The organism is Actinophytocola sp. (genome assembly GCF_035762905.1).
Taxonomy (GTDB): Bacteria; Actinomycetota; Actinomycetes; order Mycobacteriales; family Pseudonocardiaceae; genus DASYTH01.
The window spans coordinates 57,672-115,342 of record NZ_DASUCC010000061.1 but is presented as its reverse complement, the minus strand read 5'-3'; the positions used below and the strand labels follow the sequence as shown (position 1 = coordinate 115,342).

At 73.6% G+C, this 57,671-nt stretch carries 27 protein-coding genes (2 of these 27 cut by a window edge); 7 read left to right on the top strand and 20 right to left on the bottom strand.

The window, feature by feature from the left end; all coding sequences use genetic code 11:
• The 5 genes in view from VFV67_RS11460 to VFV67_RS11440 are tightly spaced (at most 24 nt apart) and all read right to left on the bottom strand, a layout consistent with a single transcriptional unit that may run on beyond the window.
• Positions 1-694, bottom strand: the start of a protein-coding gene (locus VFV67_RS11460; protein ID WP_326469466.1) for an ABC transporter ATP-binding protein. It extends 3,062 nt beyond the left edge of the window; the window shows 694 of its 3,756 coding nt (coding positions 1-694); it begins with the start codon at positions 692-694; its stop codon lies off the left edge, out of view.
• A gap of 24 nt (positions 695-718) precedes the next feature.
• Positions 719-928: an MbtH family protein gene (locus VFV67_RS11455; RefSeq protein ID WP_326469465.1), complete on the bottom strand. Its 210-nt coding sequence runs from the start codon at positions 926-928 to the stop codon at positions 719-721.
• 22 nt (positions 929-950) lie between these two features.
• Entirely contained in the window at positions 951-2,204 is a 1,254-nt protein-coding gene (gene ccrA / locus VFV67_RS11450) for a crotonyl-CoA carboxylase/reductase (protein WP_326469464.1), read from the bottom strand.
• Positions 2,205-2,207: 3 nt separating this feature from the next.
• Entirely contained in the window at positions 2,208-20,192 is a 17,985-nt protein-coding gene (locus VFV67_RS11445; RefSeq protein ID WP_326469462.1) for a non-ribosomal peptide synthase/polyketide synthase, read from the bottom strand.
• A 1-nt stretch (position 20,193) separates the two neighbouring features.
• Positions 20,194-34,311: a non-ribosomal peptide synthetase gene (locus tag VFV67_RS11440; RefSeq protein WP_326469460.1), complete on the bottom strand. Its 14,118-nt coding sequence runs from the start codon at positions 34,309-34,311 to the stop codon at positions 20,194-20,196.
• A gap of 156 nt (positions 34,312-34,467) precedes the next feature.
• On the opposite strand from VFV67_RS11440, the gene VFV67_RS11435 reads away from it, so the two are divergent.
• On the top strand, positions 34,468-35,472 hold the full coding sequence (locus VFV67_RS11435) for a hypothetical protein (RefSeq protein WP_326469458.1): 1,005 nt from the start codon (positions 34,468-34,470) through the stop codon (positions 35,470-35,472).
• Between the two features lie 17 nt (positions 35,473-35,489).
• Here the strand turns inward: VFV67_RS11435 and VFV67_RS11430 are convergent, their stop codons facing one another.
• The 6 genes from VFV67_RS11430 to VFV67_RS11405 are packed head-to-tail and all read right to left on the bottom strand — an operon-like array spanning position 35,490 to position 41,678.
• Positions 35,490-36,422, bottom strand: coding sequence for a TauD/TfdA family dioxygenase (locus VFV67_RS11430; RefSeq protein WP_326469456.1), 933 nt, complete (start codon positions 36,420-36,422; stop codon positions 35,490-35,492).
• Positions 36,419-37,246, bottom strand: a complete 828-nt coding sequence (locus tag VFV67_RS11425) for an alpha/beta hydrolase (protein ID WP_326469454.1) — start codon at positions 37,244-37,246, stop codon at positions 36,419-36,421. Before VFV67_RS11425 ends, VFV67_RS11430 begins: the two co-directional genes overlap by 4 nt.
• Positions 37,228-38,802, bottom strand: coding sequence for an amino acid adenylation domain-containing protein (locus VFV67_RS11420; RefSeq protein ID WP_326469452.1), 1,575 nt, complete (start codon positions 38,800-38,802; stop codon positions 37,228-37,230). Before VFV67_RS11420 ends, VFV67_RS11425 begins: the two co-directional genes overlap by 19 nt.
• The gene (locus VFV67_RS11415) at positions 38,786-39,988 is read right to left on the bottom strand and encodes an acyl-CoA dehydrogenase family protein (protein WP_326469450.1); all 1,203 of its coding nucleotides are present in this window, start codon (positions 39,986-39,988) and stop codon (positions 38,786-38,788) included. Before VFV67_RS11415 ends, VFV67_RS11420 begins: the two co-directional genes overlap by 17 nt.
• Positions 39,985-41,370: a TrpB-like pyridoxal phosphate-dependent enzyme gene (locus VFV67_RS11410; RefSeq protein ID WP_326469449.1), complete on the bottom strand. Its 1,386-nt coding sequence runs from the start codon at positions 41,368-41,370 to the stop codon at positions 39,985-39,987. The genes VFV67_RS11415 and VFV67_RS11410 overlap by 4 nt, the downstream gene beginning before the upstream one ends.
• The gene (locus tag VFV67_RS11405) at positions 41,367-41,678 is read right to left on the bottom strand and encodes a phosphopantetheine-binding protein (protein ID WP_326469447.1); all 312 of its coding nucleotides are present in this window, start codon (positions 41,676-41,678) and stop codon (positions 41,367-41,369) included. The genes VFV67_RS11410 and VFV67_RS11405 overlap by 4 nt, the downstream gene beginning before the upstream one ends.
• A 64-nt stretch (positions 41,679-41,742) precedes the next feature.
• Here VFV67_RS11405 and VFV67_RS11400 point away from each other — a divergent pair, with 64 nt between their 5' ends.
• Entirely contained in the window at positions 41,743-42,774 is a 1,032-nt protein-coding gene (locus VFV67_RS11400; protein WP_326469446.1) for a cysteine synthase family protein, read from the top strand.
• Positions 42,771-43,775, top strand: a complete 1,005-nt coding sequence (locus VFV67_RS11395) for an ornithine cyclodeaminase (protein WP_326469445.1) — start codon at positions 42,771-42,773, stop codon at positions 43,773-43,775. The genes VFV67_RS11400 and VFV67_RS11395 overlap by 4 nt, the downstream gene beginning before the upstream one ends.
• Here VFV67_RS11395 and VFV67_RS11390 read toward each other — a convergent pair.
• The 7 genes from VFV67_RS11390 to VFV67_RS11360 all read right to left on the bottom strand — a co-directional run bounded on the left by VFV67_RS11390 (position 43,761) and on the right by VFV67_RS11360 (position 52,541).
• On the bottom strand, positions 43,761-44,885 hold the full coding sequence (locus VFV67_RS11390) for a CaiB/BaiF CoA-transferase family protein (protein WP_326469443.1): 1,125 nt from the start codon (positions 44,883-44,885) through the stop codon (positions 43,761-43,763). The genes VFV67_RS11395 and VFV67_RS11390 overlap by 15 nt on opposite strands.
• A 20-nt stretch (positions 44,886-44,905) precedes the next feature.
• Entirely contained in the window at positions 44,906-45,919 is a 1,014-nt protein-coding gene (locus tag VFV67_RS11385) for a BTAD domain-containing putative transcriptional regulator (protein ID WP_326469441.1), read from the bottom strand.
• 39 nt (positions 45,920-45,958) lie between these two features.
• Positions 45,959-46,414 carry a hypothetical protein gene (locus tag VFV67_RS11380; protein ID WP_326469439.1) on the bottom strand — a complete coding sequence of 152 codons (456 nt, stop codon included), beginning with the start codon at positions 46,412-46,414 and terminating at the stop codon, positions 45,959-45,961.
• A complete protein-coding gene (locus VFV67_RS11375) occupies positions 46,366-47,778 on the bottom strand; it encodes a diaminobutyrate--2-oxoglutarate transaminase family protein (protein ID WP_326469438.1) in 1,413 nt (470 codons plus the stop codon). The genes VFV67_RS11380 and VFV67_RS11375 overlap by 49 nt, the downstream gene beginning before the upstream one ends.
• 357 nt (positions 47,779-48,135) lie before the next feature.
• Positions 48,136-49,398, bottom strand: coding sequence for a phospholipase D-like domain-containing protein (locus tag VFV67_RS11370; RefSeq protein ID WP_326469436.1), 1,263 nt, complete (start codon positions 49,396-49,398; stop codon positions 48,136-48,138).
• Positions 49,399-49,422: 24 nt separating this feature from the next.
• Positions 49,423-49,938, bottom strand: a complete 516-nt coding sequence (locus tag VFV67_RS11365) for a hypothetical protein (protein WP_326469434.1) — start codon at positions 49,936-49,938, stop codon at positions 49,423-49,425.
• Between the two features lie 89 nt (positions 49,939-50,027).
• Positions 50,028-52,541, bottom strand: a complete 2,514-nt coding sequence (locus VFV67_RS11360) for a hypothetical protein (protein WP_326469432.1) — start codon at positions 52,539-52,541, stop codon at positions 50,028-50,030.
• A 40-nt stretch (positions 52,542-52,581) separates the two neighbouring features.
• Here VFV67_RS11360 and VFV67_RS11355 point away from each other — a divergent pair, with 40 nt between their 5' ends.
• From VFV67_RS11355 to VFV67_RS11340, 4 genes are all read left to right on the top strand, one after another.
• Entirely contained in the window at positions 52,582-53,934 is a 1,353-nt protein-coding gene (locus VFV67_RS11355; RefSeq protein ID WP_326469431.1) for a serine/threonine-protein kinase, read from the top strand.
• Between the two features lie 222 nt (positions 53,935-54,156).
• Positions 54,157-56,070, top strand: a complete 1,914-nt coding sequence (locus tag VFV67_RS11350; protein WP_326469430.1) for an AfsR/SARP family transcriptional regulator — start codon at positions 54,157-54,159, stop codon at positions 56,068-56,070.
• Positions 56,071-56,301: 231 nt separating this feature from the next.
• Positions 56,302-56,556, top strand: coding sequence for a hypothetical protein (locus VFV67_RS11345; protein ID WP_326469429.1), 255 nt, complete (start codon positions 56,302-56,304; stop codon positions 56,554-56,556).
• Positions 56,557-56,703: 147 nt separating this feature from the next.
• Positions 56,704-57,129: a hypothetical protein gene (locus VFV67_RS11340; RefSeq protein WP_326469428.1), complete on the top strand. Its 426-nt coding sequence runs from the start codon at positions 56,704-56,706 to the stop codon at positions 57,127-57,129.
• Here VFV67_RS11340 and VFV67_RS11335 read toward each other — a convergent pair whose 3' ends face one another.
• Both VFV67_RS11335 and VFV67_RS11330 read right to left on the bottom strand, forming a co-directional pair.
• A complete protein-coding gene (locus tag VFV67_RS11335; RefSeq protein WP_326469427.1) occupies positions 57,130-57,456 on the bottom strand; it encodes a hypothetical protein in 327 nt (108 codons plus the stop codon). It abuts the gene before it with no gap.
• Between the two features lie 151 nt (positions 57,457-57,607).
• Positions 57,608-57,671, bottom strand: partial view of a hypothetical protein gene (locus VFV67_RS11330; protein WP_326469426.1) — the final stretch only. Its footprint extends 239 nt past the window's final position; the window shows 64 of its 303 coding nt (coding positions 240-303); its start codon lies off the right edge, out of view; its stop codon occupies positions 57,608-57,610.

Below are 57,671 nucleotides of genomic sequence, written 5' to 3'. Positions count from 1 at the left end.
CGAACAGCTTCCTGGCCGCACCGGCCAGCTTGGCCTGCTCCTGCCGTTCCTGGCCGAACCCCTTGACCACGCGGATGCCGGCCATCGACGCGGTGACCACGCCGGCCACCGCGGCCGCCTCGTTCTGCGCGTACCAGGTGGCCGGGTAGACCCGGGTGCGGCTGAGGTGACCGACGAACCACACCGCGGGGGCCACCGCGAGGACGACCAGGGTGAGCAGCGGGGACAGCACGGCCATCACGGCGATCGACGCGACGAACGTGAGCGTGCCGCCGACCACCGCCGGTACGGTCGCGATCAGGCCGAACATCATGTTCAGGTCGCCGGTCACCCGGCTGATCAGCTGACCCGCGGCCAGCTGGTCCTGGCGAACCCCGTCGAGGCGGGCGATCGAGGCGAACAGGTCGGTGCGCAGGTCGTGCTGTACATCGGCGGCGAGCCGGCCCGCGAAGGTCCGCCGCAGGTAAGTCAGCAGGTACCCGGCCGCGGCCGCACCGAGCAGCAGCAGCAGCCACGGCCAGGGCGGGCCGGCCCACCCCACGACGTCGTCGATGACGACCTTCGTCACCAGCGGCACGATGGTGATCACCGCCGTGCCGGCGAGCGTCGCGGCGAAGGTCACCGCGACGCTGCGCCGGTGCCGCAGGCAGTAGCCGACCAGCCGCCGCGGCCAGGAGCTTTCCACTGCTCGCATCTCGTCTCGGACCTGGCGCGGAACTCAGCCGCCCATCTGCTCGATCAGGCTCTTGGGCCGCATGTCGGTCCAGTTGGTCTCGACGTAGGCCAGGCACGCCTGCCGGCTGTCCTCGGGGTGCACGATGTCCCAGCCGGCCGGCACCTCGGCGAAGGTGGGCCACAGGGAGTGCTGGCCCTCGGCGTTGACCAACACCAGGTAGCGGCCGTCCTCGTTGTCGAACGGGTTCGTCATCGGCTTGCCTCTCAGTGGGTTCCTAACGGGTTTTCGGGAGGTCGATCAGGCCGGACTCCGGCGCGTTCACCAGCACCGCGCTGTTTCCGGGCGGCTGCCGGTTCTCGTAGACGAGCTGGTGCACCTGGGCGATCTCCCGGAACGGGAACGTCGCGCTCAGGCAGGGGTCGATGTGGCCGGCGTCGACCAGGTTGATCACCGATGTGGTCTGTTGCAGGTTCGCCGCATGCGAGCCCTGCAGCCGCTTCTGGAACATCCAGAGGAAGCGCAGGTCGATGTCGCCGTTGTAACCGCTGGTGCCGGCGCAGGTCACCACCATGCCGCCGCGGTCGCAGACGTAGACCGACGTCGGCAGGGTGTCCCGGCCGGGGTGCTCCAGCACGATCCGCGGCGACCGGCGTTCGCCGAGCACCTCCCAGAACTTCCGGCCGAACGCCCGGACCCCGGACAGCCACTGCCGGTAGGCGTCGGCCTCGCCGGCGTCGGGCATCCGGCCCCAGTGGTCGAAGTCGCGCCGGTTGATCACCCCGTGCGCGCCGAGCCGCATGCAGTAGTCGATCTTGGAGTCGTCCGAGACCACCGCGATCGGGATACCGCCGAAGTGGTGGGTCAGCTGGATCGCCATCGAGCCGAGGCCCCCGGAGCCGCCCCAGATCAACACCGGGTCGCCGGGGCGCACGGTGTGCGGGTGCCAGCCGAACAGCTGCCGGTAGGTGGTGGCGCCGCCGCCGAGGAAGCCGCCGGCCTCCTCCCACGCCAGCTGCGGCGGCTTGCGGTAGCACTGGTAGTCGGCGGCGAGGGCGAACTGGGCGAACGTGCCGAAGTTCAGTTCGTAGCCCCAGGCCTTCTGCGAGTGCGAGGTGGTGGGGTCCGCACCCAGCCGGATGTCGGGCGCGGACTCGTCCCAGATGAGCCCGCCGACGATCACGTGGTCGCCGACCCGGACGTGCTTGACGCCCTCGCCGACCGCCCACACCACGCCGGAGCCCTCGGTGCCGGCGATGTGGAAGTCGTGCGGGTCGCCCTCCTTCTGCCGGGCGGCGATCACGTCGGCCGGGGCGCCGAGGCCGGCCCAGACGCCGTTGTAGTTGATGCCCGCCGCCATCACCATGACCAGCACCTGGCCGCGGCCGACCGGCGGCACCTCGACGGTCTCGACCCGGATCGCCTCGCTCGGCGGTCCGTAGCGCTCCCGCCGGATCACCGCGGCGTGCATGTATCGCGGAATCTCGCCAAGCGGCGGGATCTCCCCCAGCTCGTACAGGTCCCGTGCCATCTTCTACTCCACCCTTTCTCGTAGTCGCTCGGCGAGCTGGCGGCCGATCTCGGCCAGCGGACCGGCCCGCAACATGTCCTCGTGCCGGCAGCCGACCGGCCGGACGGCCACCGCACCCGTCACGTGCTCCCGCCACCGGTCGGCCTTCCCGGGCGCGTCCGCCGGGTCGCCCGCGGTGAACAGGAGCAGGTCGCCGCGGAACCGCCCGGGCACGAAGCGGGAACGCAGCTCGACGCTGGTGCGGAAGACGTCGACGACGGTCGGCAGCCGCTCGGCGAGCAGGTCCGCCAGCGGCCCGCCGCGGCGCCGCAGCAGCCGCGCGCCGTCCTCCGGGGTCAGCGGGCCGGCGGTGTCCGGCTCGACGGTGTCCGGATCAATACCGGCCGCGTCGAGCACGGCCGCCACCACCTGCCCGGCCGGCGGCACCTCGGCCGGCTCGTCCGAGCCGGCCGGGTAGGAGTCGAGGATCGCCAGCAGCGCGACCTCCTCGCCGGCCTCCTGCAGCAGCACGGCCGCGGCCTGGGCGACCAGCCCGCCGAAGGACCAGCCGACCAGGTGGTACGGCCCGTGCGGTTGGACCGTGCGCAGCTCGGCCACGTGGTCGGCGGCCAGCTGCGCGACACCGGCCGGGCGGTGGCCGGGCTCGCTGAACGCGCGGGACTGCAGGCCGTAGATCGGGTGCTCGGGCGGCAGGTGCCGCACCAGCCCGAGGTACCGCCAGGCGAGCCCGCCCCCGGCGTGGAAGCAGAACACCGGCGGCCGCTGCCCCGTCGCGCGCAGCGGGACCAGCACCTCCAGCCCGGTGCCCGGCTCGGGGCCGGCCCGCAGCGCGGCGGCCAGGCCCGCGACGGTGGGCGCCAGGAACAGAGCCTGGACGCCCAGGTCGGCACCGAAGGTCCGGCGGACCCGGCTGACCAGTCCGGCGGCGAGCAGCGAGTTGCCGCCCAACGCGAAGAAGTTGTCGTCGATGCCGACCTCGGGCACGCCGAGCAGTTCGGCGAACAGCTCGCAGAGGATCTCCTCGCGCTCCTCCCGCGGGCCGCGGCCGGTACCCGCGCGGCCCGCCGGGGCGGGCAGCGCGGCCCGGTCCAACTTGCCGGTGCTGGTCAGCGGCAGCTCGTCGAGCGGGACGAACGCGCTCGGCACCATGTACTCGGGCAGCGTGCCGGCGAGGTGCTCGTGCAGCTCGCCGGCATCCGGGAGGCGGCGGCCCCGGCGCGGCACCAGGTAGGCGACCAGGCGCCGGTCCCCCGGCCGGTCCTCGCGGATCAGCACGAGCGCCTGGCCGACGTCGGGATGGCCGGCGATGGCGCCTTCGACCTCGCCGAGCTCGATCCGGAAGCCGCGCAGCTTCACCTGGCCGTCGACCCGGCCGATCAGCTCGAGGACCCCGCTTGCCAGCCGGCGCACCAGGTCGCCGGTGCGGTACATCCGCTCGCCCGCTCCACCGAACGGGTCGGCGACGAACATCCGGGCGGTCAGCGCCGGGTCGTTCTCGTAGGCCCGAGCGAGCCCGTTGCCCGCCAGGTACAGCTCGCCGACCACGCCGACGGGCACCGGCTCAAGGTCCGGGGCGAGCACGTAGGTCCGCGTGCCCGACATCGGCACGCCGATCGGCACGTTGTCCGGCACCGGGTCGCCCGACCCCATGACGTGGTGGGTGGCGAGCACGGTCGCCTCGGTCGGGCCGTAGCCGTTGGTCACCAGGGTGTCCGGACACGCCTCGAGCACCCGGCGCACGGCGGCGGCCGAGACCACGTCGCCGCCGGCCCGAACCTCGCGGACCCCGGCGAAGCAGCCGGGCTCCTCCTCGGCCAGCCAGCGGAACAGTCCCGCGGACAGCCACAGCCCGGTGATCCGCTCGGTCACCAGCCGCTCAGCGAAGGCCGCGAGGTCCGGGCCGCCGGGTGGGGCGACGACGATCCGGCCGCCGCCCAGCAGCGGCACCCACCACTCCAGGGCGGCCACGTCCCAGGTGTGCAGCGAATGGAACAGCACCCGTTCCTGGCTGCCGGTCCGGTAGGCCGGGTCGTCGGCCAGCTCGAGCATGCCGCGGTGGGCGAGCGCGACGCCCTTGGGCACCCCGGTGGATCCGGAGGTGAACAGCACGTTGGCGAGCTGGTCGGGCCGCACGGTCACCGGCGGCGGCGTCGGTTCGTACCGGCCGGGCCGCGGGTCGGCGTCCACGGCGACGACCCGAAGGTCCGTCCCGCCCGCCCAGTCCGCCGCCCGGGTGGCGTCGGTCAGCAGCACGGGGGCCCGGGTCCGGTCGAGGATCAGCCGCAGCCGCTCGCGCGGATGGGTCGGGTCAAGCGGCACGTACGCCCCGCCGGCCTTCAGCACGGCCAGCATGGCGACGATCAGCTCGATGGATCGCTCGAACAGCACCGCCACCCGGTCCTCCGGACCGACGCCGAGGTCGAGCAGCAGCCGGGCCAACCGGTTGGCCCGCTCGTCCAGCTCCCGCAGGGTCAGCCGCCGCTCGCCGAGCGACAGCGCGAGCGCATCGGGGGTGGCCGCGGCCCGCTCGGCGATCCGGCCGTGGATCGTGCCCGCCAGCTCCGGGCGGGTGACCGCGGGCGGCGCCGCGCCGACGGCCAGTGCCCGGCGCTGCTCGGCCGGCATCACCTGGATGCGGCCGACCGGCTGATCCGGGTCGGCGCGGACCGACTCCAGCAGCCGGACGAGCTGGCGCAGAACCGTGCCGGCGGTCTCCGCGTCGACCGCGTCCGGCCGGTGGTCGAGGTGCAGGCGCAGGATCTGCCCCGGGGTCGAGGCGAACAGGACCAGCGGGTAGTGCGCGCCGTCGCGGCCGGCGGTCGCGGTGGCCCGGATCCGCAGTCCGGACGGTGCGGCGTCCGGCGGCAGCGGGTAGTTCTCGAAGATCAACACGGTGTCGAACAACGCACCGGCCCCGGCGAGCTGCTGGATCCGCGCGAGCCCGAGGTGCTGGTGGGCGATCAGCGTGGCCTGCTCGGCCTGGATCCGACCGAGCGTCGCGGTCCAGCTCGCGAACGGGTTGATCCGCACCCGCACCGGCAGGGTGTTGATGAACATGCCGATCATGTCCTCGACCCCGGCCACCTCCGGGGGCCGACCGGAGACCGTGGCGCCGAACAGCACGTCCTGCTGACCGAGCCGGCGGCCGAGCAGGATCGCCCAGGCGGCCTGCAGCACCGTGTTGAGCGTGACGCCGGCCGCGGCCGCCTGCGCGCGCAGCGCACCGGCCAGTTCCGCCGGCAGGTCGTAGGAGATCTTCTCGGGCAGCACCGGCGCGGCCCGGTCAAGGCCGGGGGCGACCAGCGAAGGCTCGGTGAGGTCGGCCAGCGCCGCCCGCCAGGCCCGTTCGCTGTCCGCCGCGCTCCGCCCGGCAAGCCAGGCCAGGTAGTCCCGGAACCGCACCGGGTCGCCGAGCGCGGGCGGCTCGCCCTCGGTGAACGCCCGGTAGAAACCGACCAGGTCCCGGAGGAACAGCGGCATCGACCAGCCGTCGAGCAGGATGTGGTGGTTGGTGATCACCAGGCGGTGCCGCTCCGAGGCCAGCCGGACCAGCAGGAACCGGATGAGCGGCGGGCGGGCGGGGTCGAACCGGTCGGCGCGGGCCCGGTCGGTGATCGCCTCGAGTTGGTCGGCACCGGCGCCGGTGAGGTCGATCTCGGTCCAGGGCAGGCGCACCTCGCGCGGCACGACCTGGATGGCCGTGCCGCAGGACCGGTAGCGGAAGCCGGCACCCAGGTTGGGGTGCCGCTCCAGCACCGCCTCGCCCGCCCGGCGCAGTGCCCCGGCGTCGAGCGGGCCTTCGAGGTCGACGACCCGCTGGACGGTGTAGACGTCCGGGCCCGACTCGGCGTTCACCAGGTGGAAGAGCAGGCCCTCCTGGAGGGGCGCGAGCGGTAGCACGTCGGCGACCCCGGCCGGGTCGGTTTCCAGCTCGTCGATCTCCGCCTGGGTCAACTCGACCAGCGGCAGGTCGGACGGCGTGAGCCCGCCCGCGACGGTGCGACCGGTCGCGGTCAGGGCGCGCAGCGCCAGGCACCACAGGTCGGCGAGCTCCTTGAGGTCGGCGTGGTCGAACACGCCGTCGGGCCACGAGCAGGTCATCCGCAGCCGCGGTCCGTCCGGGTGCTCCTCGGTGACGGCGTTGATCTCCACCGGGTGGGCGAACGGCATCCCGGGGTCGGCCGAGCGCAGGTCGGCCCGCACGTCGGCGGCGGACCAGCCGGGCACGGCGTCCGCACCGACCCGCAGAGCGCCGACCCGGCCCAGGTAGTTGAAGCCGATCTGCGGCGTGCCGTGCCGGGCCAGCACCGCACCGGCGTCCGGGTTCAGGTAGCGGAGCAGCCCGAAGCCGAGGCCGTTGTCGGGCAGCTCGCGCAGCCGTTCCTTGATCCGTTTGAGGGCAGCGGCGGCCGCGTCCCCGCCGCACAGTGCCGCGTCGAGGTCGATCCCGCCCAGATCCAGCCGGACCGGGAACCGGCTGGTGAACCAGCCGACGGTGCGGGTCAGGTCGAGGCTCGGGTCGATCTCCTCGCGGCCGTGGCCCTCGACGTCGACCAGGACGCTCCGCTCGCCGGTGTCGTCCCAGCGGCGCCGCCAGCGGGCGACGGCGAGGGCGAGCGCGGTGAGCAGCACGTCGTTGATCCGGGTGTGGAACCGGGCCGGCACGTCGGTGAGCAGTGCCGAGGTGACGTCGGCCGGCAGGGTGGTGGACAGGTGTCGAGCGGTCTGCTGGGTGTCCACGTCCGGGTCGAGCGCCCGCCTGCCGAGCCGGGGGTCGGGGCCGTCGAGCATTCGGCGCCACAGGGCCAACTCGGCCAGCCGCCGCGGGTTCTGCGCCTCCACCACGAGGCACCGGGCCCAGCGGCGAACCGAGGTCGGCACCGGGTCCAACCGCGGTTCGCCGCCCTCGGCCAGGGACTGCCAGGCGGCGACCAGGTCCGGCAGCAGGATCCGCCAGGACACGCCGTCCACGGCGAGGTGGTGGACGACGAGGAGGAGCAGGCCCGGGCGCTGCGGCCCGGCGTCGAACCAGACGGCCTGGAGCATGGACCCGTTCGCCGGGTCGAGCCGGCGCCGCGCCGCCTCGCCGTGCTGGCGCAGCACGGCGGCGATGCCGTGCTCCGGGTCGGCCGGCAGCTCCACCCGGGTGACACAGGTACGGGCGTCGACGCTGCCCGCGGCGCCGATCTCCAGATTCCACGGCAGGCCGGGCTCGGCGCCGACCAGCCTGGCGCGCAGGGCGTCGTGCCGGTCCAGCACGGCCTGGACCGCCCGGGCCAGCCGATCCGCGCCGAGGTCCGGCGGCACCCGCAGCAGGCTCGACTGGTTGAGCCCGGCGAACGGTCCGCCCAACTGGTGCAGCCAGCGCATGATCGGTGTGCCCGCAACCGCGCCGACCCCGTCGTCGGCCGGGGTGACCGGACCGGCCGGGGCCGCGTCGGGCAGCGCGGCCACCAGCTCGGCGACCGTCTGGTGCCGGAAGATGTCGCGCGGCGTGACGACCAGGCCGGCCGGGCGGACCCGGGCCGCCACCTGGATCGCGTTGATGCTGTCGCCGCCGAGCGCGAAGAAGTTGTCCTCGGCGGAGATCCGGGCCAGGCCCAGCACCTCGGCGATCACCCGGCAGAGCAGCTCGCGCCGGTCGGCGGCCGGGACCGCCGCGGTCCCGGTGGCCGGCCGCGGCTCGGGCCGCTCCGGCACGGGCAGCGCCTTCAGATCCACCTTTCCGTTGATGGTCAACGGAATTCGCCGGACCGGCAGCAGCACCGCCGGCTGCATGTACTGCGGCAGCACCGATCGCAGGTGCGCCCGCACGGCCGGCAGGTCGACGTCCGCCCCCGCCAGGTAGCCGACCAGCCGGCGGACACCCGGCCGGTCCTCCCGCACGACGGCGACCGCCTGCCCGACCCCCGGCGCGGCCGCGAGCGCGGCCTCGACCTCCCCGAGCTCGATGCGGTAGCCGCGGATCTTGATCTGGCGGTCGGCGCGGCCGAGGAACTCCAGGTCCCCGCCGCGCCGCCAGCGGACCAGGTCGCCGGTGCGGTACATGCGGGTGCCGGCGCTTCCGAACGGGTCGGCGACGAACCGTTCCGCGGTCAGCGCGGTGCGGCCGAGATAGCCGCGGGCCACCCCGATGCCGGCCACGTAGAGCTCGCCGGCGACGCCGGGCGGGACCGGGCGCAGCCGGTCGTCGAGTACGTAGACGCGCACGTTCGGCAGCGGGCGGCCGATCGGCGGGACGCCCCGGTCGGGCGGCAGCGGGCCGGTCATCGTGCAGCAGACCGTGGTCTCGGTCGGCCCGTAGGAGTTGAACATCCGGCGGCCGGGCGCCCAGTTCGCGACCAGGCCGGCGGGTGCGGCCTCGCCGGCGATCACCAGGGTCCGCACGCCCGGCAGGCTCTCCGGCGGCAGCTGACCGAGCACCGCGGGCGGCAGCGTCGCGTGCGTGATCGCGTTGCGGGCGAACAGCTCCGGCAGCTCGGCGAGCTGGGCGAGCATGTCCGGCGGGCCGAGCACGAGGCACGCGCCGGCACACAGCGGCGTGCAGATCTCCGACATCGAGGAGTCGAAGCTCAGCGACGCGAACTGCAGCACCCGGCTGCCCGGGCCAAGCGCGTACGGCTTGATCCGGGCCAGCACGAGGTTGGCGATGCCGCGGTGCTCGACGACGACCCCCTTGGGCCGTCCCGTCGAGCCGGACGTGTAGATCACGTAGGCGGGCGTGTTCGGCGTGAGCGGGGCGACCCGGTCGGCGTCGGTCGGGTCGGTGCCGGCCTGGCGGGCCACCTCCGCCACGGTGTCGGCCGCGTCGAGCAGCACGACGTCCGGACCGGCCGGCACCCGCCCGGCCACCGCGGCGGTCGTCAGCACCGCCACCGGAGCCGCGTCGGCGATCATGTAGCCGATCCGGTCGGCGGGGTACTCGATGTCCACCGGCAGGTAGGCGGCGCCGCACTTGAGCACCGCGAGCAGCGCCACCACCATCTCCGGTGATCGCGGCACCATCAGCGCCACGACCTGCTCGGGCCGGACGCCGCGCGCGATCAGCAACCGGGCCAACCGGTTGACCCGCGCGTTCAGCTCGGCGTAGGTCAGCGTGATGTCGCCGGCGGCGAGCGCCGGGGCACCGGGCGTGCGGGCCGCCTGGGCCTCGAACAGCCGCGGCGCCAGCAGTTCCGGCAGGGCGCGGGCGGTGTCGTTCCACCCGACCAGCAGCCGCTCCCGCTCGGCGGGGTCGAGCAGCTCGACGTCGCCGATCGGCCGGTCCGGATCGTCCACACAGGACCGGAGCAGCCGCACGAAGCGCGCGGCGAGCGACTTCACCGTCGAGCGGTGGAACAGGTCCTGCGCGTAGGCGATGGTCCCGGCCACGCCGCCGCCGTCCTCGGCCCGTCGCTCCAGCACCCGGACCGACAGGTCGAACTTGGCCTTGCCCGGGCCCTCCAGCGGCGCACCCTCGGCGCCGGCCATGCTCGTCAGACCGTCCACACCGGCCTCGACCCTGGCGAAGTTGTCCAGCACCAGCATCACCTGGAACAGCGGGTGATGCGCCAGCGAGCGCGCCGGGCGCAGCGCCTCGACCAGTCGCTCGAACGGCACGTCCTGCCTGGCGTAGGCGGCCAGAGCGGTCGTGCGCACCCGGGTGAGCAGCTCGCGGAAGGTGGGGTCGCCGCCGGTGTCCGTGCGCAGTACCAGGGTGTTGACGAAGAAGCCGACCACGTCGTCCAGCGCGTCGTCACCGCGCCCGGCAACCGGTGTCCCGATGGGAACGTCGGTGCCGGCACCCGACCGGGTCAGCAGCGCGGCGAGCCCGGCCTGCAGGACCATGAACAGCGTCGTGCCGCTCGACCGGGCCAGCGCCAGCAGTTCCCCGTGCAGCTCGGCGTCCAGATCGAAGGCGACCACGCCGCCGCGGTGGCTCTGCTCGGCCGGCCGGGAGAAGTCGGTGGGCAGCTCGATCGTCTCGGGCAGCCCGGCGAGCGACTCGGTCCAGTAGCCGAGTTGGCGGGTCAGCTCGCTGTCCGGGTCGGTCTCGTCACCGAGCAGGTCGCGTTGCCAGAGCGTGTAGTCGGCGTACTGCACCGGCAGCGGAGTCCACTGTGGAGCGTGGCCGGCGGCCCGGGCGGCGTAGGCGGTGGCGAGGTCCCGGGACAGCGGGCCCATCGACCAGGCGTCGCAGGCGATGTGGTGCAGCACGAGCACCAGCACGTGCTCGTCCGGGCCGACGGCGAGCAACGTGGCCCGCAGCGGCGGATCGGTGTCCAGCGCGAAGCCGGTCCGCTGCGCGTCGGCGAGCACCTCGTCCAGGTCGTCGGCGTCCACGTCGGCGAACCGCAGGTCGACCGGCGCCTCGGCCGGGTCGAGGACCACCTGCCGGGGTTCGCCGTCGACCGCGGGGAAGATCGTGCGCAGGGTCTCGTGCCGGACCACCACGTCGCCGAGCGCGAGCCCCAACGCGTGTCTGTCCAGTTCGCCGTGCAGCCGGGCCACCAGCGGGACGGTGTACTGCGGGCCGGTGCCGCCGTCGAGTTGGTTCAGCAGCCAGAGCCGGCGCTGGGGGTGGGACAGCGGCAGGATGTCCGGCCGGGGCCGGGGTTGCAGGGCCGGGCGTGCGGTCCCGGCCGCGGTCAGCCGTTCGGCGAGTCCGGCCACGGTCGGCGCCTCGAACAGCGTGCGCAGGTCGACCTCGACCGACAGAGTGGCGCGGATCCGGCTCAGCAGCCGGATGGCGAGCAGGGAATGGCCGCCCAGGTCGAAGAAGCCGTCATCCACCCCCACCGGGCCGGTGGCGAGCACCTCGGCGAACAGTCCACACAGGATCTCCTCGCGCGGCGTGCGCGGCGGTCGGCCCGCGGTCGTCTCCACCGCCGCGTCGGGCAACGCGGCGCGGTCGACCTTTCCGTGTGCCGTCAACGGAATCCGGTCCAGCACCACGACCGCGGACGGCACCAGGTACTCCGGCAACACACCGGCCACCGCCCGGCGCACCGTCGCACCGTCCACCGTGGCGCCATCCGCCGGCACCACATAACCGACCAACCGCGCACCATCCCCGCGCAGCGCGGCCACCGCCTGGCCCACCCCCGCCACCGAGCACAACGCCGCCTCGATCTCCCCCAACTCCACCCGCCGCCCCCGGACCTTGACCTGCCCGTCCCGGCGACCCAGAAACTCCAACGCACCGTCCGGCCGATACCGCACCCGATCCCCCGTGCGGTACATCCGGCTGCCGACCGAAGACCTGCTTGCAGGGTCGAGCATCGATGCGGCGAACGGATCGGCCACGAAACTGTGCGCGGTCTTGGCGACGTCGCCGAGGTAGCCCCGGCCGACCCCGGCACCGGCGACGTACAGATCGCCCTCGACGCCGGGCGGCACCGGCGCCAGCCCGTCGTCGAGCACGTAGAGCCGGGTGTTGCGGATGGGCCGGCCGATCGGCACCGGACCCCGCTCCCCCAGGTCGGCCGCGGAGGTCAGGTAGGCCAGCGTCACGTCGTCGGCGCACTCGGTCGGCCCGTAGGCGTTGACGACCGGCACGGCGGGGAACCGGGCGAACCAGCGGCGGCACAACTCGGCGGGCACGTCCTCGCCGGTGACCAGCAGCCAGCGCAACGCCGCAAGCGCGGGAGCGGCCAGCCCCGCGTCCCACGCGTCGAGCGCCGCGCGCAGCACCGACGGCACCACCTCGAGGACCGTGCCGCCCTCCCGGTCCACGAAGCCGAACATCGCCGGCGGGTCCGGCACCACGTCCTCGCCGACGGCCAGCACGCGGGCACCGGCCACCAGCGGGGCGAGCATCTGCCACAACGACACGTCGAACGTCAGCGGGGCGTTGTGCACCAGCGTGTCCGCCGGAGTCAGACCAAGGTCCTCGACCATCGCGTGCAGGTGGTTGTTCAGACCACGGTGCTGCACCATCGCGCCCTTGGGCCGCCCGGTGGACCCGGAGGTGTACAGCACGTAGGCCAGACCCTCGGGCGGTGGCGGCGCCGAGGCGGGCGGGGACGCGGCGCCGGATCCGCGGTGCAGCGGCACGACCCGCACCGCCCCGACCGCGGCGGCGATCTCGTCCGCGAGGCCCAGATGGCCGGGGTCGGCCATGATCCACCGGGCCCCGGCATCGGCCACCGTCGCCGCCGACCGCGCGACCGGCGCGCGGGTGTCCAACGGCAGGTACGCGGCCCGGACATCCAGCAGGCTCAGGAATGCCGCGATCGGCCCTCGGCCCCGGTCGCCGAGCACCGCGACCATCGACTCCGGACCGACACCCCGGGACACCAGCTCGGCGGCCAGCGCGTCCACCCAGGCGACCAGCTCCGCATAGGTCACCGAACCATCCATATCGGACACCGCGACCGCGTCCGGACGCTGCGCCACCACCGCCCGGGCCCGGGCCACCACGTCCACCAGCGGTTCGGCCGCCGCCGTGTCGTTCAACGACTCCAGCAACCACCGCCGCTCCGCCGCGGCCAGCAGCGGTGCGCTGCCGATCCGCGCGTCCGGCGCCGCGACGGCGCCGCGCAGCAACCGGACGAACCGCGCCACGAGGGTCTCGACGGTGGGCCGGTCGTAGAGATCGGTGGCGTACTCGAGAAGGGCATCGAGGCCATCCGGTGCGCCGTCCGAGGTGTGCCGCTCCTTGAGATCGAAGGCGAGGTCGAACCGGGCCGTGCCGGCGCCGACCGGCTCCGCGCCGGTTTCCAGGCCGGGCAGCGCGAGCGACGCCTCGGCCGCGCTCTGCAGCACCAGGCAGACCTGGAACAGCGGGTGCCGGGCCAGCGAACGCGGTGGGTTGAGCACCTCGACCAGCCGCTCGAACGGCACGTCCTGGTTGGCGTACGCGGCGAGTGCGGTCTCCCGCACGCGGCCGACCAACTCGGCGAAGCTCGGGTCGCCACCGGTGTCGGTGCGCAGCACCAGGGTGTTGATGAAGAAGCCGACCACGTCGTCGAGCGCGTCGTCGTCGCGGCCGGCGACCTGGGTTCCGACGGGGACGTCGGTGCCGGCGCCGAGCCGGGTCAGCAGGGCCGCAAGGCCGGCCTGCAGCACCATGAACAGGCTCGCGCCGCTCGCGCGGGCGACCGCGAGCAGCCCGCGGTGCAGTTCGGCGTCCAGCTCGAACCGGATCCGGGCGCCCCGGTCGCTGCCGACCGCCGGGCGGGGCCGGTCGGTGGGCAGGTCCAGCTCCTCGGGCAGGCCCGCGAGAGCCGTCGTCCAGTGCGCGAGCTGACGGGCGATCTCGCTGTCCGGGTCGGTCTCCGCACCGAGCAGCTCGCGCTGCCAGAGCGTGTAGTCCGCGTACTGCACCGGCAGTGGAGTCCACTGTGGAGTGTGGCCGGCGACCCGGGCGGCGTAGGCGGTGGCGAGGTCCCGGGCCAGCGGGCGCAGCGACCAGGCGTCGCCGGCGATGTGGTGCAGCACCACGACGAGCACGTGCTCCGCCGGACCAACGGCGAGCAGCGTGGCCCGCAGTGGGGTCTCCGCGCGCAGGTCGAACCCGGCGCACGCGGCCCCGGTGACCGCCTCGGTGACCGCCGCCGGCTCGACCGGCTCGACCGTCCGCAGCACCCCGGCGGCGACCTCGCCCGCGTCCAGCACGACCTGCCGAGGCTCGCCGTCGACCTCGGGGAAGCGGGTGCGCAGGATCTCGTGCCGGGCGACGAGATCGCCGAGCGCGGAGCGCAGCGCCGCCCGGTCCAGCGTCCCGCGCAGCCGCATGGGCACCGCGATGTTGTAGAGCGCGCTCGCGGGATCCATCCGGTTGATGAACCACAGCCGGCGCTGCGGCAGCGACAGCGGCAGCACCTCCGGACGCGGGTACGGCCGCAGCGCGGCGCGGGCCGGCCCGGCCCCGGCGATCCGCTCCGCGATCCCGGCGACCGTGGGTGTTTCGAACAGCGCCCGGATGCCGAGCTGAACGGACAGCACCGCCCGAACGCGGCTCAGCAGCCGGATCACCAGCAGTGAGTGCCCGCCGAGCGCGAAGAAGTCCTCGTCGATGCCGACCCGGCCCACGCCGAGAACGTCGGCGAACAGTCCACAGAGGATCTCCTCGTGCGGCGTGCGCGGGCCGCGGCCCACGCCCCCGGCCACCGCCACGTCCGGCAGGGCGTCCCGGTCCACCTTTCCGTTGGGGGTCAACGGGATGGCCTCCAGCACCAGGACGGCAGCAGGCACCAGGTACTCCGGCAACACGCCGGCCACCGCGCGCCGCACCGCCTCGCCGTCGAGCGTGGCACCGGCGGCCGGCACCACGTAGGCCACCAGGCGCGGCTCGCCGGCGCCGTCGGCCCGCAGCACCGCGACCGCCCGACCCACCCCCGCCACCGCGGCCAGCACGGCCTCGATCTCGCCGAGCTCGATCCGGTACCCGCGAACCTTCACCTGGTCGTCGGCCCGGCCGACGAACTCCAGCCGGCCGTCCGCGTCCCAGCGCACCAGGTCGCCGGTGCGGTAGAACCGGGCACCCGGTGCGCCGAACGGGTCGGCGACGAACCGCTCCGCGGTCAGCGCCGCCCGGCCGCGGTACCCGCGGGCGACGCCGGTGCCGGCGATGTACAGCTCGCCCACCACGCCCGGCGGCACCGGGCCCAGCCGGTTGTCCAGTACGTAGACCCGGGTGTCGGGCAGCGGCCGGCCGATCGGCACCGCACCGTCGGCCGGGTGGGCACCCGGCTCGATCCGGTGCTGCACGGCGCTGACCGTGGTCTCGGTCGGCCCGTAGACGTTGAACACCGTCGCGTTCGGGTAGGCCTTGCGCCACGGCTCGAGCGCGCCCGCGGTCAGTGCCTCGCCGGCGACGAGCAGGTCCGGCTCGGCCGGGCCGGCGCCGCCGGCCGGGGCCAGGCCGAGGTGGCTCGGGGTCAGCTTCACCAGCGTGAACGGCTCGGCCGGCAGGCCGTCGACCAGCTCCGTGACCACGACGGTGCCGCCGACGCAGAGCGGGACGAGCAGCGAGGTCACCGTGGTGTCGAAGGAGGTCGAGGAGTGCAGCGGCACCCGGCCGCGCACCCCCGGGTACGCCTCGACGGCGCAGGCGACGTAGCCGGCGAGCGAGCCGTGCGGGACGACGACGCCCTTCGGCCGGCCGGTCGAGCCGGAGGTGTAGATGACGTAGGCGGCGGTCTGCCCGGTGATGTCCGGCCGGCCCGGGTTGGTCTCCGGCCGGCCGCCGAGGTCGGCGATCACGGTGTCGGTGACCACCAGGACCGGGTCGGCGTCGGACAGCAGGAAGGCGATGCGCTCGGCCGGGTAGCCGGGGTCCACCGGCAGGTAGGCGGCGCCGGACTTGAGCGTGGCGAGCACCGCCACCACGAACTCGGCGGAGCGGGGCAGCATCAGCGCCACCACGCGTTCCGGGCCCGCGCCGCGCTCGATCAGCAGGTGCGCAAGGCGGTTGGCCCGGGCGTCGAGTTCGGCGTAGGACAGGCAAACGTCCCCGTCGACCACGGCCGGGGCGTCCGGCGTCCGGGCCGCCTGCGCTTCGAACCGGTGCGGCACAAGCGGTTGCGCCGGCAGCCGCGCGGTGTCGTTCCAGTCGAGGAGGATCCGGTGCCGCTCCGGGCCGTCCAGCAGCTCAAGATCGCCGATGCACGCGTCCGGGTGGTCGGCGATTCCCCGCAGCAGCCGGACGAACCGCGCGGCGAAGGTGGTCACGGTGGCCCGGTCGTACAGGTCGGTCGCGTACAGGACCATGCCGTCGAGACCGGCCGGGGTGCCATCGGCGGCGTGCCGCTCGTTGAGCCCGAACGAGAGGTCGAACCTGGCGACGCCGACGCCGCCGGGTTCCGGGCCGATGTCCAGGCCGGGCAGGGTGATCGCGGGTGGGGTGGCGTTCTCGATGACCAGGCACACCTGGAACAGCGGGTGCCGGGCGAGCGAACGCGCCGGGTTGAGCGCCTCGACCAGCCGCTCGAACGGCACGTCCTGGTTGGCGTAGGCGGACAGGGCGGTCTCCCGCACCCGGGCCAGCAGGTCGCGGACGGTGGGATCGCCGGAGGTGTCGGTGCGCAGCACCAACTCGTTCAGGAAGAAGCCGACGAGCTCCTCGGTGGCCTGTTCGGCGCGGCCGGCGATCGGTGTGCCGATGGGGATGTCGGTGCCCGCGCCCAGCCGGGTCAGCAGCGTGGCCAGGCCCGCCTGCAGGACCATGAACAGGCTGGTTCCGCTGCGCCGGGCCAGGTCCAGCAGCCGGCGGTGCAGGTCGGCGTCGATCTCGAACCGGATCTGCTCACCGCGGTTGGTGCTCACCGCCGGGCGGGACCGGTCGGTGGGCAGGTCCAGTTCCTCGGGCAGCCCGGCGAGCGACTCGGTCCAGTAGCCGAGTTGGCGGGTCAGCTCGCTGTCCGGGTCGGTCTCGTCGCCGAGCAGGTCGCGTTGCCAGAGCGTGTAGTCGGCGTACTGCACCGGCAGCGGGGTCCACTGTGGAGGGTGGCCGGCGACCCGGGCGGCGTAGGCGGTGGCGAGGTCCCGGGCCAGCGGGCCCATCGACCAGGCATCGCCGGCGATGTGATGCAGCACCAGAACCAGCACGTGCTCCGCCGGACCCACGGCGAGCAACGTGGCCCGCAAGGGAGTCTCGTCCCGAAGATCGAACCCGGCCCGGGCGGTGCCGGCGACCGCCCACGGCACACCGTCCCGGTCGACCGCCACGGTTCGCAGCACGGTCTCGGCGACCTCGGCGGGGTCGAGGACGACCTGCCGGGGTTCGCCGTCGACCGCGGGGAAGATCGTGCGCAGGGTCTCGTGCCGGGCCACCACGTCGCCAAGCGCGGATCCCAACGCGTCGGGATCCAGCCGGCCCCGCAGCCGCAGCGTCGCGACGATGTTGTAGAGCGCGCTGGCGGTGTCCAGCTGGTTGACGAACCAGAGCCGGCGCTGGGGGTGGGACAGCGGCAGGATCTCCGGCCGGGGCCGGGGTTTCAGGGCCGGGCGCGCGGACCCGGCCGCGGTCAGCCGTTCGGCGAGTCCGGCCACGGTCGGCGCCTCGAACAACGTGCGCAGATCGACCTCGACCGACAGAGTGGCGCGGATCCGGCTCAGCAGCCGCATCGCGAGCAGCGAATGACCGCCCAGGTCGAAGAAACCGTCATCGATGCCCACCCGAGCGACCCCGAGCACCTCGGCGAACAGGCCACACAGGATCTCCTCCTGCGGCGTGCGCGGCCCCCGACCCGCGGTCGTCTCGACCGGCACCTCCGGCAGTGCCGTGCGATCGACCTTTCCGTGTGCCGTCAACGGAATCCGGTCCAGCACCACGACCGCGGCGGGCACCAGGTACTCCGGCAACACGCTCATCACCGCCCGGCGCACCACCGCACCGTCCACCGTGGCGCCCTCGACCGGCACCACATAACCGACCAACCGCGCACCGTCCCCGCGCAGCGCGGCGACCGCCTGGCCCACCCCCGCCACCGAGCACAACGCCGCCTCGATCTCCCCCAACTCCACCCGCCGCCCCCGGACCTTGACCTGCCCGTCCCGGCGACCAAGAAACTCCAACGCACCGGCCGGCCGATACCGCACCCGATCCCCCGTGCGGTACATGCGTGTCCCGTCGGCGGCGAACGGATCGGCCACGAATGCGTGCGCGGTCAGGCCGGGGCGGTTGAGGTAGCCGCGGGCCAGTTGGGCGCCGGCCAGGTACAGCTCACCGGCGACACCGACCGGCACCGGCGCCAGCCGCTCGTCGAGCACGTACGCCCGGACGTTGGGCAGGGGGCGGCCGATGGCCGGGCGTTGTCCCGCGACCGGGCAGACGGTCGCGTCGATCGTGCATTCCGTTGGGCCGTAGAAGTTGTACGGGGCCACCCCGGGCGCGTTCGCCAGGCGGTCCCACAGCGACGGGGACAGCGCCTCGCCCCCCACCATGAGCGTCACCGGGTGGTCGAGCAGCCCGGCCGTGATGAGCTGGGGCAGGTAGGACGGTGGCAGGTCGAGGAAGTCGACGCCGTGGGTGGCGACATAGCCGACCAGGGCCTCGGGATCGAGCCGGGTGGCGTCGTCGAGCACGTGCACCTCGTGCCCGTCGGCCAGCAGGACGAGCCCCTCCAGCGAGGTGTCGAACGAGAACGCCGCGGTCACCGCGGCCCGAAGGCGTTTGCCCGCCGCGAATCCGGCGCGATGGGCGTGCGCCAGGTTGACCAGGCAGCGGTGCTCGACCACGACACCCTTGGGTGTTCCGGTAGAGCCCGACGTGTAGATCGCGTACGCCGGGTGCTCCGGCCGGGCCACCGGATCCGGGTCGGTGGCCGGGAATTTGCCCAGGTCGGGCAACCGGTCGAGGGTCAGAACCGGTGCCGCGTCGGCCTGGATGACTTCGAGGCGCGCGGCGGGCAGGTCCGGGTCGATGGGCAGGAACGCGGCACCGGCCTTGAGCACCGCGAGCATGGCCACGACCATGTCCGCGCCGCGGGGCAGGCGCAGGCCGACCAGCCGCTCCGGTCCGGCACCTCGGTCGATCAGGTGGTGGGCCAGCCGGTTGGCGCGCGCGTTCAGCTCGGCGAAGGTGAGCCGCTCGCCGTTGCACACCAGCGCGGTCGCGTTCGGGGTACGCGCGACCTGGCCGCCGAACAGCTGCGGCAGCGTGGCGGGCTCGACGCGCAGGGCGGTGTCGTTCCAGTCGACCAGCACCCGGCGCCGCTCGCCGTCCGTCCACAGTGGAATGTCGGCCAGCCTCCGGTGCGGGTCGGCGGCGATCCCGCCGAGCAGCACGGCGAGCCGGTCGGCCAGCAGCTCGGCCGTGGCCGCGTCGAACAGGTCGGGTTGGTACTCGATCCGCAGGTGGATGCCGTCACCGGCCGCCGATACGGTCAACGCCAACGGGTAGTGGGTCGCGTCCCGGCCGGATGCGCCGACCAGCCGCAGCCCGGAGTCCAGGCGGACCGCCGTCGCCGGGTCGACCGGGTAGTTCTCGACGACGACGAGGGTGTCGAAGAGGTCGCCGGTGCCGGTCAGCGACTGGATGTCGGCGAGGCCGAGGTACTGGTGGCCGCTCAGCTCGGCCTGCTCGTGCTGCAACCGGGCCAGGGCGGCGGGCCACGACTCGGCGGCGTCGAGCCTGACCCGGACCGGAACCGTGTTGATGAACAGGCCGATCATCGTGTCCACGCCGGGCACCTCGGGCGGGCGGCCGGACACGGTGGTGCCGAACACGACGTCGTCCCGCCCGGTCAGCGCGCCGAGCAGCACGGCCCAGCACAACTGCACGACGGTGTTCAGCGTGACCGACAGCTCGCCGGCCACCCGGCGCAGTTCGGCGCCGCGCTCGGGCGGCAGCACCCGCTCGACCCGCTCCGGCATCCGCTGGTCCCGCCCGGGACCGCCGCGGGCGGGCACCAGGAGGGTCGGCTCCGCGACTGCGTTCAGGGCCCGGCGCCAGGCGTCCTCGGTCGCCTGGCGGTCCTGGTCGGCCAGCCACCGCAGGTAGTGCCGGTACGGGGTCACCGGTGGCAGCGCGTCCGCGCCGCGCTCGTAGATCGTGAACAGCTCGCGCAGCAGCACGGGCATCGACCAGCCGTCCAGCAGGATGTGATGGTTGGTGATCAGCAACCGGTGCTGCCTCGGCGCCGTGTGGATGAGCAGGCAGCGCAGCAGCGGCGGCCGGGCCAGGTCGAACCGCTCCGCCCGCTCGCGGTCGGCCAACCGGTCCAGCTCCGCCGCCCGGCCGGCCGGGGAGATGCCGGTCAGATCGGCCTCGCGGAACGGCAGCTCGATCCCCTGCGGCACGAACTGCACCGGCCGCCCGGAGCGCACGGTGCGGAAGCCGGCGCCCAGGTTGGGGTGCCGGTGCAGCAGGGTCGCCAGCGCGGCGCGCAACCGGGTCGGGTCCAGCGGGCCGGTGAGGTCGACCGCCAGCTGCACGGTGTAGACGTCCTGGCCGCCGGAGTCGTAGCGCGAGTGGAACAGCAACCCTTCCTGCAACGGGGACAGGGGCAGGACGTCCCGCAGGCCGGACCGGTCCCGGCTGGCACGGCTGGACTGCGTCACGTCACATCCTCCACTCGGCTTCGAGCTCGTCGATCTCGTCCGGCGCGAGGTCCACAAGGGACAGATCGGCCGGCCCGGCATCGGTGGCATGCCGGGCCAACCGGTCCAGCGCGGTGAACCAGGCGGTGGTCAACGCGGCGATCTCGTCCCGGGCGAACAGCCCGCCGGGCCAGGACCAGGTGACCCGCAGCTCCGGGCCGTCCGGTCCGTCGCGGGTGATCGCGTTCAGCTCGAGGGCGTGGGCGAACGGCAGGTCCGGGTCGGCCGGCGCGACCGACACGTCCTCGGGTGCGACGCCCCAGTCCTCGCCGTCAACTACCTGCGTCGCGACCCGGCCCAGGTAGTTGACGGCGAGCTGGGGGTGCCGGGCGGCGGCGAGCGTGGCCGCGGTCCGCGGGTTGAGGTAGCGCAGCAGGCCGTACCCGGCGCCCTTGCCGGGCAACGCCCGGAGCTGGTCGCGGACCCGCCGGACGGCGCCGCCCGCCGCCGGGCCGTCGAGCTCGTGCCAGCGCACCGCGGGGTCGACGCGGACCGGATACATGGTGGTGAACCAGCCGACGGTCCGGGACAGGTCGAACGGCTCGGCCTCGTCGCGGCCGTGGGCCTCCAGGTGCAGCAGGACCGAGCTGCCGCCGCCGGTGCCCCGGTGCCGCCGCCACTCCGCCAGCCCGAGGGCGAGCCCGGTCAGCAGGATCTCGTCCGGCCCGGCATGGGTCGCGGCCACGACCGTGGTCAGCAGCGGCGCGGTGCGCGCCACCGGCAGCACGGCGGTGTAGCGGTTCCCGGTCCGCATGGTGTCCACGCCGGGATCGAGTGGCCGGGCGGTGAGCAGCGGGTCGGGCGTGGCGGTGATGCGTTGCCACTGGGCCAACTCCGCCGCCACGGCCGTGCTGTCCGCGCGCCCGACCAGCTGCCTGGCCCAGGTGCGGAACGAGGTGGGAACCGGCGCCGGCCGGGCCGGCTTGCCGACCGATGCCGCGATCCAGGCCGGCATCAGGTCCGGCAGCAGGATCCGCCAGGACACGCCGTCGACCACCAGATGGTGCGCCACGATCAGCAACCGGCCCGGCCGGCCGGGGCCGGCGTCGAACCAGACGGCCCGGACCATCGCACCGGCGTCCGGATCCAGCTCGCGGCGCGCGGTTTCCCCGTGTCCGGCGAGCAGCGCGGCCAGGTCGGCGTCGGGGCGGCCGGACACGTCGACCCGGCGCACGCAGTCCGCGGCGGTGACCGCGCCGGCCGGCGGAACCGCAAGACACCACCCGTCCGGCCCGGTCCGGTCCAGCCGGGCGCGGAGCACGTCGTGCCGGTCGAGCACGGCCTGCAGGGCCGCGGTCAGCCCCGCCGCGGTCAGCCCAGAGGGCACCCGCAGCACCACGGACTGGTTGAACCCGGTGAGGTGGCCCTTCTCCTTGAGCCACAACATGATCGGGGTCAGGGGTACGGCCCCGGCGCCGTCCTGGTCGGGTTCCGGCGGGTCGGTGGCGGCGGTCGCGACGCGGGCGAGTTGGGCCACGGTCTGGTGCCGGAAGACATCGCGCGGGGTGAGCACCAACCCGGCCTGCCGGGCGCGGCTGACCAGTTGGATGGACACGATGCTGTCGCCGCCGATGGCGAAGAAGTTGTCGTCGATGCTGACGCCGGTGCGGCCGAGCAGAACGCCGATGAGCGTGCACAGCAACGCTTCCCGCTCGTCCCGGGGGGCCCGGCCGCCGGTGCCGGAGGTGTCCGGCGCGGGCAGGGCGGCCCGGTCCACCTTCCCGGATCCGGTCAGCGGCAACGCATCCAACGCCACGATCGCGGCGGGGACCAGGTAGTCCGGCAGCGCGGCGGCGACGTGCTCGCGCAGCCTGGCCGGGTCGAGCGTGACGCCGGGTGTGGGCGTGGCATAGGCGACGAGTCGCTTGTGCCCGGCCCGGTCGGCACGCACCATGGCCACCGACTGCGCAACGTCCACATGGGACGATACGGCGGCCTCCACCTCGCCGAGCTCGATCCGGAACCCGCGGAGCTTGACCTGGGTGTCGGCCCGGCCGGCGAACTCCAGGTTCCCACCGGCGTTCCACCGGACCAGGTCGCCGGTGCGGTACATGCGGGTCGCGGGCGGACCGAACGGGTCGGCGACGAAACGCTCCGCGGTGTGCCCCGGCCGGCCGAGGTAGCCGCGGGCCAGTCCGTCACCGGCGAGGTACAGCTCGCCGACCACGCCCGGCGCGACCGGGCCCAGCCGCTCGTCGAGCACGTACACCCGGGTGTTGTCCAACGGGCGGCCGATCGGCACGCCGCCGCCCGCCATGTCCTTTTCGGACAGTTCATGATGGACGGCGCACAGCGTGGTCTCGGTCGGCCCGTAGCTGTTGGTCAGCCGCGCCCCGGGGGCGAGCCCGCGCACCGTGCGGGCGGCGGCCGGGGAAAGCGTGTCGCCGCCGACGTAGATGTTGCGCAGGCCGCGGAAGGCATCCGGATGGTGCTCCGCAAGCAGCCGGAAGACGCCCTCGTTGAACAGGCCTGCGGTGACACCGTGGCTGGTGACGGCGGCGGCGAGCGCGGCGAGGTCGGTGCCCTCGGCGTCGGCGGCGACGATCCGGGCGCCATCCAGCAGCGGGCCCCACAGCTCGTAGGTGGACGCGTCGAACCACGGCGGCGCGTGCATGAGGATCCGATCGGCCGGCCCGTGCCCCCAGTACCGGTCGCGCACCAGGCGGACCACGTTGCGCTGGGACACCGCCACGGCCTTCGGCGTGCCGGTGGAGCCCGAGGTGTGCATGACGTAGGCGAGCTGGCCGGGCCGGACCTCGGGCAGGGCGACCTCCGGCCCGGGACCGGGAAGCTCGTCGACGAGCAGCACGGCGGTCGGGCCGTCCGGCACCCGGGTGCGCAGGCCGCGGTCGGCGAGCAGGACCGCCGCGCCGGTGTCCGCGAGCAGCTTTTCGAGCCGGGCCGCCGGATCCTGCGGATTCAGCGGCAGGTAGGCGCCGCCGGCCTTGCTGACCGCGAGGACGGCCACGACGTAGTCGACCCGGCCGCCGATCAGCAGGGCCACCCGGTCCTCCGGCCGCACGCCGCGGGCCACCAGGACGCGGGCGAGCCGGACGGCGCGGGCGTCGAGCTCGGCGTAGCTGAGCCGGACCTCCCCGCACACCAGGGCCGGTGCCCGCGGCGTGCGGGCGACCTGGGCGGCGAACAGCTCGGCCAGGGATGCGTCCGGCACGTCGTTGGCGGTGTCGTTGCGGGTCACCAGCAACTCGTGCCGCTCCCGCTCGTCGAGCACCGGGAGAGCGCCGACCGGCCGCTCGGGGTCGGCGGCCGCGGCGGCGAGCAACCGGGCGTAGCGCGCGGCCAGACCCGCCACGGTGGACCGGTCGAACAGGTCGACGGCGTACTCGAGGTGCCCGACGATGCCGTCCGGCGCGCCGTCCGCGCCGTAGCGCTCGGTGAGGCTCACGGACAGGTCGAACTTGGCCACCGCCGAGTCGGCCGGTTCCAGGCGCACCCGCAGCCCGGCGAGGTCGATCTCCGGCCGGTCCGTGTTGTGCAGGATCAGCATGACCTGGAACAGCGGGTGGCGGGCCAGCGAGCGCGCCGGGTTCAGCTCCTCCACCAGCCGCTCGAACGGCAGGTCCTGGTGGGCGTAGGCGGCCAGGTCGGTCTCCCGGACCCGGGCGATCAGCTCGCGGAACGTGGGGTCGCCGGAGACGTCGGTGCGCAGCACCAGGGTGTTGACGAAGAACCCGACCAGCTCGTCGAGTTCTTCAACGGTGCGGCCGGCGGTCGCGGTGCCGAGGGGGATGTCGGTGCCGGCGCCCAGCCGGGTCAGCAGTGCCGCCAGTCCGGCCTGCAGCGTCATGAACACGCTGGCGCCGCTGGCCCGCGCCAGGGCCAGCAGCGCCGCGTGGGCCTCGGCGTCCAGCGCGAACGGCACGGTGTCGCCGCGGAAGCTCGCCACCTCCGGGTGCGGCCGGTCGGTGGGCAGCTCAAGCGCCTCGGGCAGCCCGGCGAGCGCGGTGGTCCAGTGCTCGAGCTGGCGGGACAGCAGGCTGTCCGGATCCGCCTCGTCGCCGAGGATGTCCCGCTGCCACCGGGCGAAGTCCGCGTACTGCACGGGAAGCGGCGGCCAGTCGGGCGCCGTGCCTCGGCACCGGCTCGCGTAGGCGGTGGACAGGTCGCGCAGCATCGGGGTGAGCGACCAGCCGTCGCTGGCGATGTGGTGGGTGACCAGGACGAGCACGGCCTGCGCGTCCGTGTCGAGCAGCGTCGCGCGCAGCGGCGGGTCGGTGACCACGTCGAAGCCGCTGCCGACGCACTCGGCGACGGCAGCCGGCAGTCGCCCGGGTTCGACCCGGGTCTCGGTCAGCACCGGGCCGCACTCGGACACGCCGAGGACGTGTTGGTAGGGCACGCCGTCCCGGTCGGGGTAGATCGTGCGCAGGCTCTCGTGCCGGGTCAGCAGGTCGCGCAGTGCCGCGCGCAGGGCGGGCCGGTCGACCGGACCGGACAGGTGCAGCACCAGGGGCAGGTTGTAGGTGGCGTTCGGGCCCTCCAGCCGGTTGAGGAACCACAGCCGGCGCTGGGCGAACGACAGCGGGACCGGCTCGCAGCGCCCGGCCGCGACCAGTGCCGGCCGGGCGGCGTCCGCGGTGGCCAGCCGGGCGGCGACCCCGGCGACGGTCGGCGCGTCGAAGAACGCCTTGACGCCGACCCGGACCCCGAACGTCGCCGCGACCCGGCTGAGCAGGCGCATGGCGAGCAGGGAGTGTCCGCCGAGGGCGAAGAAGTCCTCGTCGGCGCCGACCCGGCCGGCGCCGAGCACGTCGGCGAACAGTCCGCACAGCACCTCCTCCTGCGGGGTGCGCGGTGGGCGCGGCACCGAGCCGGACCCGGCCTGCGGTGCGGGCAGCGCGGCCTTGTCGACCTTGCCGTTGGGTGTCAGCGGAAGCCGGTCGAGCGGCACGATCGCCGACGGCACGAGGTAGCCGGGCAGGGTGCGGATCAGGTGCTCGCGCACGGCATCCGGGGTGAGCGTCGCGCCGGGCTCGGCGACGACGTAGCCCACCAGCCGCCGGTCGCCCGGCGTCTCCTCGCGCGCCACACAGCACGCCCGGGCCACGCCGGGCGCGGTCAGCATCGTCGAGACGACCTCGCCGGGCTCGATCCGGAACCCGCGGATCTTCACCTGGTCGTCGGCGCGGCCCGCGTAGGTCAGCACCGCGGCGGCCGTCCAGCGGACCAGGTCGCCGGTGCGGTACATCCGCTCGCCCGGCCCGCCGAACGGGTTCGCGACGAACCGCTCCGCGGTCCGGCCGGGCCCGTTCAGGTAACCGAGGGCGAGGCCGGTTCCGGCGACGTACAGCTCGCCGACCACACCGTCCGGCACCGGCCGCAGCGCGTGATCGAGCACGTAGACCCGGGTGTTGGCCATCGGGCGGCCGAGCGGCACCGGGCCGGCGGGCAGCTCGGCGCCCGGCGCGACGGTGTGGTCGAGGCAGCCGACCGTGGCCTCGGTCGGGCCGTAGTGGTTGACCACCGTCGCCCTCGGGTGCCGGGTCCGCCACTCGGCGAGCTGCCCGGCGTGCAGCGCCTCGCCGCCGATGACCAGCTGCACGGTGGGCGCGCAGATCTCGGGCAGCGCCGCCAGCATCGGCAGGTGGCTCGGGGTGATCTTGGCGAAGGTCAGTCCGCCGGGCACCGCGAGGGTCTCGTCGAGGTCGGCGATGTGCAGGCAGCCGCCGGCGAGGAGGGTGCCGTACAGCGCGGTCAGTCCGAGGTCGAACGACAGCGGCGAGTGCAGCAGGGTGCGCCCGGCCAGACCCGGGTAGGCGGCGACGCAGCGCACCGCGTAGTCGACCAGCGCCCGCTGCTCGACCAGCACGCCCTTGGGCCGGCCGGTCGAGCCCGAGGTGTAGACGACGTAGGCGGCATCGCGCACCGACACCGGCCGCGCGCGGGCCGCGTCCCCGGGCTCGCCGGCATTGGACCGGGCCAGCGCGGCCAGGGTGGGCTCGGCGTCGAGCGTGAGCACCTCGGTCGAACCGTCCAGCGGCGGCAGCGTGTCCAGGACCGCCCGGGTGGCCAGCAGCAACGCCGGCCGGGCGTCCTTGACCAGGGCGAGGACCCGGTCGCCGGGGTGGTCGGGGTCCAGCGGCAGGTAGGCGGCGCCCGCCTTGCCCGCCGCGAGCATCGCGACCACGGCCTCGGCCGACCTCGGCAGCGCCAGGGCGATCACCGCGCCGGCGCCGTGGCCGCGGTCGAGCAACAGGTTCGCCAGCCGGTTGGCCCGGGCGTCCAGCTCGGCGTAGGTCAGCGTCACCGACCCGGACACGACCGCGGGCGCGTCGGGCGTGCGGGCCGCCTGCTCGGCGAACAGCCGCGGGTAGGTCCGGTCCGGGAGCGCGCCCGCGGTGTCGTTGCGCCGGGTCAGCAGCTCGTGCCGCTCGGCCTCGGCGAGCAGCTCGAACTCCCCGATGCGCCGGTCGGGCTCGGCGAGGGCGCCGGCGAGCAGCCGCGCGAACCTGGCGGCGATCGCCTCGACCGTGGTCCGGTCGAACAGGTCCGCCGAGTAGCCGGCGGCCGCCTCGATCCCGGCCGGTTCGCCCGCGTCGTCGTAGCGCTCGGCCAGGCTGAACAGCAGGTCGAACTTGGCGAGGTCCGGGTCGAGCCGCTCGACCGTGGTCGCAAGGCCGGGGAAGTCCGGCTCCGGCCGGGCCAGGTTCTGCAGTACCAGCTTCACCTGGAAGAGCGGGTGCCGGTTCAGCGCGCGCCTCGGGTTGAGCGCGTCCACCAGCCGCTCGAACGGTGTGTCCTGGTTGGCGAACGCGGCGATGTCGGCCTGCCGGGTGCGCTCGAGCAGCTCGGTGAACGACGGCTCGCCGCCCGTGTCGACCCGCAGCACCAGCGAGTTGACGAAGAACCCGACGACCTCGTCGAGCGCCTCGTCGGTGCGGCCGATCACCGAGCCGCCGAGCGGGATGTCGGTGCCGGCGCCCAGCCGGGTGAGCAGCGCGGCCAGCGCGGCATGCAGGACCATGAACGCGGTGACCCCACGCCGTCTGGCCAGCGCCAGCAGCGCGCGGTGGGTCGCGGCGTCCACCGTGAAGGGCACCAGCCCGCCGCGGTGGCTCGGCACCGCCGGGCGCGGCCGGTCGGCGGGCAGCGTCAGCTCGTCGGGCAGCCCGGCAAGCGCCCGGGTCCAGTGCGCGAGCTGGCGGGAGATCACGCTGTCCGGATCGCTCTCCGCACCGAGCATCCGGCGTTGCCAGAGCGTGAAGTCCGCGTACTGCACCGGCAGCGGTGGCCACCCGGGCGTGCTATCCGCCCGGGCGGCGGCGTAGGCCACGGACAGGTCGCGGGCCAGCGGGGCGGTGGACCACCCGTCACTCGCGATGTGGTGCGTGACGATCACCAGCACGTGCTCGTCGGGGCCGAGGGCGAGCAGGCGGGCGCGCAGCGGCGGCTCGCTGGTGAGGTCGAAGCCGCGCGTGCTGGTCTCGGCGATCAGCTCGGCCACGTCCCGCTCGGTCGCGGCCAGCACGGGCAGCGCGGGGCGGCACTCCCCCGGTTCGAGCACGACCTGCCGGGGTTCGCCGGCCACGTCCGGGAAGACGGTGCGCAGGCTCTCGTGCCGGGCCGTCACCTCGGCGAGCGCCCGGGCCAGGGCGGCCCGGTCCAGCTCGCCGGTCAGCCGCAGCACCAGCGGGATGTTGTAGCTGCCGGCGGCGGGGTCCATCCGGTTGATGAACCACAGCCCGCGCTGGGCGTGGGACAGCGGCAGCACCTCCGGCCGGTCCTGCCGCCCGAGCCGCACCGGGCCGGCGGCGGTGGGGAGCCGGCGGGCGAGGTCGGCGACCCGGGGTGCCTCGAACAACGTGGCGACCGGCAGCCGCGCGCCGAGCACCGCCCGGACCCGGGCGACCAGCCGGGTGGCGAGCAGGGAGTGACCGCCGAGACCGAAGAAGTCGTCGTCGACCCCGACCCGGTCCAGGCCGAGCACGTCGGCGTACAGGCCGCAGAGGATCTCCTCCTGCGGGGTCCGCGGCGGCCGGCTGGGCAGCTCGGTGCGGTCGGGCACGGGCAGCGCCGTGCGGTCGATCTTCCCGTTCGGGGTCAGCGGCAGGGCCCGCAGCGCGACCAGGGTCGCGGGAACCAGGTGCGGCGGCAGCGTCGCGGTGAGCGCCGCCCGCAGCGCGCGGACATCGGTCCCGCCCACCACGTAACCGATCAGCTGGTTGACTCCGCCCGGCCCGGCGACGGCCGCCGCGACCGCGTCGGTCACGCCCGGCAGCGCGCGCAGCTGCGCCTCGACCTCGCCCAGCTCGATGCGCTGGCCGCGAATCTTGACCTGGTGGTCGCGGCGGCCGAGGAACTCCAGCTGTCCGTCCGGGCGGTGCCGGACGCGGTCGCCGGTGCGATACATGCGGCCGCTTTCACCGGCGAACGGATCGGGCACGAACGTGACCGCCGTCTTGCCGGGATCACCCAGGTAACCGCGCCCGACACCGACTCCCGCGACGTAGAGGTCGCCGGCGACCCCGGCCGGGACCGGAGCCAGCTCGTCGCTGAGCACGTAGAGCCGGGTGTTGCGAATGGCGCGGCCGATCGGCGCCGCGGCCCGCTCGCCGACGGACTCCGCCGTGTCGAGCACGGCGTGGGTGACGTCGTCCGAGCACTCGGTCGGCCCGTAGGCGTTGACCAGCGGGGTGGCGGGGAACCGGGCGAACCAGCGGTGGCACAGCCCGGCGGTCAGCTCCTCGCCGGTCACCACGAGCCAGCGCAGCGCCGGCAGCTCCGGCACCGGCCCGCCCTCGTCCCAGGCGTCCAGGGCGGCCCGCAGCACCGACGGAACCACCTCGAAGACCGTGGCGCGGTCCTCGGCGACCCGCCGGAACAGTCCGGGCGGGTCGGCGGCCAGCTCGTCGGGGACGGCGAGCATCCGGCCGCCGGCGACCAGCGGGGAGAGCATCTGCCACAGCGACACGTCGAAGGTCAGCGGCGCGTTCTGCACCACCACGTCCACATCGGACAGTCGCAGGTCCTCGGCCTTCGCCAGCAGGTGGTTGTGCATGCCGCGGTGGTGGACCATCGCACCCTTGGGCCGGCCGGTGGATCCCGACGTGTAGAGCACGTAGGCGAGTTCGTCCGGGTGCGGGGACGCCGCGGCGCGGTACGGCTCGGCCTCGACCGCCGCGAGCGGCACGACCTCGACCGGTCCGCCCGCGACCGCGGCGATCTCGCCGGCCGGTGCGACGTGCGACGGGTCGGCGAGCACGAGGCGCGCGGCGGCGTCGGCGACGACCATCGCCGAGCGCGCGACCGGAGCCCGGGTGTCCAGCGGGAGGTACGCGACGCGGGCGGCGAGCAGGCCGAGCAGCGCCGTGACCGCGAACCGGCCCCGATCGGCCAGCACCGCGACGACGTCTCCGGCACCGACGCCGCGTGCGACGAGAAACCCGGCCAGCCGGTCGATCCGCGCCACCAGCTCGGCGTAGGTGAGCTGACCGTCCACATCGGACACCGCGACGGCGTCCGGCCGCCCGGTGGCGATCGTGCGGACCCGGGCGACCACGTCGGCAAGCGGCTCACCGGCGGCCGTGTCGTTCAGCGCGTCCAGCAGCCACTTCCGCTCGCCGGCGGCGAGCACCGGCGCGGCGCCGATCCGCGTCGCGGGATCGGCCACGAAGGACTGGACGAGCCTGGCGAACCGGGCGAGCAGCGCCTCGGCGGTGGACCGGTCGAAGACGTCGGCCCGGAAGTCCAGCGCCACCAGGATTCCCGCCGCGGCACCGGCGGCGTCGACGTTCTCCCGGACGTTGAGCGACAGGTCCACCTTCGCGCCGCCGGCCGGCACGTCCAGCAGCCCGAGGTCCAGCCCCGGCACCGGCGGCGGCTCCCGGCCGGGACCGGTCATCGAGAGCATGACCTGGAACAGCGGGTTCCTGGCGATCGACCGGGCCGGGTTGATCACCTCGACCAGCCACTCGAACGGCAGGTCCTGGTTGGCGTACGCGGCGAGTGCGGTCTCCCGCACCCGGCCGAGCAGCTCGGCGAACGCCGGGTTCCCGCCGGTGTCGGTGCGGATGACGAGCGTGTTGGTGAAGAACCCGACGAGGTTCTCCAGGGTCGCGTCGCCGCGGCCGGACACCGGCACGCCGACCGGAATGTCGGTGCCCGCGCCCATCCGGGTGAGCAGTGCGGCGAGCGCGGCCTGCAGCACCATGAACGTGCTGGTGCCGGTGCCGCGGGCCAGTTCGACGATCCCGGCGTGCAGGCCGGCATCGAGGTCGATCGTGGCCAGACCCGCGGGGGCGGTGGCCGCGTCCACCGGGTGCGGCCGGTCGACCGGCAGGTCCAGGTGCTCGGGCAGGCCGGCAAGCGCCGCCCGCCAGTACGCGATCTGCCGCGCCGCCAGGCTGTTCGGGTCGTCCTCGGCGCCGAGCAGGTCGCGCTGCCAGGCCGCGTAGTCGGCGTACTGGACCGGGAGCGGTTCGAAGGCCGGCGCGGCACCGGCGTGGCGGGCGGTGTAGCCGGCGGTGAGGTCGTCCAGCAGCGGGGCGAGCGACTCGGCGTCGGCCGTGATGTGGTGCAGCAGCAGCACGAGCACATGCCGGTCGGGCGCGAGCGCGAGCAGCGTGGCGCGCAGCGGTGGTTGGCCGCCGAGGTCGAAGGGATGCGCGGCGGCGCGGGTCAACTCCTCGGCAAGCTCCTCGTCGGTGGTCGGCACCACGATGAGCTCGGGACGTGTGCCCGGGGCGAGGATGCGCTGTGCCGGGACCCCCGCGCGGTCCTCGTAGACCGTCCGCAGGATCTCGTGCCGGTCCGTGAGGTCGCCGAGCGCGGCGGCCAGGGCGACCCGGTCGAGGGTGCCGGTGAGCGTGAGCGCGAGCGGGATGTTGTAGGCGGCGCTCGGGCCCTCGAGCGTGTGCAGGAACCACAGCCGCTGCTGGGCGAAGGACAGCGGCAGGTCCCGCTCGCGGTCGACCGGGACGGGCCCCGGTCGGGCGGCGGCGCCGGTGTCGAGCCGGGCGGCCAGCCGGCGCACGGTCGGCGCGGCGAAGACCGCCTCGATACCGCAGTCGACACCGAGCCCGGCGCGGATCCGCCGGGCCAGCCGGGCGGCGAGCAGCGAGTGTCCACCGAGGACGAAGAAGTCGTCGTCGAGTCCGACCTCGGCGACGCCGAGCGCATCGGCGAACAACGCGCACAGCAGGCGTTCCCGGTCGGTGCGGGGGTGCGCCCGGCGCCCGGCGGTGGTCACCGGGTCGGGCAGCGCGGCGCGGTCGAGCTTTCCGTTGGGGGTGACCGGAAGCGCGGCGAGAACGGTGAACGTCGCGGGCACCAGGTGGCCGGGCAGGGTGGCCGCCAGCTCCGCGCGAACCGGGTCGAGGTCGAGGTCGGCGCCGGGCGCGGGCACCAGGTAGGCCGCGAGCACCGGGTTGCCGGCGGCGTCCCGCCGGACCGCGACGGCGGCCCCGCCGACCGGGTCGAGGCCGCGCAGTGCGGCTTCGACCTCGCCGGGCTCGACCCGGTAACCGCGGATCTTGACCTGGTCGTCGGTGCGGCCGACGAACTCCAGGTCGCCGCCGGCCCGCTGCCGCACGAGGTCGCCGGTGCGGTACATCCGTTCGCCGGGCAGCCCGAAGGGGTTGGCCACGAAGCGTTCCGCGGTGAGCCCGGTGCGGCCGAGGTAGCCGCGGGCCAGGCCGGGCCCGGCGACGTACAGCTCACCGGTCACCCCGGCCGGCACCGGAAGCAGGGCGGCGTCGAGCACGTAGGTCCGCATGCGGGCGATCGGCCGGCCGATCCCCGGCTCGCCGGTGCCGGTGAGCGGCTCGCTCATCGTGGCGCAGACGGTGGTCTCGGTCGGGCCGTAGCCGTTGACGAAGCGCCGCCCGGCCGACCAGCGGGCCGCGAGGTCCGCCGAACACGCCTCGCCGGCAACCAGGATCGTCAGGTCCGGCGGCAGGTCCCGCTCGGGATCGAGGACGGCGAGCGAGGACGGCGGCAGGATGGCGTGCGTGATGGCCGCCGACCGGGCGAGTGCGCTCAACGGGTCGCCCGGCATCAGCCGGTGCGCGGGGGCGAGCACGAACGTCGCACCGGACAGCAGGCCCATGCACAGCTCGGGCACCATCGCGTCGAAACCCATGGCGGCGAACTGCAGGACCCGGCTGTCCGGCTGGACCCCGAGCCGGCCGATGAACGTCGTGGCCAGGTCGGCGATGCCGGCGTGCGAGACGACGACGCCCTTTGGCCGGCCGGTCGAGCCCGAGGTGTAGATGACGTAGGCCGGGTGCTCGGGGGTCAGCGCCGCCGTGCGGTCGGCGTCGGTCAGGTCGGTGCCGGACAGTTCGGCAAGACCGGCGACCGTGTCCGGCGCGTCCAGCACCAGCACCGGATGCGGTGCCGCCGCGGCGAGGTCCGCGGTGCTCGACCCGACCACGACGCAGGCCGGCGCCGCGTCGCCGAGCACGTGGTCGATCCGCGCCACGGGGTAGCCGGGGTCGACGGGCAGGTAGGCCGCACCCGCCTTCAGCACGGCGAGCAGTGCGACGACGAAGTCGGCCGAGCGGGGCAGGAGCAGCACGACCCGGTCCTCCGGGCCGACCCCGCGGGAGACCAGCAGCCGGGCCAGCCGGTTGGCCCGGCGGTTGAGTTCGGCGTAGTCGAGCGTGGTGCCCTCGTACTCGACCGCGGGCGAGCCCGGCGACGCCGCCGCCTGCCGCTCGAACAGCGCGGGCAGCGTCGGACCCGGCCGGGGTGTCCTGGCCGGGACGGCGTAGCGCTCGCGGTCGTCGAGCAGGCCGATCCGGCCGACCGGGGTCCCCGGCCGGGCCAGCGCCCGGACCACCCGGTCCACAAAGGACAGATAGCGGCCGTGGTGCGCGGCCAGCTCGGTCCGGCCGTACAGCTCGGGATGGGCGTCGAAGTCCACCCGCAGCGGGCTGCCGTCGGCCCGGTCGTACACCGAGATCGCGAGGTCCTCGATGAGCCGCAGCGACATGTTGTGCGCATCGGCCCGGCTGCCGGCGAACCGCACGCCGTAGTCGAACGGGACGTAGTTGATCAGCGGGCCGAAGAAGCGCCGGTGCTCGCCCCGCAGAGCGAGATCGTGCCGCACGTCCTCGCCCCGGTAGCGCTGGTGGGCGACGACCTCGCGCAGCGCGACCCGGGTGTCCTCGAGCAACTCGGCCACGGTCGTCGCCGGCTCGACCCGCACCCGCAGCGGCAGCACGTTCGCCGCCATGCCGGGCACCCGGCGGGACCGCTGGTCGGGGCGGGCGGTCACCGGCAGCCCGAGCACCACGTCGGCCAGCCCGGTCATCCGGTGGAGGTAGGCCACCGTGGCGGCGATGACGATCCGGGAGGCGGCCACGCCGATCCGCTCGGCGGCGGCGACCAGCTCCCGCTGCGCCTGCGCCGTCAGATACCCGCTGTGCCGCACGAAGTCCGCGGTCGGCCGGAGCGGCCGGGGGGACAGCGCGACCGGCTCGGGCCGGTCGGCGTAGCGCGACCGGAAAAACTCGCGGTCCTCGGCATGGGCGGGCGACGAGCGGTAGGCGAGGTCCGCCTCGAGCAGCGTGCGCACCGACTCGAACGGCGACGGCTCGGCCTCGGTCCCGGCGGCCAGCGCCGTGTACCGGTGCGCGAGCCGGTGCACGATCAGGGCCGCGCCGACGCCGTCGAGCAGGATGTGGTGGCAGCCGTGGTAGAAGAACCAGCGGTCCGCGGCGACCCGGAACAGCGCGTAGGTGAACAGCCGCGAGGCGGTCAGGTCGATCCGGCGGCGCAGGTCTCGCCGGATCCACTCCTCGGCCACCCGCCGCGGGTCGGCCTCCGCCGAGATGTCGATGACCTCGAACGGCCAGTCCGGCACCGGCCCGACGACCTGCCGGGGACCGTCGTCGGTGTCGAGGAAACGGAGGTGCAGCGCATCGACCTCGTCGACGACCCGGCGCAGCGCCCGCTCGAACAGCTCCGGATCGATCGGCCCGTGGATCTCCAGGTACTCGCCGGCCCGGAAGATCGGGCTGTCCGGCTGCACCTGCTGGGCGAACCACACGCCCGCCTGCGCACCGGTCAGCGGAAAGGTCCGGTCCTCATCGGCGAAAGAATGAACTCGATCCATAACTCCCCGCGGCGTCCCGAATTCGGCGACGGCTGTGATTCAGGTTTTCCCGGCGAACGCCGAAACGCTATCCCCTTGCGATACCCCGGCCCTGTACACGTCCTGTACGGGAATCTGCCCCTTTTAACTCAGTTTTGGATGTGCGACAAAATACTTATGATCCGAGCTGGTGCCATTTCAACCGGCCGCCGCACCGTGCACTGGACCTACCTGCCGTGCCCGACCGAGCCGTTCTGGTCGGACGTGTCACCGACGCAGGGGGTCGGCCCGCTCACCGCCGCACTGTCCATTGCGGACATTCCGGGTACGGTCACCGTGCACGCGGTCGAGCCATACGCCGACCCGCCCGGCGAGCCGGCGCCGGCGCCGGACCGGCCGTGGGCGTGCTACTCGGAGGCCGGGTCGACCCGGCGGATCTGGTGGCCGGCCAGGGTCGCGTCCGGCACCGCCGGCCTGCTGGAGGTGGCCGGCGACCGGGTGGTCCGGGCGTCGGCGAACAACGAACCGTTCCGCCGCAAGCTGTTCCGGACCGCCCTGCTGTCCCCGTTGCTGCTCGCCGGTGGGGTCGCGCTGGTGCACGCGATGGCCGTCACCCGCGACCGGACGACCGTCCTGCTGGTCGGCGAGTCCGGGTCGGGCAAGAGCACCCTCGGGCTCGCCGCGGTCGCCGCCGGGTGGCGGGTGCTCGCCGAGGACACCGTGTTCGTCGCCACCGCCGGCATCGCGGTGGTGCCGTTGTTCCTCAGTGGTGCGTGGGAATCCCGGGTGCTCCCGCACGACCGCGCGATCATCGCCGAGATCACCGGAAGCCGGCTCGAGGCCCACGACCCGGGCCTGCCCCACGACCACCGCGGCCGCGACTACCGGTACACGAACCCGGGCCCCGACCCCGACCGGCCCGTCCCGGTCGACCTGGTCGTGTTCGTGTCCGCGGACGGGACCGCCGGCACCCACCCCAAGCGCTTCGGCGAGGCCCTCCGCTCCGGCCCGGACAGCACCCTCGGCGCGATGGCGCGGCTGCTGCACCTCGACTTCGCCCCGGTCATGGCGGAAACCGCGACGGCGGTCACCGCCCTCGGTGACCTGCCGTCCCGGATCTTCCGCGCCTCGGGCGACCTCGCGGCCGACGTCCGCGACTTCCTTCGGCTGCTGGACACGTAAGCCCGACGTCCGTCCACTCAGGACATGGCGACCAGGATGCGCCGCTTGCCGGTGTAGGGCCGCCGGCCGTGGCCCGCGGCGACGTTGTCCACCAACATCAGGTCGCCGACCTGCCAGTCGCAGTTCACCGCCAGGCGCATGCCGGTCTCCTGGACATGGCGGATGTAGTCGGCCGGAATGGGAGCGCCGTCGGCAAAGGTCGCGTTCTGCGGCAGCTCGTCCTCGGGCACGACATCGGCAAGCGCGAGCGCGTCCTCGCCGAGCCCGGCGGGATGCCACTGGTCGGCCTGGTTGAACCACACCTCGACACCGGTCACCGGGTGCCGCAACGTCGACTGGCGCAGCTGGCTCACCCAGAGCACGTCGTCCGCCCGCCACTTCCAGTCCGCGTCGGCGCCGGAGAGGAACTCCTCCACCGCCGCGCGGTCCCCGGTCTCGAACGTCGCCTGCCAGCTCTTGCCGAGACCCACGCCGCCGTGCAGGTTCTGGGTGTACCGAACGCCGCCCGCGAACGCGTCGCGCACCTCGGCGTCGAGCGAGCGCAGCCACAGCTCGCCATCCACCACCGGGGTCGCGCCGCCGGTCGCCGGCGCGATCGCGCAGTGGAACAGGATCCGCGACGGCCACATGTGGGCGTAGGACATCTCGTTGTGCATGGAGATCTCGAACTCGGCCGGATACTCGGTCGAGGTGTAGACGTTGCGGCCGACCTTGGTCCTGGGTGAGTTGCCGTGCACGTAGGCCAACCGGTCGGGCAGCAGCACATCGGCCACACGGTCGTAACTGTCCACCGACACACCGAAGCCCCGGAAGATCACCGCCTTCTCGGCGACCAGCAGCGCGCCGATGTCGGTCCCACCAAGGAACTCCAGCAGGCCGTCGGGGCCGGCCGGGACGCCGGCTAAGGCCGGGTCGACGACTCGGGGGTGCCACACGGGATCCGCGTTCATGGTCTCGGTCCTACCTTCTCTACGGTGGTGGTCGCGAGGTGACGCGCCACGAAGTCGAGCGACCACGGCAGGGCGCTCGCGACGAAGTTCCAGTCGTGTCCACCGGGCCGCTCGTGGTATTCCACGGCCCAGCCGCGGTTGCGCAGCGCGGTGCGCACCCCGCGGTTCATCCGGACGACCCGGTCGTAGTCGCCGGTGCCGACGTCGAGGTAGAGCGCAGGCGGTGGGCCCGTCCACTCGCGGATCAGCCGGTACGGGTCGTAGCTGCGGCGGGTCGCGCTGCCCGGCGGGCCCCAGACCCGCTCGTGACTGTCCACCGTGGGCATCACGAACCCGGGCGCGGACCGGTGCTCGGCGTACGGATCACCGGCCCGCAGCGGTGCCTCGAATCCCCCGGCGTGCGCGGCCACCACGCCGAACAGTCCGTGGTGGCGCAGCGCGAGGAACAGCGCGGACGCCCCGCCCATGGAGAAACCGCCGATGCCCCTTGCCCACGCACCGGCGACCGTGTTGAACTCCTCGTCCACGGTCGCCACCAGCTCGGTGACAAAGTAGTCCTCGTAGCGCAGGCCCGCGTGGTCGTTGATGAACCACCGCCGCCCGCTCTCCGGCAGCACCACGATCAGCCGGTGGTCGCCGACGAGCTCGGCCAGCGAGGTGTTGGTGAGCCAGGTGTCCCGCCCGCCGCCGTAGCCGTGCAGCAGGTACAGCACCGGAAGACCCGGCCCGGAGTCGGTGTAGCCGCCCGGCAGCAGGACGTTGAACCGCTTGTCCCGGCCAAGCACGCGGCTGGGCCGGCCCAGCGTCAGGATCTCGGTCGGCATGGCGCCGGCTCCCCCCGTTCCCGCCGCGCGACCAGGGCCGGCCGGTCGGTCTTGCCGGTCGAGGTCCTCGGCAGCGCGTCGACGAGGTGGATCGCCTCGGGCACCATGTAGCGCGGCAGGGTCTCCAGGCACCGGCGGCGCAGCCCGGCCTCCGTCGGCCGGACCCCGGCCGGCACCACGAACGCCTCCAGCCGGGCCTCGCCAGCGCCGTCCGGCACCGCCACGCAGGCCGCCTCGTGCACGCCCGGCAGCGCCAGCAGCGTGGCCTCGACCTCCTCCGGCTCGATCCGGTAGCCGCGGATCTTCACCATGTGGTCGCGCCGGCCGAGGAAGGTGTACCCGCCCGCGCCGTCGGATCGCACCAGGTCGCCCGTGCGGTGCATCCTCGGTTCGTCCACAATGGATCGTCCGTGATAGCCGAGCATCACCGAGTCACCCTCGACGCACAGCTCGCCCTCGGCACCGGGCGTGTCGGCAACCACCCGCCCGTCCGCGTCGATCAGGTACGTGGTCGCGTACGGGCAGGCCCGGCCGATCGGCGGCGGCGCGGACCGATCCGGCGCCAGGTCCTCGGCGGTGACCGGATGGAACGTGCAGACGTTGGTCTCGGTCGGTCCGTAGAGGTTGTACAGCCGCGCCCGCGGCAGCGCGTCCGCCAGCCGCCGGAGGTGCTTGACGGCGAAGGGCTCACCGGCGAACAGCACGGTCCGCAGCCGGGAGGAACGCAGCAGGTGGTGGTTCTTCGCGTCGAGCATGCGGATCAGCGCGCCCGGCACCGAGTACCAGACGGTGATCTCCTCACGCGCCACCAGCCGGTTGAGCGCCACGCCGAGGCCCCGGTGCTGCTCCGGCACCAGAACCACGCAGGCGCCGACGCTGACCGCGGCGAAGATGTCGAACACGGACAGGTCGAAGTGGACCGGCGCGTGCGAGGCCAGCCGGTCCCGCTGCGTGAGCCCGAACTCGGCGACCGTCCAGTCGACGAACGCAAGGGCGTTGCGGTGGGAGAGCAGCACGCCCTTGGGCACGCCGGTCGAGCCGGAGGTGTACAGCACGTAGGCCAGGTCGTCGGGTGCCGCGGGGACCGGCCGGAACCCGTCGGGCACCGGGCCGGCCACCGCGTCCGCCCACGTGCACCGGCCGGCGCCGGCAGCGATCGCCGCGTCCACGACGACAACCAGCCGCGGGTCGAGCTTGTCCACCTCGCCGTGCTCGTCCAACAGCGCGAGCCGGTCCTGGTCGGTCACCAGGCAGCTCACCGCGCAGTCGCCGAGGATGTACCCGGCGCGCGCCGGTGGCACCAGCGGATCGACCGGAACGTATGCGGCACCGCACAGGTGCACGGCGTGGATCGCCACGATCGTCTCGATGGACTTGCCCAGCCACAGCCCGACCCGGTCCCCGGGGCGGACCCCGGCCGCGGTCATGGTGGCGGCCAGCGCACTGCTGGTCCGGTACAGGCCGGCATAGCTCAGGGAGCGGTCCCGGTGCCGGATCGCCTCGGCGCGGGGCCGGGCGGCCGCCGCGTCGGCCAGGCGGTCAACGAGTGTTCGCATGATGCAAGGCCCTCACGGGTTCCGGGGTCGTGCGGCGTTGTCTGGTGGTGATGCCGAGCTTGTCGGCCAGCAGCACGCGGTGCAGGTCCGAGGTGCCGGAGGAGATCCGGGTGCCGAGCGCGTCGCGGAGGTTGCGCTCCACGTCGACCTCCGTGGTGTAGCCGAGACCGCCGTAGACCTGCATGGCGTCGAGGAACGTGCTGACCGCGGACTCGCTGGTCTCCAGCTTGGCGACCTCGGAGAAGATCGACACGGTGTCGTGCGCGAGGTCCCAGGCCGCCCGGTAGGTCAGCAGCCGGGCCGCCTCGAGGCGCACCTGCATGTCGACGATCCGGTTGGCCACCGCCTGGAACCGGCCGATGTTGCGGCCGAACTGCTCGCGGCTCCTGGCGTAGCGAACGCACTCGTCGATCTGGCGCTGCATGGTGCCGAGCAGCGGGGCGAGGATCAGGGCCCGCTCCCAGGCCATCGTCGTGGTGAGGATGCGCGAGCCCTGCTTCTCCGCGCCGAGGCGCCGGCCGGCCGGCACCCGGCAGCCGTCGAGGGTGAGCTCACCCCACGGCGAGGTCCGCAGGCCCGTCTTCTCGTGCCGTGGCCGCACCGTCACGCCCGCCTGGTCGCGGTCGACCAGGAACGCGGTCACCCCGGTGAAGCCCAGGTCGGGGTCGAGGTTCGCGTAGACGATGAACACGTCGGCGATCGGGGCGTTGGTGACGAAGCGCTTGACGCCGTCGAGTACGTAGTGGTCGCCGTCGCGGCGGGCGCGGGCGGTCAGCGCCAGCGCGTCGGACCCGGTCTCCCGCTCGGTGATCGCGTGTGCGCCGGTGAGCCGGCCGTCGCACAGGCCGGGCAGGTATCGCTGCTTCTGTTCGGTGGTGCCGAACCGGTCGACCGGCAGCTGGACCGCCCAGATGTGCGCGCCGAGCGAGATCAGCAGGCCGTTGTCCCGGCAACCGCGGCCAAGGCCTTCCATGGCCAGCGCGCAGGTGACCGGGTCCAGCCCGAGCCCGCCGTACTCGGCCGGCACCGCGAGGCCGAGCACCCCCTCCTGCGCGCAGCGCTGCCAGTCACCCGCACGGAGCTGTTGGGACTGCTCCCGGGCCGCGAGGTCGGCACCCAGCTCGGCGCCGAGTGCGCGCATCCGCTCGCCGAGCCGGATCCGCTCCTCGTCCCAGCTCAGGTTCATGACCCGGCACCGGCATCGTCGGCGTCCGGCAGCCGGGCAAGGGACGCGGCGATCTGCTCATCGGAGACCGCGTGGTCGGGCAGCACACCGGCCAGGTACTGGTCGTAGGCGGACAGGTCGAGCAACCCGTGACCGCTGACGTTGAACAGGATCACGGTGGATCTCCGCTCGGCGCGGGCCCGCATCGCCTCGTCGACCGCGGCTCGGACCGCGTGCGCCGACTCGGGCGCGGGCACGAGATTCTCGGTCCTGGCGAACAGGGTGCCGGCCTCGAACACGGCGTTCTGGCCGTAGGCCACGGCTTCGATCGCCCGGCGCTCGTACAGCGCGCTCACCAGGGGTGCGGCGCCGTGGTAGCGCAGGCCGCCTGCGTGCATGCCGGGTGGCACGAACGTGTGGCCGAGCGTGTACATCTTGGTCATCGGTGTGGTTCCGAAGACGTCGTTGTAGTCCCAGGCGTAGCGGCCCCTGGTCAGCTTCGGGCAGGCGTCCGGCTCCACGGCGACCAGCCTGGTCGCCGCGCCGGAGCGCAGCTTCTCGCGGTAGAAGGGAAAGGCCAGCCCGGCGAAGTTGCTGCCGGTGCCCATCGCGGCGATGACCACGTCCGGGAACTCGCCGGCGAGCTCCATCTGGCGCAGTGCCTCTTCCCCGATGACGGTCTGATGCAGCAGGACGTGGTTCTCCCCGCTGCCGACGGCGTACCGGCCGCCCGGCAGCGACCGGGCGTGCTCGAGTGCCTCGCTGCTGGCGATGGCCAGGCTCCCCGGACTGTCCGGAGTGGACCCGAGTACCGCCCGGCCGGTGCTGGTGACCGGGCTCGGGCTGGGCACGACCCGGGCGCCGTGCAACTCCATCATCACCCGGCGGTACGGTTTCTGGTCGAAGCTGCAGCGGACCATGAACGCCGTGCAGTCGAGGTCGAACGCCTGCGCGGCCATGGCAAGGGCGGTGCCCCACTGCCCGGCTCCGGTGCCGGTGGTCAACTCCCTGACGCCGGCATTCTTGTAGAAGTAGGCCTGGGCCAACGCCGAGTTGAGCTTGTGGCTGCCGGCTCCGTTGGTGCCCTCGAACTTGTAGTAGAGGTGCGCCGGGGTGTCCAACGCCTGTTCCAGGGCATGGGCGCGGAACAGCGGCGTGGGACGCCACCGCTGGTAGTGCTCGCGCACCTGGCGCGGGATCTCGACGAACCGGTCCTTGCCCACGCTGCTGCGGTACATCGACAGTGGGATGTTCGGGGCGAGGAGGCCGGTCTCCCGCTCCGCCGCCGCGGACCGGGCGCGGCGCACGTCCGTTGTGGGGACGTCGACATCGGCGAGAATGTTGTACCAGTGGGTGGGGACGTCGTCGGCGTGCAGCAGATACTGGTTGCGCAGGGCCTTCACGCCGTCTCCTCCGCCGCAATGTGCTGTCGCACCAGCGCGACGAGATCACCGACGGTGCGCAGGTCGGCATCCATCACATCCTCGTCGTCGATCCGGCCGCCGAACTCCTCCTCCACCGCCACCAGCAGTTGCAGCAGGTGCAGTGAATCGAGCTGGATCTGTGGTGAGTACAGGGAAATCTCGAACCCGATGTCGTCTGGGCTACGCGGCAGGTCGAGGACCTCCACCATGATCTTGCGCACCCGGTTCGCAACGTCGTCACTATTCACCACGAATTCGGACCCTAATCGCTTCAGCCGAGCATTCAAGAGGCAGTTCCTTTTACAGTTCGCATCCAGCGCGTTCGCCCGTGCTTACGGAACAATTCGCGCCGTGACCCTGCGCTTGCCGCATATCCGCGTCGACTTTCCGGGCGGTATCGGCGACACCCCGTTGCGGCCGATCAGGGTCCGGTTCGGCGACCGCTCCGTGCGGCTGTGGCTGAAGCTGGAGTCGGCGAACCCGTTCGGATCGATCAAGGCCCGCACCGCGGACGCGCTGCTGGCCACCTTGGAGGCGACCGGCGAACTGCGCCCGGGCCGGCGGGTGGTCGAGTCCACGTCCGGCAACCTGGGGGTGGCGCTGGCCGGGCTGTGTTCGGCCCGCGGCTACCGCTGCACGCTGGTCGTCGAGCCGAGCACGCCAGCGGCCAGCATCGAGGAGATGACCGGCTATGGCGCGGACGTGGTGACGGTCGCCGATGTCCCAGGTGGACGGACGCTGGACGCCCGGTTGCGTGCGGTCCGGGAGATCCTGGCGCGGGACAGCCGGGCGGTGTGGACCAACCAGTACGAGAACCCGGCCAATCCGGGTGTGCATGAGAGCAACACCGCGGCCGAGCTCGCGAAGGCGGCGCCGGACGGCGGGTTCGACGCCGTCGCGGTCTCGGTGTCGACCGGCGGCACGCTGGCCGGCATCGCCCGCTACTTCCGGGACCACCAGCCGGGAACGCGCATGGTCGCGGTGGACGCGGTCGGCTCGGCGGCACTGGGCGGCGTGCCCGCGGACCGCCCGCTCAAGCTCGCCGGCTTCGGCTCCGCCCGGATCTCGACGTTCGTCGACGACGGGCACTGGGATCATCTCGTGCGGCTCCGCGACGCGGACGCGATCGCGGCGTGCGCGACCATCCACGAGCGGACCGGTGTTTCGCTCGGCGGGAGCGCCGGGGCGACGGTGCTCGCCGCCACCGTACGAGCCATGCTCGACCCGGACCTGCGGGAGCTTGCCTGTGTCTGCCCGGACGCCGGCGAGAAGTACGCCCGGCTGCGGGCGGCGCCGGCGACGGCCGCCGTCGAGGAGACCGGCGAAGGGATCGCCGTGGCCCTCGGTGTGTTGGGCCGCGCTGAGCACGAGGAGAGGCCGTGACCACAGGCACGATCACCTACCTGGACAGCGCGGACGTGGACCGGCTGTGCGCCGGCCTCCCGGTCGTGGACCTGGTGCACGAGACCCTGCTTGCCTTCCACCGCAAGGAGGCCGGCTTGTTCCCGGAGACCGGCCTGCACTGGACCACGCCGTCCGGCGCGTCCGCCCGCAGCCTGATCCTCCCGGCCTGGTCCGGTGACCGTTACGGTTGCAAGATCATCAACGCCTCGCTCGGCAACCAGCGGTTGGGCCTGCCCCGCGCGGCCGGCCTGATCGTGTTGAACGACCCGGAAACCGCCCGGCCGGTGTGCGTCATGGCCGGCGGGCGGATCAGCGCGTTGCGCACGGCCGCCGTGTCGGTCGCCGCGGTGCGGGCGGTTCGCGACCTGGCGGACATCACCAGCGTGGCGTTCCTCGGCTGCGGCCGGCAGGCCGAGGTGCACCTCGAGTTGCTGACGCCGGCCTGTCCGAACCTGACCGAGGTGCTGCTGTACGACGTGGACCGCACGCGGGCGGTGCGGCTCGCGGAGCGGGGCCCGAACCGTGCCGTGGTGGACCGACCGCACGACGCGGTCGCGGCGGCGCGGCTGTCCGTCGCGGTGACCACGACCACCGAGTCCTATGTGGAGCTGGACTGGGTGCCGGCCGGCGGCACATTTGTCAACGTCTCCCTCGACGACGCCGCGGAAAGCCTGCTGCTGGGCTGCGACCACCTGTTCGTCGACGACTGGGACCTGGTCACCGGCGATGACCATCGCCTGCTCGGCGTGCTGGCCAGGGCCGGCCGGGTCAGCGGTCCGGCGGAACCGGCACCCGAGGGTGGCCGGGCCGTCGACGCCGACCTGCCGACGCTGCTCTCCGGCGGGTATCCTCGGCGGATCGCCGCGGGCGATCGGGTGGTGATCAACCCGTTCGGCATGGGCGTGCACGACATCGCGCTCGCCGCGGCGGTGTACGGTGGCGCGATCCGACAGGGGATCGGGCGGTCACTGCCCCGCTGAGCCCAGCTCGGCGAATACCTCGGCGCTGTGCTCACCCACCGCGGGTGCGGCGCTGCGCAACGACTCGAGCCCCGCACCGAACCGGACCGGGAACCGCACCTGGCGCCGGGCGGGCTCGGTCGCCGAGCCGGGCAGCGTGCCCACCAGGTCACGGGCGACGACGTGCTCGTCGGCGAGGACCTCGCCCGCCGACTCGTACACCGGCGCCCATGGGACATCCATTGTGGACAGTCGAGCGCGCCACCAGGCGAAGTCCCGCCGGGCGAAGACATCCGCCAGCATGGCGTGCACATCGGCCTTGGCCAGGGTGCGATCGGCCCGCCGGTCATGGCGCGGGTCGGCGAGTTCGGGGAAGTCCCCGGCGAACGCCTGCCGGAAGGCAACCCAGAACTTGTCCTCGAAGGTGGCGAGCGCGATCCGGCGACCGTCGGCCGTGCCGAACACGTCGTTGTCACCGGTGAGCAACGGGCTGTCCGCCGAGCGGTCGGGCGGCAGCAGCGGGCCGGCCCACGCGGCCGCGGCCTCGTGCAGCGAGACATCCAGGTGCTGGCCCACCCCGGTGTCCCTGGCCGAGGCGGCGGCCACCGTGATCGCCAGCGCGGCGTACATGGCACCGGCCAGGTCCGCCACCCGCACGCCGACCCGGTCGACGGTCGCCTTCACCCGGTGCGGCACCGCGAAGAACCCGGACAGGGCAAGGAAGTTCAGGTCGTGCCCGGGCCGCGAGGCGTACGGGCCGTCCTGGCCGAACCCGGTTATCGAGCACAGCACGATCCGCGGGTTGGCCGCCCGCAGCCGCTCGTAGCCGAGCCCCATGCCGGTGAGCACGCCGGGCCGGTAGCTTTCCACCACGACGTCGCTGTGTGCCACCAGCCGAAGCAACCTCGCCCGCCCGTCCGGCGAGCGCAGATCCAGCTCGACCGACCGCTTGTTGCGGTTCACCGCCGCGAAGGCGTCCGGGTCCGCGTGCCGGCCGGGGTCGCCGCCCGGCCCCTCGATCTTGATCACGTCCGCACCGAGGTCGGCGAGCAGCAGCGTGCCGAACCCGGTCAGCAGCCGGGTCAGATCCAGCACCCGGAGCCCGCGCAGGCCCGGCCATTCCGTTCCCATGAGCGGTATTCCCAACTGTCTCACCCGCCGTGCCCGGCGAGTTGGGTGACGAAGCCACGGCCGCGCAGGATCGACATGTGCGCGGCGCGCAGGTCCGCGCCCGGTTCGATGCCGAACTCCGTGCGCAGCCTGCGGTCCAGGTCCCGGAACAGGGCGAGCGCGGCCACCCGCTGGCCGGATCCGGCCAGTCCCAGCATCAGCCGGGTGTGCAGGCCCTCGTGCACCGGGTGGGCGTGCACCAGCGGGCGCAGCCGCCGGATCGCCTGCTCGAACCGGCGGTCCGCGATCCTCAGGTCGGCCAGCCGAAGCACGGCATCGAGTTTCTGCCGCCCGTACTCCACCGCGAGCACGTGGCTGGTCAGCGGCTCGCCGGCGCCATCGAGCACCGGACCCCGCCACAGCGCCACAGCCTCGGTCAGCAGTTCCTCCTCAAGCTCCGCATCGCCTGCGGCGCGGGCGTCCTCGGCGTCGCCGATCAACTCGTGGAATCGCAACAGATCCAGCTGCGCCACGTCGATCCGCAGCTCGTAGCCCGCGGGCCCACGCACGATCGTCGGATTGCCGGTCGCGGCACGGTGTTGTGCCAGCAGTGCCCGCAGCCGGGAGATGTAGGTATGGACAAGCTGGTTGAACGAGTCCGGCGGGTCCTCACCCCAGAGCACGTTGACGATCTCCACGTGCGACACCGTCTGGTTGGCCCGCAACGCCATCAACGCCAGCAGGCTCTGTTGCTTGGGGGTGCCGGTCTTCAGCGCCGTCTCGCCGCGGACCGCCCCGAACGGGCCGAGCACCCGGATCTCGAGCCGGCCGTCCACCCCGGTCGCGGCACGGCAATGGTCGAGCAGCCGCGACTCGTGCAGTGCCTCGGCCAGCCGCTCGACGGAGTCCTGACGCGGAACCCGTACCCGGCCCTGTTCGATCTCGCGCAGCGCTCGCAGACTCAGTCCCGACTTCACCGCCAGCGCCCGCTGGCTCAACCGTTGCCGGTGCCTTGCGGTTCTGATCAGCTCCCCCAGCGGCGCATCCTCCGCCACGAGCGAAGCATCCAAACCGTTCGTCATCAACAACTCCCATCATCCCCACCGGATCCCGGGGAGCGCCATACCTTCCGGCGCCCGCCGGGCCCACCGCAGCTCACCGGTACAGATCAACTCGGGTTCTCCCCACACCCACAACGAGCGGTGGGCGACCGCCACCTTCAGCGGGTCGACCGCCAACCGAACCCACCGCCGTCCGGCCGGCGTCTCCACCAGCAACTCCTTGACGCCGTAGTCCTCGTGCAGCACGACGGCCGCGCTGCGCACCGCGCGGTCGTCGGTTCGCCGCGGGCGTCCGTCCACTCCGTACGCGTCGAGCCGGAACCCGGTGTACCCGACCCGATTGGTCACCAGCAGCGCTCCGGCGCCGATTCCGGTGCGGCGCCGGCACATCCGCATCGCGACCGCGGCCCAGTCCAGCTCCCGGCCGGTACCCCGGACGATCAGGAAGTCCCGATCGGCGTCACAGACCTTGGCGAAGGAGAGGAACATGCCGCCGCCTCCCCGTCGACAGGGGCGCCGGTCTCGGCGGTCAGCACCGCGGCGGTCAGGATGTCGGCCGCGAGGTCGACCACCTCGGCGGCGACGTTCAGCGGCGGGAGCATCCGCACGACCGCGTCGCCGCGTCCGCCCCGCTCGACGATCAGCCCTCGGCACAACGCGGCCAGCTGAACGTCCCGCGCGAACTCCCCGGCCGGCGCACCGGTCACCGGGTCGGCGAGCTCGACCGCCCACATCAGACCCATGCCGCGCACCTCGCGGACCCAGGGACTGCGCTCGGCCAACTCGGCCAGCCGCGCGGACAGCTGCGCCTCGCGGGCCAGCACGTTGTCGAGCACGGCGTCCCGTTCGATGATGTCGAGCGCGGCCACCCCGGCGGCGAACGCGAGCTGGTTGCCACGGAACGTGCCGATGTGCGCGCCCGGCGCCCAGCGGTCCATCGCCCGGTCATAGATGATCATCGAGACCGGCAGGCCGATGCCGCTCAACGCCTTCGACGCCACCACGATGTCCGGTTCGATACCGAAGCGCTCGAACGCGAACCAGGTGCCGGTGCGGCCGCATCCGGTCTGCACCTCGTCCACGATCAGCGGGATCTCCAGCCGCGTGGTGATTTCCCGTAGCCGCCGGACGAATTCCGGCCGGGCGGGGATGCCCCCGCCCTCACCCTGCACCAGCTCGATCAGCACCGCGGCCGGGTGGGCGATGCCGCTCATGTCGTCGGTCAGCACCCGTTCGAGATAGGTCGCGCAGTTCGTGTCGCAGGTGTCCGGGGTCAGCCCGAGCGGGCAACGACCGCAGCCGGGGTACGGGAAGAAGTGCACCCCCGGCATCCCATTGGCCACCACGTCCTTGGGATAGCGGCTTCCGCTGACCGCCATCGCACCCGCCGTGCTGCCGTGGAACGCACCGTGGAACGCCGCGACGTCGCCTCGACCGGTGGCCATCTTGGCCAGTTTGATCGCGGCCTCCACGCCGTTGGCGCCGGTCGGCCCACAGAAGTGGATCTTCATGCGGTCACGCATACCCGCGGGCAGCATGTCCAACTGCCGCCGGGTGAACACATCCTTCACCGGTGTCGGAAAGTCCAACCCGTGCACGTACTCGCCCAGTTGTTCGGCGACCACCCGGACGATCTCGGGATGCCCGTGGCCGAGCGAGAGCACTCCCGCGCCGGCCAGGAAGTCGATGAAGACGTTGCCGTCCACATCCTCCAGAAAGCTGCCGGAAGCACGGCGCACCGCGATCGGCAGGTTGCGCGGGTAGGTGCGGGCGCTCGACTCGAACCGGGCCTGGCGACCCAGGTACTCCCGACTGCGCGGGCCCGGGATCTGGGTGCGGATGATCGGGTTCACCGTGATTGTCCTCTTCGGCATCCCGCCCGCTTGAGCGGAGCCGTCCACCACTCGCCGGTCCCCAACTTGACCACTCCATCGCTTTGTCTGGGAAGAACAAAGTTCCGAGCGTCCACGCGGGCCGGTTGGTGACGCCGCGCACTCTCGGAACGGCCGCAATCGTGTACCGCGGGTCCGCCCGGCGAGAACCGCCGCTTCACAACCCGGCAACTCGACTGCTCCAGACATCAAGTTCCGGACCGTTCGATACCGACGGAGCCGGCGCCACCTTGGACGAATCCGGATCAGCGGCTACGACGATGCGGTCTACGCCGTTCGCCGATCTCCTCCACCGCCAATTCACCCGCGCCCGGGTCGTCAGTCGCAGGCGTCGGTGGGTGCGTAGTCGTAGAGGCGTTGGAAGCGGTTGATGTAGTCGACCACGACACCGTTGTCGACATTGTCGTTCCCGCCGACCCGGACGTTGAGCTCGACGCTGTTGCGCAGGCTTCCGGTGGCGTAGATGTGTGAGCCGGTGAGCACCACCTCGCGGTACGCGCCGTCGTACCGGGCGTCGATCACGATGAACTTGTGGTGCAGGTGACAGACCACCCGCACCTTGTCCGACGCCGCGGGATCGCCACTGAGCCGTTGCCGCAGCGTCTGCAGCCACGGTCGGGAGACGCCGTCGGCGATCAGCACCCGGACACTGCATCCGGCGGCGTCGAGCCGGTCGAGCTCGTCGAGGATCCCGGTGCGGGTGTTCTCGTTCCAGATCGAGATCGCCACCCACACCCGCTTGTCCCAGTCGCCGTCGCCATCCCCGTCGGCATGGCATGCGGTGGTGTTGGCCAGTTGCCCGGCGATCGGATCACCGGGCTCCAGCCTCGGGTAGACCCAGCCTCGTTCCGGCAGGTCGCCGCCGCTGACCGGGTCTCCGGCGCGGTCGCGCTCGGCATTGGTGTCCCAGCCCATCCAGTCGTCCGCCCAGGCGCGGTCGAAGAACTCGGTGAAGAAGGTGTGCAGCGCCCGGTCACCGCGGATGCGGACGAAGTCGTTCCAGGCGGTCTCGTAGTCCCAGGCGGTCAGGTTGCTGGACCCGGCGGCCACGACCGGCACGCCGCCCAGCTCGAAGAGGAACAGCTTGCCGTGGTTCATCGGGAGATGTTCGTTGTCGCCGTACGGCCCGTCCTCGACCATCACGCAGTCGTCCTGGCCGTCCGCGGCGCCTTCCTCGTCGTCGCACACCAGCAACGGGACACCCGCGGCGCGCAACGTGGCGATCGGGCGGAAGCCCCGGGACTGCTCGTCGAGCATGACCTCGACGTGCACGCCCGCGCGGTAGGCGGCGACCACCTCGGCGGCCAGCCGCTCCGGCCAGACGCCGTCGCGCCAGTGATACATCATGATCTTGATCGTGTCGCCCGGCCGCGCCGACGCCACCAGTGCGCCGAGGCTCTGCACGATCCGGCTGCTGACGTCCGGGCCGGTCAGCGGATCGCTGAAGCAGGACACCACCTTGGCGGTACCCAGCATCTGGCAGGGATCGGCCCAGATCGCGGCCGGCGCGGCCGCAGAAGGCACGGGTCCGGGAAGCATCGCCAGGACCGATACCAGGCCGGCGAGCAGCACACGACGCATGCTGCTAGCTTCTCCTCGGCCGGACTACCTGTCCAGGCTGATCATGACGGCGTTGTTGGCGCCGGCGAATGCGGCGAGTTCGCCGTGGAAACCGTGACCGGTGAACGTCATTCCGACGATGCCGACGCCACCGACGCCGACGCTGCTGTCCTTGGTGATCTTGTAGCCGGCGGCGGGCAGGGCGTCCCGGTAGAAGTCCGCGGCCTTGACCGTGTCCACGCCGCTCACCACGATGCCGATGCCCCGCGCGTTGCTGGCCCGGGTGACGGTGACACCGGGCGGCAACGGGAAGTCCTCGTCCGGCCAGTCGTCCGGAAAGGCCGTGGCGCCACCGGATCCGCCGTTGTCCGTGGTGGGCTTCTGCGGCTTCGGCGCGGGCGGCGGCGCATTGTCTTCGGTGGCCTGATTCTGGTCCTCGACGACGGTCACCGTCTGCGGGGCGGCCGCCTGGCCACCGCCCTCGCAACCGGCGACGGCCAGGGCCGCCGTGGTCATGACGGCCGTGGCAACCACCCGCGCCGCGCTTGGCTTGATCCTCATCGCACTCCTCCGTGGCATGCGGCCGGTCCAGTCCGGCCGGACGGTGCACAGCTTCCGGCCGCGGCGCGAACCAACCGTGAAAGCACCGGTCACCCCCGGCCCAGGTAGTGCCGGTCGGCCGCCCGGGCGCGGGTCGCGTCGCCTGCTCGCCACCACAGGGCCACCAGTTCCTCGGCCAGGTCGTGCCGCCATGGCTGCGCGGCGAGCACGGATTCGTAGGCCGCGGCCCGCTGTTCGACCGGCCGGCCGGCGTCGCCGGTGATCCGGCCGGCCGCGCGCAGCCGCAGCTCGTCGGCCTCGGCGCGAACGTCCGCCAACGCCGCGAGGTCCGGCTCACCGGCCGCGACGTCGGCACCAAGCAGGGCCAGTGCCTGCTCGAACCGCCCGGCGAGCACATGCTCGCGCGCGTCGGCCACATCGACCTCGGCGCGCACGTGGACCCGATCGCGGTCGGCCCGCAGGTACGCCGACGGCTCCCCCGGCGGCCGCTCCGGCTCGAGCACCCGGCGCAATTCGGCCAGCGCGGTGCGCAGCAGGGTGCGCCCGCGTCCCGGTTCCCGCCCCGGCCACAGCCGCTCGACCAACTCCTCGCGCCGCAGCCCGCGCGGGCCGGCCGCGGCGAGGGCGAGCAGCGCCTCGCGTGCTTTGCGGCTGCGCCAGGCGTTTGCCGGCAGGATTCGGCCGTTCACCTCGATCTCGGCCGCGCCCATCAGCCGGACCCGCAGGCCGCGCTCGCTGCCGACCAGTCCCGGGGTGAACCGCCGGGCTTGCGCCTCGAGCAGCGCGAAACCGAGGCGGCGCAACGTCGACGCCTCGGCCGCCGCGCGCCCGGCCGCCGCGTCGTCCGCGGCCAACCCGGCGGCGGCCAGGCGCAGCAACGCGGCCTGCAGACGGCTGGCCGCGTCCTGCCGCCCGACCGTGCGCCGCAGCGCGTCGGCCACGCTCACCGCCTCGCCGACCCGGCCGGCGGCCAGCAGAAACCAGGCGTGCACGCCGGCCGCGGCCAGCAGCTCCAGCCCGCCGCGCCCGGTTGCCGCCCGGTAGGCCCGTTCGGCGGTGGCGGCCGCGGGGGCCGCCGGATCCGGTCGGCCGGCCTCGTACACCGCCACCTTGGCCAGCAACGCATCCCCGACGGCCGGCCCGAGATCGGCGCCGGCCAACTCCTGCGCGTCCTGCGCCGCCGCGCGGGCCTCCCGCAGGTTGCCCCGCTCGAGCGCACACTCGCAGCGCACCCAGCAGGCGAGCACGGTGCGGGGCCCGCCGGACACCGCCGCCTCCGCTCCGATCACGTCGCCGAGCCAGAGCCGGACCAGACCGAGCCAGGAGTCCACGGCCTGCGCCATGCGCGGATCCGTCGCGCCCCTGCGGGCGGCGGCCAGCTCGGCCGCGGCGTTGTCCAGGTCGCCGCTGTGGGCCAGCGCCGAGCCGAGTGCGAACCGGGCCGCCGCCTGGGCTGCCGGGGTGACCGCCATGGCCAGGGCCCGTTCGGCGTGCGCGATGGCCGAGTCCAGGTCCACGGTGGCGGCGACCGCGGACAGGGCCGGCGGCAGCGACCGGCGCAGCTGCGCCGGCAACCGGTAGAGGCGCGGCCGCACCCAGGACACCGGCAACCGACCGACCGCCTCAGCGAGCACGTCGGCGGCCCGGTCCGGCCGGCCGCAGTCGAGCAGCAGATCCACGGCGGTGGCCGGGTCGGCGCCGGCGAGCGCGTCAGCGAGGGCGGCTACCGTCGCCGGTGCCACCCGGGTGCCGGCCAGCCAGGCCGCGCGGGCCGGGTCGGCGAGTCGCAGCCGCCCGCTTTCGGTCTGTACCAACGGTGTGCGTTCGGCCAGGCGCCGCGCCGCGGCGTCGCTGACCAGCCGGTCCAACACCTCCGCCGGGATCGCACCGGCCAGGGCGAGCAGGTCGAGCGCGGCGCGGCAGCCCGGGTCATCGGCAACGGCCACGCCGAGCGCCTCGGCCAGCGCCTGGCCGGTGCCGACCGCTCCGAGCGGACCGCCCTTTGCGGCGGCCGCGGCCACCGCCGCCGGCCAGCCGCCGGTGGCCGTGTGCAGCGTCTCCGCCTCGTCGGGGTCGGCGCCCGTCCGCTCGAGCAACGCGCCGACCTCGGCCACGGTGAAGGCCAGCATGGCGGCGTCGACGAGTCGCGCGGCGGTGCCAAGCCGGCCGAGCAGTCCGGCCGGCCGGTCCCGGGCGCACACCAGCACCGCGCTGCCGGAATCCAGCAGTGGCACGGTTTCAGCCAGCCAGCGGGCGAGATCGGCGGCGTCGGCCCGGTCGGCGTCGTCGACCACGAGCAGCATCGGATCGCCCGCCGCCGCGGCCAGCAGCGCCTCGGCGTGCACCGCCGGATCGGCGGCCGGCCCGGCCGGTTCGGCACCCAGGCTCGTCCGCGCCGCGGCGACCAGGGCACCGGCCGACGTTCCCGGGGTGCTCGGGCGCAGCCACACCACCCGCGTGGAACCCGGCACGGTGTCGGCGAACTGGGCGGCCAGCACGGTTTTCCCGCCGCCGGCAGGTGCCACCAGCACCAGGCACGGCACCTGGTGGCCGAGCAGACGGGGTCTGGGCAGCGCGGTGGGAAACCGTGGCCGCCGCGCCATTCGCCCCTCCCGCCCGCAAGTTGCGCAATAGGATATGCCGGTGGTGGACCTTGACCTGACCGGCCGGGCCTTCGGCGGCTACCAGGTCGAGGACCTGCTCGGTCGGGGCGCGTTCGGCTGGGTGTACCGGGCGCGGCAACTGTCGCTCGACCGCCCGGTGGCGCTGAAGGTGCTGGATCCGGTGGTGGCCAGAAGCCCGGACGCCGCCCGCCGGTTCGACCGCGAGGGGCGCAGCGCGGCCGCGCTCGATCATCCGGCCATCGTCGACGTCTACCAATCCGGCGCGGTCGACGGTCTGCATTTCCTCGCGATGCGGATGATCGACGGCATCGGGCTGGACCGGGTGCTGGCCCATGGCCCGATGCCGCCACCGGACCTGCTCGCCGTGCTCGACCGGATCGGACCCGCACTGGACCACGCGCACGCCGCCGGGATCGTGCACCGCGACGTCAAACCGGCCAACATCCTGCTGGAGTGCGGAGATCCACGCCGGGCCTGGCTGGGTGACTTCGGCATCGCGGTGTCCGTGCGCGCGGCCGGCGACGTGACCGCCACGGCGCTGGGCACGGCGTTCTACATGGCGCCGGAGCAGGTCGACCCGGCCAGGACCGGACCGGCGGCCGACCAGTACTCGCTGGCCTGCGTGGCCTACGAGGCGCTGACCGGCCGGCGCCCGTTCCGTGGCGACGACCTCGTCGCGGTGCTGATGTCCCACCGGACCGACCCGGTCCCGCCGACCGGTACCGCCGCACTGGACGCCGTGCTGGGCAAGGCACTGGCCAAGACGCCCGACCGGCGCTATGCCACCGTGACCGCGTTCGTGGCCGCCCTGCACACCGCCCTGCGGCCGGCCGCAGCGCCCCGGTCGCCGGCCCGGACCCGCGTCCTCGCCGGCATCGCCTGCGCCGTGCTGCTCACCGCGGGCGGGATCACCACGGCCACACTGTTGTCCCGCCCGGACGGTTCGCCCGGCCCGCTCAGTTCGCCCGGCCCCGCGGCGACGGCGAACCCGGTCCCCCCGGCCGGCTGGCAACAGGTCCAGGGACCGGGCCCGGCCCGGTACTCGGTGCCGTCCAACTGGCAGCGCGACGCCACGTCCGGCCCGGTCAGCCGGTTCCAGTCCAACGGCGAGCAGGTACTGCTGGTCGGCAGCGACCGGCCCGGCACCCCGAACCCGGTCGAGGATCTGCGCCGGCTCTACGACTGCGAAACCGAGCCGCTCACGCTCCCACTCGCCGGCGGCCAAGCCGCCGCCTGCCCCACCAAGGGCAGACACGCCACGGTCGTCATCGTCGCCGGCACCGCGATCCGGTTCACCTTCACCGCCGCCGTCACCCCCACCACCCGCGACCAGATCCTGGCGAGCCTGACCGTCCCGGCGGACCAGGGATGACACCGGTGGCGCCCCCGGCCGGCCGGCGCGGGCGGGATTTCTCGGTATGGGGTGGCCAAATATCGGTAATGCCGCGCATGGATCCGGGACCGGCCGGCCGGCAGGATGTGCGGGAAGTCAGCGCGGCCGATAGCTGAGGGGGAGCGAGCATTCGGCGGCCCGGTACGAGCTTTTCCGACGGTTCCCTGCACTGTCGCTTACGCCATGCGTTGAGGAGCGGGGATGAGGTTCGGCATTCTTGGGCCGTTGGAGGTCTGGGATCGCGACCAACTGGTGGGTATCGGGGGGCCGCAGCAGCGGGCGCTGCTGGCCGTGCTGCTGCTCAACGCGAACTCTGTGGTGTCGGTCGAGCGGTTGATCGATCAGCTGTGGGGTGAGCGGCCGCCGGACTCGGCGCGGCACCTGCTGAAGGGGTGCATCGCGGGGTTGCGCAGGGCGCTGGGGGTGGCCCGCACGGACCGGCTGCTCACCCGGCCGCCCGGCTACCTGCTGGAGGTCCTGCCCGGCGAGCGCGACCTGGACCGGTTCGACGAGCTGGCCGGCACCGCGACGGTCCTGGCGGACCAACCGGCGCAGCGGGTGGCCATGCTGCGTGAGGCCCTGGCGTGCTGGCGCGGGCCGGCGCTGGACGGCCTTGACCTGGACGCGTGCCGGGCGGAGGCGGCCCGGCTCGAGGAACGCCGGCTCGCGGTGCTCGAGGAATGCATCGACCTGGATCTGCGGCTCGGGCGCTATCCGGCGCTGGTGGCCGAACTGCAGGTCCTGGTGCGCCAACACCCGTTGCGGGAACGGTTGTGGGCGCAGCTGATGCTCGCCCTGCACGGCGCCGACCGGCAGACCGACGCCCTCGCCGTGTACCAGCAGATCCGGCAGTCGCTGGTGGAGCAGCTCGGTGTCGAGCCGAACGTTCCGCTCCGGCAGGCGCACCACCTGGTCCTCGCCGGCGCACCCGCCGGTCCCGACACCACCTCGCGGCCGGTCGCACCCGCACGGACCGAGCGGCCGGTGCCCGCGCAGCTGCCGGCCGACGTCGCCGCCTTCACCGGCCGGGCAGGCGAACTGGCCGAGCTCACCCGGCGGCTCGATGCCGCCCCGCCCACGTCGACGGCGGTGCTGATCCACGCCGTGCTCGGCACCGCCGGGGTCGGCAAGACCGCACTGGCGGTCCGTTGGGCACACGCCGTTCGCGACCGGTTTCCGGACGGGCAGCTCTATGTGAACCTGCGCGGCTACGACGTGGGCGGCCGGCCGCTGACCGCCGGGACCGCGCTGGCCGGATTCCTGACCGCACTGGGGGTCGCCACCGCGGACGTGCCAGACGATCTGGACGCCCGCGCCGCCCGCTTCCGCACCGCGGTGACCAACCGGCGGATGCTGGTCGTTCTGGACAACGCGGTCTCGGTCGAACAGGTCATCCCGTTGCTGCCCGGCACATCGTCCTGCGTCGTCGTGGTGACCAGCCGGTCGGAGCTGGTCGGGCTGACGGCCCTGCACGGCGCGCAGCGACTCGAGCTCGAACCGCTCCCCGCCGGGGACGCGAACTCGTTGCTGCGCCGGCTCATCGGTGCGCGGGTCACCGACGAGCCGGTGGCAACGGCGGCGCTGATCGAACACTGTGCCCGGCTGCCGCTGGCATTGCGCGTGGCCGCCGCGCGGGCCACCGGCTCCACCGGTCGGCTCGCGGACCTCGTCACCGCCCTCGACGACCCGAGCTTGCGGCTGGAGCTGCTGACGGCGGGCAGCGATCCGCCGGCCGGCGTGCCGGCCGCGCTGTCCTGGTCGTATCGGCGGCTGCCGCCGCAGACGGCGCAGGTGTTCCGGCTGGCGGGCCGGCACCCCGGTCCCGATCTCGCCCCGGACGAACTGGCCGCGCGGCCCGGGACGTGCGTCTGCGCGATCCGCCGGCACCTTGATCTCCTTGCCGGCGAACACCTGGTCCAGCGCACCGCACCCGGCCGGTACGCCATGCACGGTCTGCTGCGGGCCTACGCCGCCGGCATCGGCGAGGCGCCCACCACCCGCCAACCGGCTGCCCACCGGCCGGTCACCTGCGAGCGGCAGTGTGAGGCCGAGCCGGAACAGCCACGCCGAATACCGCGGCGGTCACCCAGTCCTTGCACGATCACCTGCGGGTGATGCTGCCCAGAATCGCGCCGGTGTTGCTGTCGCCGACGGCGGCTGATCGCATCGCCCGGTGGTCGGCCGCGTTCCCGCCGGTGGCGTGCATGGTGGAGTGTCACCTCGGGATCGATGAGCCGCGGTCGGACTTCCGGCAGACCTGGCTGGAGTTCGACCTGCCCCGGCCGCACTCGGGCACCGCGCTGCCGGCACCCTCGTTTCGCCGACCTGGCTCCGGGCGCCGGCTCGGTGGCGCCGGCGCGCACGGCGCTCGCGATCCTGTGCGGCGGCCAGGTCGACCCGGCGCTGGTCGGCACGATTGCCAAGTGTGTCAACGAGCTGCCGCCGGGAGCGCGCTGGCTTTCGCTCGGGGTGATGCTCGGCCGGCCGGCCGGCGTCGACGGCTACACCGATCTGGTCACGCTCGCACTGGACGTGGGGACGTCGGTGCATCCGAGGCTGGGCATCGAGTACAACCTCGAGGCGCGCCGTTCTCCTTGGTGACGGTCGGGCGATGTCTTCCATGACGCCCGGAGATCACAGTGCGGCGCGCCGGTGGGCAGCGGGTTGGTGAGCGGTAGGCAGCGGAACTGAACCCGCCGGCGCTCGCGCTCGTGTGCATGGGTACCAGAGGTGGAAGGAGCCAAAGACATGACCACGACCCTGACCAGCACCACCCGGACCGACCGCCGGCTGACCGTTGGCGGCCGGATCATCGGCGCGGCACTGACCGGATGGTCGGCCGGGATTCACCTGTACCTGTGGTTCGACGGTTTCCGCGACATCGAGACGATCGGCACGATGTTCCTGCTCAACGCCATCGGCGGGTTCGTCCTCGCCCTCGTGCTGCTCGCCACCCCCGACCGGTTCCTCGCGGTCGCCTCCGCGCTCGGCGCGCTCTACGCGGCGAGCGTGCTCGGCGCGTTGATCCTGAGCCTCACCGTGGGCCTGTTCGGTTTCCGCGAGACCATCGACACCGAACAGGTGGTCACCACCCTGGTCGTCAACTCCGCCGCGGTGGTCGTGCTCGGCGCGCTGACCGCCATTCGGCTGCGCGAGCGGCGGCCACGCGGGTAGCTACGACGTGACCGAGGCGTCCGGCCTGGCCTGGGTGCTGCCCTGCCCGTCCTGCTCGTCCGGTACGTCGTGCCGTCGCCGCTCGATGCCCCGCATCCCCAGCAGGCACAGGCAGAGTGCGGCCACCACACCGGCGGCCGGGAGCCATGCGCCGAGCACGGCGAAGACCACGCCGAGGGCGAGCAAGCTGCCCGCGGCCCCGAGCAGCGCGCCGGCAACCAGCCAGTTCAACCGGATGCCGAGATCCCCCGGCCGGTCCGGATGCCGGTGCAGCACGATCCCCGCGACCGGCGAGCCGTCCAGGACGACCTGTTCGTAGGACTTCATGGCCACTCCCTGTGCAATTCATGTACTGCACAGTGTCTGGTCACCTGCTGGGTCGCCCGTAGAGTCGCGATACCCGGCTCGGTAGAGCCTTTGGCCCTATACGCGGCAACCGGGGTGAACGCATCGGCGTGTTCGCCGAGTTGCGGCCGCATCAGGTCGCGGGCCAGGTCCAGTGACCCGGTGGTGTGTTCGGCGAGCAGAACGGCGTCGTAGAG

Bases quoted from the DNA above. Each gene is read 5' to 3' on its own strand.
- VFV67_RS11415 (WP_326469450.1), bottom strand. From the start codon at position 39,988: ATGAACCTGAGCTGGGACGAGGAGCGGATCCGGCTCGGCGAGCGGATG.
- VFV67_RS11360 (WP_326469432.1), bottom strand. From the start codon at position 52,541: ATGGCGCGGCGGCCACGGTTTCCCACCGCGCTGCCCAGACCCCGTCTG.
- VFV67_RS11440 (WP_326469460.1), bottom strand. From the start codon at position 34,311: ATGGATCGAGTTCATTCTTTCGCCGATGAGGACCGGACCTTTCCGCTG.
- VFV67_RS11350 (WP_326469430.1), top strand. From the start codon at position 54,157: ATGAGGTTCGGCATTCTTGGGCCGTTGGAGGTCTGGGATCGCGACCAA.
- VFV67_RS11335 (WP_326469427.1), bottom strand. From the start codon at position 57,456: ATGAAGTCCTACGAACAGGTCGTCCTGGACGGCTCGCCGGTCGCGGGG.
- VFV67_RS11340 (WP_326469428.1), top strand. From the start codon at position 56,704: ATGACCACGACCCTGACCAGCACCACCCGGACCGACCGCCGGCTGACC.
- VFV67_RS11390 (WP_326469443.1), bottom strand. From the start codon at position 44,885: ATGGGAACGGAATGGCCGGGCCTGCGCGGGCTCCGGGTGCTGGATCTG.
- VFV67_RS11380 (WP_326469439.1), bottom strand. From the start codon at position 46,414: ATGTTCCTCTCCTTCGCCAAGGTCTGTGACGCCGATCGGGACTTCCTG.
- VFV67_RS11430 (WP_326469456.1), bottom strand. From the start codon at position 36,422: ATGAACGCGGATCCCGTGTGGCACCCCCGAGTCGTCGACCCGGCCTTA.
- VFV67_RS11435 (WP_326469458.1), top strand. From the start codon at position 34,468: ATGATCCGAGCTGGTGCCATTTCAACCGGCCGCCGCACCGTGCACTGG.
- ccrA (WP_326469464.1), bottom strand. From the start codon at position 2,204: ATGGCACGGGACCTGTACGAGCTGGGGGAGATCCCGCCGCTTGGCGAG.
- VFV67_RS11425 (WP_326469454.1), bottom strand. From the start codon at position 37,246: ATGCCGACCGAGATCCTGACGCTGGGCCGGCCCAGCCGCGTGCTTGGC.
- VFV67_RS11365 (WP_326469434.1), bottom strand. From the start codon at position 49,938: ATGAGGATCAAGCCAAGCGCGGCGCGGGTGGTTGCCACGGCCGTCATG.
- VFV67_RS11420 (WP_326469452.1), bottom strand. From the start codon at position 38,802: ATGCGAACACTCGTTGACCGCCTGGCCGACGCGGCGGCCGCCCGGCCC.
- VFV67_RS11455 (WP_326469465.1), bottom strand. From the start codon at position 928: ATGACGAACCCGTTCGACAACGAGGACGGCCGCTACCTGGTGTTGGTC.
- VFV67_RS11370 (WP_326469436.1), bottom strand. From the start codon at position 49,398: ATGCGTCGTGTGCTGCTCGCCGGCCTGGTATCGGTCCTGGCGATGCTT.